The 56,905-nt window shown below is 57.7% G+C and carries 55 protein-coding genes (1 of these 55 only partly in view); 24 read left to right on the forward strand and 31 right to left on the reverse strand.

Features of this window, described 5'->3' with window-relative positions:
• Positions 1-54 precede the first annotated feature (54 nt).
• The 6 genes from O9H32_RS01020 to O9H32_RS01045 form a co-directional block, all read right to left on the reverse strand.
• The gene (locus tag O9H32_RS01020) at positions 55-759 is read right to left on the reverse strand and encodes a uracil-DNA glycosylase (RefSeq protein ID WP_269863851.1); all 705 of its coding nucleotides are present in this window, start codon (positions 757-759) and stop codon (positions 55-57) included.
• 37 nt (positions 760-796) lie between these two features.
• A complete protein-coding gene (locus O9H32_RS01025; RefSeq protein WP_269863852.1) occupies positions 797-1,330 on the reverse strand; it encodes an NADPH-dependent FMN reductase in 534 nt (177 codons plus the stop codon).
• Between the two features lie 246 nt (positions 1,331-1,576).
• Positions 1,577-2,542 (reverse strand): 6-phosphofructokinase, encoded by a 966-nt coding sequence (pfkA, locus tag O9H32_RS01030; protein ID WP_269863853.1) that lies wholly within the window; start codon positions 2,540-2,542, stop codon positions 1,577-1,579.
• Between the two features lie 55 nt (positions 2,543-2,597).
• Positions 2,598-3,629 (reverse strand): tetraprenyl-beta-curcumene synthase family protein, encoded by a 1,032-nt coding sequence (locus tag O9H32_RS01035; protein ID WP_269864305.1) that lies wholly within the window; start codon positions 3,627-3,629, stop codon positions 2,598-2,600.
• A gap of 43 nt (positions 3,630-3,672) precedes the next feature.
• Positions 3,673-4,272, reverse strand: coding sequence for a hypothetical protein (locus O9H32_RS01040; protein WP_269863855.1), 600 nt, complete (start codon positions 4,270-4,272; stop codon positions 3,673-3,675).
• Positions 4,273-4,310: 38 nt separating this feature from the next.
• On the reverse strand, positions 4,311-4,628 hold the full coding sequence (locus O9H32_RS01045; RefSeq protein WP_269863856.1) for a hypothetical protein: 318 nt from the start codon (positions 4,626-4,628) through the stop codon (positions 4,311-4,313).
• A gap of 182 nt (positions 4,629-4,810) precedes the next feature.
• Here O9H32_RS01045 and O9H32_RS01050 point away from each other — a divergent pair, with 182 nt between their 5' ends.
• From O9H32_RS01050 to O9H32_RS01080, 7 genes are all read left to right on the forward strand, one after another.
• On the forward strand, positions 4,811-6,175 hold the full coding sequence (locus tag O9H32_RS01050; RefSeq protein WP_269863857.1) for a multi antimicrobial extrusion protein MatE: 1,365 nt from the start codon (positions 4,811-4,813) through the stop codon (positions 6,173-6,175).
• Positions 6,172-7,365: an MFS transporter gene (locus tag O9H32_RS01055; RefSeq protein WP_269863858.1), complete on the forward strand. Its 1,194-nt coding sequence runs from the start codon at positions 6,172-6,174 to the stop codon at positions 7,363-7,365. Before O9H32_RS01050 ends, O9H32_RS01055 begins: the two co-directional genes overlap by 4 nt.
• A gap of 242 nt (positions 7,366-7,607) precedes the next feature.
• Positions 7,608-8,300: an ABC transporter ATP-binding protein gene (locus tag O9H32_RS01060; RefSeq protein ID WP_269863859.1), complete on the forward strand. Its 693-nt coding sequence runs from the start codon at positions 7,608-7,610 to the stop codon at positions 8,298-8,300.
• Positions 8,297-9,706 carry an ABC transporter permease gene (locus O9H32_RS01065; protein WP_269863860.1) on the forward strand — a complete coding sequence of 470 codons (1,410 nt, stop codon included), beginning with the start codon at positions 8,297-8,299 and terminating at the stop codon, positions 9,704-9,706. Before O9H32_RS01060 ends, O9H32_RS01065 begins: the two co-directional genes overlap by 4 nt.
• Positions 9,707-9,747: 41 nt before the next feature.
• Complete coding sequence (locus O9H32_RS01070) at positions 9,748-10,848, forward strand: efflux RND transporter periplasmic adaptor subunit (RefSeq protein WP_269863861.1); 1,101 nt, start codon at positions 9,748-9,750, stop codon at positions 10,846-10,848.
• 201 nt (positions 10,849-11,049) lie between these two features.
• Positions 11,050-12,504, forward strand: coding sequence for a SulP family inorganic anion transporter (locus tag O9H32_RS01075; RefSeq protein ID WP_269864306.1), 1,455 nt, complete (start codon positions 11,050-11,052; stop codon positions 12,502-12,504).
• A 166-nt stretch (positions 12,505-12,670) separates the two neighbouring features.
• Positions 12,671-13,342 carry a nitroreductase family protein gene (locus tag O9H32_RS01080; RefSeq protein ID WP_269863862.1) on the forward strand — a complete coding sequence of 224 codons (672 nt, stop codon included), beginning with the start codon at positions 12,671-12,673 and terminating at the stop codon, positions 13,340-13,342.
• Positions 13,343-13,753: 411 nt separating this feature from the next.
• Here the strand turns inward: O9H32_RS01080 and O9H32_RS01085 are convergent, their stop codons facing one another.
• Both O9H32_RS01085 and O9H32_RS01090 read right to left on the reverse strand, forming a co-directional pair.
• Entirely contained in the window at positions 13,754-13,951 is a 198-nt protein-coding gene (locus tag O9H32_RS01085) for a cold-shock protein (protein ID WP_269863863.1), read from the reverse strand.
• An 86-nt stretch (positions 13,952-14,037) separates the two neighbouring features.
• Positions 14,038-14,787: a class I SAM-dependent methyltransferase gene (locus tag O9H32_RS01090; protein WP_269863864.1), complete on the reverse strand. Its 750-nt coding sequence runs from the start codon at positions 14,785-14,787 to the stop codon at positions 14,038-14,040.
• 262 nt (positions 14,788-15,049) lie between these two features.
• Here O9H32_RS01090 and O9H32_RS01095 point away from each other — a divergent pair, with 262 nt between their 5' ends.
• The 6 genes from O9H32_RS01095 (at position 15,050) to O9H32_RS01120 (ending at position 22,064) form a co-directional block, all read left to right on the forward strand.
• Positions 15,050-15,283, forward strand: coding sequence for a hypothetical protein (locus tag O9H32_RS01095; RefSeq protein WP_269863865.1), 234 nt, complete (start codon positions 15,050-15,052; stop codon positions 15,281-15,283).
• A gap of 384 nt (positions 15,284-15,667) precedes the next feature.
• Positions 15,668-16,468, forward strand: a complete 801-nt coding sequence (locus tag O9H32_RS01100; protein ID WP_269863866.1) for a TerC family protein — start codon at positions 15,668-15,670, stop codon at positions 16,466-16,468.
• Positions 16,469-16,750: 282 nt separating this feature from the next.
• Positions 16,751-16,936, forward strand: coding sequence for a hypothetical protein (locus O9H32_RS01105; protein WP_269863867.1), 186 nt, complete (start codon positions 16,751-16,753; stop codon positions 16,934-16,936).
• A 218-nt stretch (positions 16,937-17,154) separates the two neighbouring features.
• Positions 17,155-18,945: an oligoendopeptidase F gene (gene pepF / locus O9H32_RS01110; protein WP_269863868.1), complete on the forward strand. Its 1,791-nt coding sequence runs from the start codon at positions 17,155-17,157 to the stop codon at positions 18,943-18,945.
• Between the two features lie 118 nt (positions 18,946-19,063).
• Positions 19,064-19,393: a LapA family protein gene (locus tag O9H32_RS01115; RefSeq protein WP_269863869.1), complete on the forward strand. Its 330-nt coding sequence runs from the start codon at positions 19,064-19,066 to the stop codon at positions 19,391-19,393.
• Positions 19,394-19,592: 199 nt separating this feature from the next.
• On the forward strand, positions 19,593-22,064 hold the full coding sequence (locus O9H32_RS01120) for a beta-propeller domain-containing protein (RefSeq protein WP_269863870.1): 2,472 nt from the start codon (positions 19,593-19,595) through the stop codon (positions 22,062-22,064).
• Between the two features lie 185 nt (positions 22,065-22,249).
• Here O9H32_RS01120 and O9H32_RS01125 read toward each other — a convergent pair whose 3' ends face one another.
• The 3 genes from O9H32_RS01125 to O9H32_RS01135 form a co-directional block, all read right to left on the reverse strand.
• Complete coding sequence (locus tag O9H32_RS01125) at positions 22,250-23,077, reverse strand: DUF92 domain-containing protein (RefSeq protein WP_269863871.1); 828 nt, start codon at positions 23,075-23,077, stop codon at positions 22,250-22,252.
• Between the two features lie 148 nt (positions 23,078-23,225).
• Positions 23,226-23,858 (reverse strand): fumarylacetoacetate hydrolase family protein, encoded by a 633-nt coding sequence (locus O9H32_RS01130; protein WP_269863872.1) that lies wholly within the window; start codon positions 23,856-23,858, stop codon positions 23,226-23,228.
• Positions 23,859-24,325: 467 nt separating this feature from the next.
• The gene (locus O9H32_RS01135; protein WP_269863873.1) at positions 24,326-25,792 is read right to left on the reverse strand and encodes a CapA family protein; all 1,467 of its coding nucleotides are present in this window, start codon (positions 25,790-25,792) and stop codon (positions 24,326-24,328) included.
• A 399-nt stretch (positions 25,793-26,191) separates the two neighbouring features.
• Between O9H32_RS01135 and O9H32_RS01140 the strand changes: the two genes are divergently transcribed.
• Positions 26,192-26,941 (forward strand): metallophosphoesterase family protein, encoded by a 750-nt coding sequence (locus O9H32_RS01140; RefSeq protein WP_269863874.1) that lies wholly within the window; start codon positions 26,192-26,194, stop codon positions 26,939-26,941.
• A gap of 190 nt (positions 26,942-27,131) precedes the next feature.
• Entirely contained in the window at positions 27,132-28,355 is a 1,224-nt protein-coding gene (locus O9H32_RS01145) for an MFS transporter (RefSeq protein ID WP_269863875.1), read from the forward strand.
• A 149-nt stretch (positions 28,356-28,504) separates the two neighbouring features.
• Here O9H32_RS01145 and O9H32_RS01150 read toward each other — a convergent pair whose 3' ends face one another.
• The gene (locus O9H32_RS01150) at positions 28,505-29,005 is read right to left on the reverse strand and encodes a DinB family protein (protein ID WP_269863876.1); all 501 of its coding nucleotides are present in this window, start codon (positions 29,003-29,005) and stop codon (positions 28,505-28,507) included.
• A 313-nt stretch (positions 29,006-29,318) separates the two neighbouring features.
• Complete coding sequence (locus tag O9H32_RS01155) at positions 29,319-29,957, reverse strand: O-methyltransferase (RefSeq protein WP_269863877.1); 639 nt, start codon at positions 29,955-29,957, stop codon at positions 29,319-29,321.
• A 156-nt stretch (positions 29,958-30,113) separates the two neighbouring features.
• On the opposite strand from O9H32_RS01155, the gene O9H32_RS01160 reads away from it, so the two are divergent.
• Positions 30,114-31,295 carry a THUMP domain-containing class I SAM-dependent RNA methyltransferase gene (locus O9H32_RS01160; RefSeq protein WP_269863878.1) on the forward strand — a complete coding sequence of 394 codons (1,182 nt, stop codon included), beginning with the start codon at positions 30,114-30,116 and terminating at the stop codon, positions 31,293-31,295.
• 243 nt (positions 31,296-31,538) lie between these two features.
• Here O9H32_RS01160 and O9H32_RS01165 read toward each other — a convergent pair whose 3' ends face one another.
• From O9H32_RS01165 to O9H32_RS01195, 7 genes are all read right to left on the reverse strand, one after another.
• Positions 31,539-32,456 (reverse strand): exopolyphosphatase, encoded by a 918-nt coding sequence (locus O9H32_RS01165; protein WP_269863879.1) that lies wholly within the window; start codon positions 32,454-32,456, stop codon positions 31,539-31,541.
• Positions 32,457-32,775: 319 nt separating this feature from the next.
• Complete coding sequence (locus tag O9H32_RS01170) at positions 32,776-33,588, reverse strand: DUF2935 domain-containing protein (RefSeq protein WP_269863880.1); 813 nt, start codon at positions 33,586-33,588, stop codon at positions 32,776-32,778.
• Between the two features lie 130 nt (positions 33,589-33,718).
• The gene (locus O9H32_RS01175) at positions 33,719-33,994 is read right to left on the reverse strand and encodes a hypothetical protein (RefSeq protein ID WP_269863881.1); all 276 of its coding nucleotides are present in this window, start codon (positions 33,992-33,994) and stop codon (positions 33,719-33,721) included.
• Between the two features lie 531 nt (positions 33,995-34,525).
• On the reverse strand, positions 34,526-36,013 hold the full coding sequence (locus tag O9H32_RS01180; RefSeq protein ID WP_269863882.1) for an esterase-like activity of phytase family protein: 1,488 nt from the start codon (positions 36,011-36,013) through the stop codon (positions 34,526-34,528).
• 244 nt (positions 36,014-36,257) lie between these two features.
• Entirely contained in the window at positions 36,258-36,485 is a 228-nt protein-coding gene (locus O9H32_RS01185) for a DUF1450 domain-containing protein (protein ID WP_269863883.1), read from the reverse strand.
• 35 nt (positions 36,486-36,520) lie between these two features.
• Complete coding sequence (locus tag O9H32_RS01190) at positions 36,521-36,823, reverse strand: iron-sulfur cluster assembly accessory protein (protein WP_269863884.1); 303 nt, start codon at positions 36,821-36,823, stop codon at positions 36,521-36,523.
• 229 nt (positions 36,824-37,052) lie between these two features.
• A complete protein-coding gene (locus O9H32_RS01195) occupies positions 37,053-37,196 on the reverse strand; it encodes a hypothetical protein (RefSeq protein ID WP_269863885.1) in 144 nt (47 codons plus the stop codon).
• 162 nt (positions 37,197-37,358) lie between these two features.
• Here O9H32_RS01195 and O9H32_RS01200 point away from each other — a divergent pair, with 162 nt between their 5' ends.
• A complete protein-coding gene (locus O9H32_RS01200) occupies positions 37,359-37,724 on the forward strand; it encodes a winged helix-turn-helix transcriptional regulator (protein WP_269863886.1) in 366 nt (121 codons plus the stop codon).
• A 30-nt stretch (positions 37,725-37,754) separates the two neighbouring features.
• Positions 37,755-38,864, forward strand: coding sequence for a sporulation integral membrane protein YtvI (gene ytvI / locus O9H32_RS01205; RefSeq protein ID WP_269863887.1), 1,110 nt, complete (start codon positions 37,755-37,757; stop codon positions 38,862-38,864).
• A 182-nt stretch (positions 38,865-39,046) separates the two neighbouring features.
• On the opposite strand, the gene O9H32_RS01210 is transcribed toward ytvI, so the two are convergent.
• The 3 genes from O9H32_RS01210 to O9H32_RS01220 form a co-directional block, all read right to left on the reverse strand.
• Positions 39,047-39,496, reverse strand: coding sequence for an SgcJ/EcaC family oxidoreductase (locus O9H32_RS01210; protein ID WP_269863888.1), 450 nt, complete (start codon positions 39,494-39,496; stop codon positions 39,047-39,049).
• Positions 39,497-39,536: 40 nt separating this feature from the next.
• The gene (locus O9H32_RS01215; RefSeq protein ID WP_269863889.1) at positions 39,537-39,764 is read right to left on the reverse strand and encodes a hypothetical protein; all 228 of its coding nucleotides are present in this window, start codon (positions 39,762-39,764) and stop codon (positions 39,537-39,539) included.
• Between the two features lie 158 nt (positions 39,765-39,922).
• Positions 39,923-40,840, reverse strand: a complete 918-nt coding sequence (locus tag O9H32_RS01220) for an AraC family transcriptional regulator (protein WP_269863890.1) — start codon at positions 40,838-40,840, stop codon at positions 39,923-39,925.
• 124 nt (positions 40,841-40,964) lie between these two features.
• Here O9H32_RS01220 and O9H32_RS01225 point away from each other — a divergent pair, with 124 nt between their 5' ends.
• Complete coding sequence (locus tag O9H32_RS01225) at positions 40,965-41,975, forward strand: glycoside hydrolase family 130 protein (protein ID WP_269863891.1); 1,011 nt, start codon at positions 40,965-40,967, stop codon at positions 41,973-41,975.
• 107 nt (positions 41,976-42,082) lie between these two features.
• Here the strand turns inward: O9H32_RS01225 and O9H32_RS01230 are convergent, their stop codons facing one another.
• The 5 genes from O9H32_RS01230 to O9H32_RS01250 form a co-directional block, all read right to left on the reverse strand.
• Positions 42,083-43,294: a M14 family metallopeptidase gene (locus O9H32_RS01230; protein ID WP_269863892.1), complete on the reverse strand. Its 1,212-nt coding sequence runs from the start codon at positions 43,292-43,294 to the stop codon at positions 42,083-42,085.
• Between the two features lie 88 nt (positions 43,295-43,382).
• Positions 43,383-44,192 carry a glutamate racemase gene (gene racE, locus O9H32_RS01235; protein ID WP_269863893.1) on the reverse strand — a complete coding sequence of 270 codons (810 nt, stop codon included), beginning with the start codon at positions 44,190-44,192 and terminating at the stop codon, positions 43,383-43,385.
• 188 nt (positions 44,193-44,380) lie between these two features.
• Positions 44,381-45,652 (reverse strand): delta-lactam-biosynthetic de-N-acetylase, encoded by a 1,272-nt coding sequence (locus tag O9H32_RS01240; RefSeq protein WP_269863894.1) that lies wholly within the window; start codon positions 45,650-45,652, stop codon positions 44,381-44,383.
• Positions 45,653-46,047: 395 nt separating this feature from the next.
• Positions 46,048-47,349, reverse strand: coding sequence for an alpha-glucosidase/alpha-galactosidase (gene melA, locus O9H32_RS01245; protein ID WP_269863895.1), 1,302 nt, complete (start codon positions 47,347-47,349; stop codon positions 46,048-46,050).
• A 119-nt stretch (positions 47,350-47,468) separates the two neighbouring features.
• Positions 47,469-47,897 carry a disulfide oxidoreductase gene (locus O9H32_RS01250; RefSeq protein ID WP_269863896.1) on the reverse strand — a complete coding sequence of 143 codons (429 nt, stop codon included), beginning with the start codon at positions 47,895-47,897 and terminating at the stop codon, positions 47,469-47,471.
• Positions 47,898-47,958: 61 nt separating this feature from the next.
• On the opposite strand from O9H32_RS01250, the gene O9H32_RS01255 reads away from it, so the two are divergent.
• Together O9H32_RS01255 and O9H32_RS01260 are read left to right on the forward strand one after the other, a co-directional pair.
• The gene (locus O9H32_RS01255) at positions 47,959-48,822 is read left to right on the forward strand and encodes an AraC family transcriptional regulator (RefSeq protein ID WP_269863897.1); all 864 of its coding nucleotides are present in this window, start codon (positions 47,959-47,961) and stop codon (positions 48,820-48,822) included.
• 77 nt (positions 48,823-48,899) lie between these two features.
• Positions 48,900-49,430 carry a hypothetical protein gene (locus tag O9H32_RS01260; RefSeq protein WP_269863898.1) on the forward strand — a complete coding sequence of 177 codons (531 nt, stop codon included), beginning with the start codon at positions 48,900-48,902 and terminating at the stop codon, positions 49,428-49,430.
• A gap of 151 nt (positions 49,431-49,581) precedes the next feature.
• Here the strand turns inward: O9H32_RS01260 and O9H32_RS01265 are convergent, their stop codons facing one another.
• From O9H32_RS01265 to O9H32_RS01275, 3 genes are all read right to left on the reverse strand, one after another.
• Positions 49,582-50,808, reverse strand: coding sequence for a glucose 1-dehydrogenase (locus O9H32_RS01265; protein WP_269863899.1), 1,227 nt, complete (start codon positions 50,806-50,808; stop codon positions 49,582-49,584).
• A complete protein-coding gene (locus tag O9H32_RS01270; RefSeq protein WP_269863900.1) occupies positions 50,805-52,844 on the reverse strand; it encodes a glycoside hydrolase family 15 protein in 2,040 nt (679 codons plus the stop codon). The genes O9H32_RS01265 and O9H32_RS01270 overlap by 4 nt, the downstream gene beginning before the upstream one ends.
• Positions 52,845-53,075: 231 nt before the next feature.
• Positions 53,076-53,513 (reverse strand): hypothetical protein, encoded by a 438-nt coding sequence (locus tag O9H32_RS01275; protein WP_269863901.1) that lies wholly within the window; start codon positions 53,511-53,513, stop codon positions 53,076-53,078.
• 214 nt (positions 53,514-53,727) lie between these two features.
• Here O9H32_RS01275 and O9H32_RS01280 point away from each other — a divergent pair, with 214 nt between their 5' ends.
• The 3 genes from O9H32_RS01280 to O9H32_RS32825 form a co-directional block, all read left to right on the forward strand.
• The gene (locus tag O9H32_RS01280) at positions 53,728-54,339 is read left to right on the forward strand and encodes a helix-turn-helix domain-containing protein (protein WP_269863902.1); all 612 of its coding nucleotides are present in this window, start codon (positions 53,728-53,730) and stop codon (positions 54,337-54,339) included.
• A gap of 39 nt (positions 54,340-54,378) precedes the next feature.
• Positions 54,379-55,035: a hypothetical protein gene (locus tag O9H32_RS01285; protein WP_269863903.1), complete on the forward strand. Its 657-nt coding sequence runs from the start codon at positions 54,379-54,381 to the stop codon at positions 55,033-55,035.
• Positions 55,036-56,397: 1,362 nt separating this feature from the next.
• Positions 56,398-56,905: the 5' portion of a CPBP family intramembrane glutamic endopeptidase gene (locus O9H32_RS32825; protein WP_406627237.1), read on the forward strand. 83 nt of this gene lie beyond the right edge of the window; 508 of the gene's 591 nt are visible here — the first part of the coding sequence; its start codon is at positions 56,398-56,400; its stop codon lies beyond the right edge, outside the window.

A 56,905-nucleotide genomic window follows, 5' to 3' on the forward strand; every position in this document is an offset into this window, starting at 1 on the left:
TCCGGATGGAGTTCCATCCGGTACCGGGCTTTTGGCGTAGGACTCAAGCCTCCATCAAGCGCTGCCGCTCTGCTTCCGTACCCCAAGGTCAGGAATCTGCCAATCAATCGGCTCGTTCCCGTTCTCCTCCAGAAAGGCATTGGCCTGCGAGAAGGGCCTCGAGCCGAAGAATCCGCGATGCGCAGACAAGGGGCTCGGATGAGCCGCACGCAGGATACAATGCCGCTTCTCGGTGATGAGCTGGCCTTTTTTCTGGGCAGGACTGCCCCACAGCAGGAACACCACCGGCTGCTCCCGCTCGTTCAAAAGCGAGATGACCCGGTCTGTGAAATGCTCCCAGCCCTGGTTCTTGTGGGAATGGGCCTGCCCCTCCCTCACCGTCAGGACGGTGTTGAGCAGCAGCACCCCCTGCTTCGCCCACGGCTCCAAGAAACCGTTGTCCGGTACGGAGCAGCCGAGATCGTCCCGCAGCTCCTTGAACATGTTCTGCAGCGAGGGCGGCGTGGAGACGCCCGGCTTGACGGAGAAGCTGAGGCCGTGCGCCTGGCCTCTTCCGTGATAAGGATCCTGGCCCAGAATCACGACCTTGGTTTCCTTGTAAGACGTGTACTGAAGGGCGTTATAGATGTCGTGCATCTCCGGATAGACCGTGTGCCCGCCGTATTCGGACTTCAGAAATTCGCGGAGGCGGAGATAATACTCCTTCTCGAATTCTTCGGCCAGAAGCTGCGCCCAGTCGTTCTTCAAGATGGCTGGCATCCTGCATCCCTCCTTTACCGTTACTTAAACGCTCCGCTCACTTCTTGAAGCGTTCCACCATGCTGACATAATATTGAACGGTCCGGAGCACCCGCTCCTGAGTCTTGCTGTCCGCCGGCTCGCCGTCTGCGGCAAAATCGCGCTGGGAGCCGCCGACCGATATCCACTCGGGACAGTTGATTCCGTGCACGTTGCGCACGATCGTCTGCAGCTGCTGCAGGGAGCTGACACCCACCGCTCCGCCGGCTGAGGAGACGGAAAGCGTGACTTTGCCGTCAAACTGCTCGAAGCCTACCCAGTCCAGCGCGTTCTTGAGCACCCCCGAGAGACTGCCGTGATACTCAGGGGTCGAAAGCACGATGCCGTCCGCCTCGTTCAGGGCCTGCCGGAAGGCGGCCAGATTCGGATCGTCCCCTGTGATGTCCGGGCTGTAGAACGGCAGCGGCCGTTCGAAGAGATCGAAGAGCGTGACTTCGGCTCCGGACTCTTCCAGAACCTTGCCGATATAGCGGCTGAGCTTCGTGCTCGAAGCGTCCGTGCGGTTGCTTCCCGTAACGATCGTAATCTTCATGTTCTTTCATCCTCCCGGCTGAGGCAGACAGCGGCGCCTGCTCTGCAGTAACTTTTTATACATCTTATTATAGTATGTATAAAATTGTCAATCGGTTTTGTCCGGTCCTTCCTTGTGGCCCGGGGCGATAAGCAGCCCGCCGGGTTCCTTGCATAGCGAAGAAGCATCCGAGCCGGCGGATCACCGCAGATCGGATGCTTCTCTTGGGTTCCGCCGGCGTCTGCCAGATGGAGCCCCCTTGGCTGTCTATTGGGAAAGCCGCTTCGCGAGCTCGTACAGCCCCATGTTGAACGGCTTCTTCGTGTTGACGACCTTGTCGATGTCGGTAACGGTGAGTTCGCCTTTGATGATGCCGCAGGCTTTGCCGGAGTCGCCTTCGATCAGCTTACGCACGGCAAAGTCACCGAGGCTGCTCGCGAGAATCCGGTCATTGTGCGTCGGAGCGCCTCCGCGCTGGATATGGCCGAGCACCGTGACGCGCGGCTCGATGCCGTTGCGCTTGGTGATCTCCGAGGCGATCTCGTCGCCGCCGCAGACCCCTTCCGCCACGATGATAATGCTGTGGCGCTTGCCTTGGGCGAAGTTCTCCGCCATCCGGTTCGAGATCTCATCCATATCATAGCCGACTTCCGGCACGATAATCGTCTCCGCCCCGCTCGCGAGGCCCGCATAGAGCGCGATGTCGCCGCAGTGGCGGCCCATGACTTCCACGACGGACGAACGCTCGTGGGAGCTCATCGTGTCGCGCAGCTTGTTGATCGCGTCGACTACGATCGATACGGCCGTGTCGAAGCCGATCGTAAAGTCGGTGAACGGAATATCGTTATCGATCGTGCCTGGAAGCCCCATCGTCTTGATCCCGAGCTTGCTGAGCTTGTTCGCGCCCTGGTACGATCCGTCCCCGCCGATGACCACAAGTCCGTCGATGCCGTGCTTACGCAGATTATCCGCACCGAGCTGCTGGCCTTCCGGCGTGAGGAACTCCTTACAGCGGGCCGTCTGGAGGACGGTGCCGCCGCGCTGGATGATATCGCCTACGCTGCGCAGATCCATCGGACGGATGTCGTCATTGATCAGGCCCGAATAACCGCGCTGGACGGCGAACACCTCGAGGCCGTGGAAGAGGCCGCTGCGCACAACAGCGCGTACCGCCGCGTTCATTCCCTGGGAGTCGCCTCCGCTGGTAAGTACTGCAATTTTTTTAACTGACATAATATGGTTCCTCCTTGGTCTATCCCACTCCATGGTGAAGACTTATATATAGCTGTCAGGCCTGGGATGTTCGCCGGATCCAGACGCTGTTGACGAAGAAGAACATCCGCATCAGCGGACTGTCCTTCATGAGCTGCCGGGACACCTGCTTTACCTGGGCCTGTTTGCTTACTTTGGGATCGGAGAGGTACAGGGCGAGCAGCCCTTCGATGATCATCCGGTGAAACGAGGACTGATCGAGCCGCCGGGACCGCTGCCTCGCCTCGGTAACGATGGCTGCAATACGTTCCACCGTCAGCGTCATGCTGTCATAGTAGCTGCAGAAGTTGAGGTCCCCTCCGGCCTCATCCTCTTCCTGGTCGATCAGATAATCGAGCAGGATGTGCAGCCCGCAGATATAGGGGAAGTACGTCTCCCGGATATTCTCCACGGTCTTCGTATCCAGAGCTGCCTGCGATGCGGCAAGGAACAGCATGAACATGCCCAGGGTCGACCCTGTCGCCGCCGCAAATTCGTTCCATGCGATGGAAGGATACCGCGGGCGGTAAAGCTCCCACCACTTCAGGAGGGCGTCTTCCCGGAGATCCCGCCGGATATGCTTGTACACCTGAAGATCGCAGTACAAGCCCACCAGCTCCCGGACCTGGGCGGACACGAGGGCATAGGAAGGCAGCAGCCGGATGCTGGCCTGGCATGTTTTGACAAGATCGTCCAGATACCCGCCATCCTCCCGCTCGGTGCGGAAAGCATAATAGTCGTGCAGCGGTTCGGACGGATCGACCGCATCAAGCATCGACATGTGGAGCTGGCGGAAGTCCTCTGGATCCAGGGAAGTGCTCCGGTCGCACAGATTATCGAGATAATCGCTGATGGTCTGCAGTGCCACGATCAACGGGATCAGCACGTGCCTCATCGATATATTCGCTACGGCATAGACGGCGCCGCCCTCGCAGTGGAACTGCTTGCAGGCCATGGAATCAAGCGCCTGCCTGCGCAGCTCCTGATCGGGAATCTCCTCTGCGCGCACGCGCCAGTGCTTCAGCTGCTCCCTGACCCCGGGGAGCGCATAGCGGTACACCCGGAGCATCAGGGTTACAGGATTACCCGGTGCTCCGTTCTCCCCTCCCCTGTTACGCAAACAGCCCGCCCTCTCCGCCGGAGCGGACATAGCAATAGTCCAGCAGCAGACACAGTTCCATCCGCTGCAGGCGTCTGAGTATGGCTTCGGCCCTCTCGTCCCGCGACCGGGTGACCTGCTGTTCCACGGCGGCGGTGAAGGAGGCCGGATCATATACGGTCCGGCCCGACAGCGACTCGAGCTGTTGTCTCAGCGCCGCGCTCCCCACCAGGCCCAGATCCTGCTCCTGAAGATAGGATTGCATGCTCCGCCCCAGCTCGCCGTACACCTCATGGCGTCCCGCCAGACGGAACCAATAGTTCGCGTTGGGGTAATCGCCTTCCATCCGGTGCATGATGCCGTGCAGCAGACTCCCTTCAGCCGTGTGCAGCTCCTGAGAGAGATCATGGGAGGCATCCAGGCTCTCATTGAAGAGATATAGACCCGACAGCACCGCCAGGGCGTACGGACGCTCCGTTTCGCCGAACTCCTCCAGGGACACTTTGGACAGACGAATGTCATCCAGCTCATCCAGCTCTTCAGCCGGATAAAGCGACGGTTCGTGAGCCGCCAGACGCTGCGCGAGCGCTTTGAAGTGATCTTTCCAAGCCAAGCGGTTCTCCTCCTCTTTGGGCCGCGGGAAGCGGCAGACTAGAGGTGGGTCTTGCCCACCGAGATGTCCTGATGCACGCGGAACCAGAGATGGAGCTCGTTAATCGTGCTTGCCAGCTCGCTGATCTCTGTGTTGAGCCGGCAGGAGCTGACGAAGTTATCCTCCACGTTCAGCTGGTCCTGCCTTGCAATGATCATCGTTTCGAGACGTTTTATCCGATCGGGGATCATGCCCCGGATTTCTTCCCACCGCAGCAGAATGGCCTCCTGCTCCCGTTCGCCGTACTGCTCGAATTCCTTGTCCAGACGAGGCAGCGGGATCCCCAGACGTTCGTCGAATACAAATAGATGTTCCAAGTCTGTTCCACCTTTCTCTCCCGGCTTATAGACAGGCGTGCGCAGGTTGTACAGCAGAATATCTATATAAATGTATCACGAACCATGAAAGGCTTCCAGTGCCCCCGCAAATTTTATTAAAGCAAACACGCCGAAGCCCAGGATTCATGCTATAATGTCTAAACCGAAAAGAGGGGAACGTTATGTTACAAGGGAATCTGGAGCGCGTTACGCTGCGGCAGCTGTTCGCATTCTTCCTTCCGCTCGGCCTGTCCGCCAGCCTGGTGACCATCTCTCACGTCATCATCAACAGCACGCTTGCCCGCTCGGCCTCGCCCGAGCTCATCATTGCGAGCTATGCCCTGCCGATGAGCATTCTCGGCATCACCGAACGGCCGGCCGTGCTGCTGAGGCAGACCTGCTCGGCCTTGGTGCGCGACCGCCGCTCCTTCCGGGCGATGTCGCTCGTCGCCTTGTATGTACTCGGCTCGGTGTTCGTGCTGGGCGGCATCATCTCCTATACGCCGCTCGGCCCGTGGATCTTCACGCACCTCTTCGGCGCCGACGAAGCGATGATTCCCGGCATGCTCTCCGTGTACCGGGTACTCATGTTCGTGAGCATCTTCTCGGGGATTCGCTGCCTGTACCACGGAATCATTATCTACAACATGCGCACCAAGTGGCTGACCATCGGCATGGGCATCCGGCTGCTCGGGATGTATCTGCTCTCGTTGTATTTTATCCGAAGAGGGGTGGACAGCGCAGCCGTCGGGGCCGTAATCTTCCTGGCGGGGATGATCATCGAGGCATCGGTCAGTGTCTGGGAGGGGCGGAGCCTGCTGCGCCGGGTGATACCGGCCGTACAGGAGGGACATGCGATCGCAGCACCGTCCCAGATCTTTCCTTTCTATAAACCGCTGCTCTACTCGTCCTTCATTGCGGTCATATCCGGGCCTGCCATTAATGCCTTCTTGGGCAAAACATCCGACATCGCCCTGGCTATCGCCGCGTTCGCTATTGCAGGCAGCGTAACCCAGCTCGTGCAGAGCTTCTTCTCCTACATACACCAGATCGTGCTTAACTTCCACCGCAGAGACGCCGGGGCGGTGATGCGCTTCACGCTTATGCTGTCGTTCATTCCGGGCGCCCTGCTGGCGCTGCTCTGCTTCACCCCTGCAGGACCTTGGTTCCTGCAGAACATTATGGGCGTGAATGAAAGGCTTATGCTTGCCAGCCTGTCCACTTTGAGGATATTTATGCTCATGGCGCTGCTCTTCCCCTGGCTCGACTTCGGCAACGGCCTGCTCATGCTCCGGGGGCAGACCAAAGTCATGGTATGGTCCCAGGCTGCGAACGTGAGCGTCACCTTGGCCTCCTTGTTTCTGTGCGTGATGTGGAATCCAGGATGGAACGGCGCGGTCGGCGCCCTGGCCCAGTCGCTCGGGATGGCTGCCGAACTCGCCGTCGTCTACTACGTGCTAAGGGAAACCTCCAAGGCGGAGGGCCGCCTGCCCGGTGCCCTGCTGGCATCGCCGACAAAACCTAACGAATCGAGTGAGTCCGAATGACCGGTACAAACGAAACCGGCAGCCCCACGCTGCTCCGGTGTTTCACGTTTTCATTTTTTATGACCGTAGCCGTCATCACTTCCTATTTCCCGCTTTATTTTCAATCCAAAGGCTTCTCTACCATCCAGATCGGCCTCCTGTACTCCGTCGGTCCCATGATCGGCATCATCTCCAACTTGTTCTGGGGCGTGATGAGCGACCGCTTCCGGACCGTGAAGAAAGTACTTGTCCTCATTCTGGCCGGACAGCTCGTCATGGCGTTCCTTGTCTTCCGGACCGATACGTTCGCCCTGCTGATGCTGCTTATGGGCTGCTTCTTTTTCTTCCAGACGCCGATGACCTCCCTGAGCGATTCGCTGTCGCTGCTGACCGCAAGCCGGACGGGCAAAAGCTATGCCTCCTTCCGCGTCTGGGGCTCGATCGGCTTCGCCTTCGCCGCCCTGGTCTTCGGCCAGCTGCTGAAGAGCTATGGCGCCAGCCTGACGGCCGTCCTGGTCCTTGGCACCATCTCCTGTTCGCTCGCGCTCTCGCTCTTCCTGAAGGATGCGAGGGAGGCGGGCGTCAAGAGACCGGACTTCTCGGGACTGATTCCCATTATCGGGTCGAGGCCCTTCCTGGCGTTCATGCTGACCGTTCTCGTGCTCTCGGTGGCCCACCGGATGAATGACGGCTTCCTTGCCCTGTTCCTGCAGCGGCTCGGAGCCGATCCGTCGATCGTCGGCAACTCGTGGATGGCTTCGGCCCTCAGTGAAATTCCAGTCTTCTTCCTGCTGAGCAAATACGGGCACAAGCTCAAGGAGCTTCCGCTGCTCGCGGTATGCGCGCTCGTATACGCGATCCGCTTCCTGCTTATGAGCCAAGTAGAGAACCCGCAGTGGGTCATCGTCATCCAACTGCTTCATTCCATTTCCTTCGGCGTCTTCCTGTTCACCTGCATCCGCTATATCCAGAGCGTGGTGCCCGACCAGTTCCGGGCAAGCGGCCAGGCGCTCTTCGCCATCACCTGGTCGGGCCTCGCCGGCCTGTTCAGCGGCCTGCTCGGCGGCTGGCTGTTCAACAGCTGGAGCCCCCATGCCATGTACGGCGTGGCCTCCATCCTCGCGCTGATCGGCATGCTGGGGTTCCTGCTGCTTCACGCGCGGACCAAGGACCGTTCTATGGAAGCGGGTATGGGGAGAGGCGGGAAGTAACGGCACTTGAACTTGACTTGAACGCCAATAACCATTATATAGGCTCGGGTACAACACGAAGCCCGGTACCGTTTGCTTAAGCAGACGGGCCGGGCTTTTTCGACGGGAATAGGGACGGCAGATTTCTTAACTTTTCGTTAATAATCCCCTTTTCCTGTAACTATTGGAAACCTTCTAGCGTTAGATACCTTGGACTGATTGTATCATCCTATCCATCAACCGCTATAGCTAGGAGGAAAGAGATGTTAGCCGTACAGGGATTATCCCATAGTTTCACGAACGGCACCGAAACGACGCCTGTTCTGCACGGCATCGATTTTGAGGTGGAGAAGGGCGGCCTCGTGGCGCTGCTCGGCAGCTCCGGCTCCGGCAAATCCACCCTGCTGAATCTCATGGCGGGACTGATGAAACCTTCGTCCGGCAGCATTCTCATCGGAGGGGAACCGATCGAGCGGATGAGCGAGAACCGGCTGGCCGAGTTTCGGCGGTCCCAGATCGGCTTTATCTTTCAATCCTACGAACTGATCCCCCATCTGACCGTACGGGAGAACGTCGAGCTGCCGCTGGTCTTCCAAGGCGTGAAGCCGAAGATCCGCAGGGACAAAGCCGAGGCTCTGCTGAAGCGGGTGGGCATCGGTGAGAAGGGAATGCTCTTCCCCTCCCAGCTCTCGGGAGGCCAGCAGCAGCGGGTCTCCATCGCCCGCTCGCTGGTGACGGAGCCGGCGATCGTATTCGCGGACGAGCCTACGGGGAACCTCGATACGAAGACAGAGGAAGAGATTATTCTTCTGCTGCTCGAGCTCAACCGTACACTCGGCATCACCTTCGTCATTGTGACCCATGAAATGGAGGTCGCCAGACGGACGCGGAGGGTCATCCAACTGCGGGACGGCCATCTTGTAGAGGACCGCACCTGGGAGGAGGTGACGCCATGAGACTCGGCGATTATCTGCGGCTGGGCTGGGACCAGCTCCGGCGCCGCATCGTGGTTACGCTGCTCTGCGCCATGGGACTTGCGATCGGCTCCTCCTCGATCATCGTCGCTCTGGCATTCGGCGAATCCATTCAGGCATTCGCCCGCCATTCCATGAACCAATTCCTTAAGATGGACGAGATTCTCGTCATGCCGGATAGTGGTTCAGGCCCCAGCTCCGGCGGGCAATCCGCCGCTCAGACCCCGGAAGACCATAGCGGCGATCTCACGCGGGCCAAGATCGAAGTGATCAAGAAGCTGCCCCATGTCAAGGCCGTCGCGACTTACCGCACCTTGAACAACATCAGCTTCGAGATGGACAACAAACGGGGAAGCCTGAATGAAGTGAATATAACGGAGCTCGAGACGCTGCCCGATTTCGGGATCGAATTCGCGCAGGGAGGCACTATGCTCGACCGCGAGAACACCATTGTGCTCACCTACGGCGCGACGATGGGACTGCTTGACGCGCAGGCCACACAGATGTTGTCGGAACAGCGGCGCAGCGGACAAGAACGCGAAGCGGAAGAAACATGGCGTTCCTACCGGCTGATACCGTACACAATGTACCAGAAGCAGATCCTCCTGAAGCCGCGCAGCGGCTCCTCGCAAGGCAGGCCGAACAACGAATCCGCCGATGTCAGCGTCGCGCCGCTCCCGGTCAGGGTGGCTGCTATTATTAAGCGGCCCGAGGGCGTATCGGACGAATCCGTATCCTATCAGAAAACGGCTTATGTTTCCCCTGTTCTCGGCAAACTGCTGCTCGAAGCCTCCAAGCGTTCGGATGGTACGGCAGCGGGTACATCCCCGCCGGGGAACGAACCGGAGTTCGAACAGGTGAAGGTCAAAGTCGACGATACGGCGAATGTGAAGGCGCTTGAGGAGCTGATCAAGAAGCTGAACTTGAGCGTCCAGACGAATCTTCATTACGAAGAGCGGATGAAAAACGAGTTCCTGATGATCCGTCTGATCTTCGCCGGGGCCGGCCTGTTCATCCTGTTCGTCGCTTCCATCTCCATTGTCGTGGCGATGACCATGTCCACCTACCAGCGCCGCCGGCAGATCGGGATCATGAAGGTGCTGGGCGCGAATCTCCGCCAGATCCGGCATATGTTCATGGTGGAGTCCGCTCTCCTCGGAGTGGTCGGAGGGATGGTCGGCATCCTCTTCTCCTATTGGGTCATCTGGGGAATCAACATTGCGGTGATGAAGTTAAGCAAAGCGGGCAGCGATGAAGTGCTTTTCATCTCACCGTGGATCCTTCCCGTCGGTCTATTCTTCGCCGTCCTGACCGGCGTACTCTCCGGCATCTATCCGGCGGTCAACGCCTCGCGCACGGACGCCCTGACCGCGATCAAGCGGGATTAGCATATCGCTGTCTAGCAATACGAGAGAAAGGAAGTCGCAGTATGAGCAAAAAGAAATGGCTGACGGGAGCGGCGGTCTTCGCGGTTCTTGCGGTCACCGGCATACTCTACACCCAGAGCCGGCCTTCAAACCACAGCCCGAAGTCCTCCGCGCCGGCAGCTCCTGCTATCGAGTTTCAAGTCACGAAGGAAGACATCGTCTCCACGGTGGAAGTCAAGGGGAAATCTTCCTACCAGAAGGAAACCTATGTCAATGCTCCTTTTGGAGCCGAGGTCAAGACGTGGGCCGTCAAAGAGGGCGCCCAGGTGGCCAAGGGTGACCTGCTCTTCCGCCTGGATGACACCGCCCTTCGCAATGAAATCATAGAGCTGCAGGCTGGGGCCAAAAAACAGGAGATGGAGAACCAGCTCGCCCGGTTCCGGAAGTCGGCCGCCGGTACCCAAGAAGCCCCTGCGGGAGTAACCGAAGCGGAAGCCAAACAGCGGTTCGCCGATGCCGAGAATCTGCGGGTTCAAGAGGAGATCGGCTCGATGACGCTGGAACACACCCGTACGCAGCTGGCCGAGAAGTCGGCGAAGCTGGCTTCCGCCGCCTATGCCGCTCCCGAGGATGGGATCTTCCTCTTCGACGGCACCAAGGAACCGGAGTCCGTCAAAGAACATGAGCGGATCGGAAAAATCGTCGATCTGACCAAGCTGCAGCTGATCTGTATGGTCAGCGAGTACGATCTGTTCCGCATCCAGGAAGGCCTCCCTGCCGAGGTCCGTGTCGATGCGCTGAAGGACGTCAAGCTGCAGGGCAAGGTCGAGAAGCTATCCAAATTCGCCAAGACGCCGGAGAGCGGCAGCGGATCCGGTACTACCGTGAATGCGGCGGCGCCATTCGAAGTCATTCTCTCGCTGGAGCCCCATGAGCGGCTGATCGCCGGCCTCAGCCTTACCGCCACGATCGAGACCGGACGAAAAAGCGCGGTGCTCGCCGTCCCTACACTGGCTATCCAGCGGGATAAAGACGGCTCTTACGTGATGGTGCGCAGTGCACAGGGAGCAGCCGAACGCAGGACAGTCAAGACCGGTCTCGAAACACCGGATAAAACTGAGATCCTCGAAGGTGTAGCGGAGGGCGAAACCATCGTACTTTAGTAAGTTTGCGCAAGGCAGATCGGCCCCCTCTCATGAGTCATGCATTTGCCGTACCCTTAGGGGTACGGTTTTTCGAGTTTTTTATTGAATTTCCTCCCTCCCGTCTTGTATAATCGTTGCTATTGGACATCGGCCCCGGCTTTCCTGAGAGTGGAAAGTCAATGAAGCTGTACCGAATCTGCATCATAGGAGGGGTTTCTTCTGCTTGCCCAACAACTGAAAACTCACTGGTTCAGCAATACCCGCGCGGATATCCTATCCGGCATTACGGTGGCCCTGGCCCTCATTCCCGAAGCTATCGCCTTCTCCATCATCGCAGGGGTCGATCCGATGGTAGGTCTGTATGCGTCCTTCAGCATTGCCGTCCTCATCTCGATGGTCGGCGGGCGTCCGGCCATGATCTCGGCAGCTACAGGCGCCATGGCCCTGCTCATGGTCAACCTGGTCAAGGACCATGGCCTCGAATACCTCTTCGCCGCGACGGTGCTGGCCGGCATCCTGCAGTGGATCATGGGGGTACTGAAGCTTGGCCGCTTCATCACCTTCGTTCCCCATTCGGTCATGACCGGGTTCGTGAACGCGCTGGCTATCCTGATTTTCATGGCCCAGCTGGTTCAATTCACCGGACAAGGCTGGATGATGTACGCCCTTGTAGCATTAACTCTTGTCATTATCTACGGCCTGCCGCGGATCACCAAAGCGATCCCGTCCGCCCTGGCTGCGATCATTATCGTATCGGTTCTGGCGATCTCGCTTGGGCTTGATGTCCGGACAGTCGGGGATATGGGGCACATCACGAATGCGCCGCCGGTCTTCCACCTTCCCCAGGTTCCCCTGACGCTGGAGATGCTGCTCATTATCTTTCCGTACAGCTTGTCTCTGGCCGTCGTGGGCCTGCTTGAGTCACTGCTTACTGCCACGCTGCTTGACGATATGACTGGGACGCGAAGCGACAAGAACCGTGAAGTCCGAGGGCAGGGACTATCCAACATCGTCACCGGGTTCTTCGGCGGCATGGCGGGCTGCGCCATGATCGGCCAATCTGTCATCAACGTTAGATCGGGAGGACGCACCCGCTTATCCACCTTCGTGTCCGGCATCTTCCTGCTCTTCCTGATCCTGGTGCTCGGCAACGTAGTCAAGCAGATTCCGATGGCCGCTCTGGTCGGCGTCATGTTCATGGTATCGCTCGGCACGTTCGACTGGTCTTCCCTCCGGAATATCCGGAGCATACCCGCAAGCGACTCGGTCGTCATGATCGTGACTGTCATGATAGTGGTCGCCACCCATGATCTGTCCAAAGGCGTCTTCGCCGGGGTCCTGCTCAGCGCCGTCATCTTCGCCTGGCGTATGGCCCGGATTCGGACATCCAGCTCCATCGATGCCCAAGGGGTGAAGCACTACGTCGTGCATGGACAGATGTTCTTCGGTACCGTTTCCGGCTTCCTCGATGAGTTCGATGCCGAAGGCGACCCGGCCGGAGTAGTCATCGACTTCACCCATTCCCATCTCTGGGACCACTCGGCTGTCCATGCGCTCGCCAAGCTGAAGGCCAAGTATGAGAACGCCGGGAAGACCATCAAGCTTGCTGGACTCAATGAAGAAAGCCAAAGGCTATTGAACCGCATCGGGCTCAGCGCCTCCGGCGCCCATTAAGCCGCTCGGATTGCCGCCTCTTCCCGGAGAGGCGGTTTTGTGTTGAGGGGTCCCTGCGTCCTTATTGTCAATAACGGCACGGAACGGTATAATTAAACGGCAGATCTTAACACCAAGTACCAATCCAACGCGAACTCAAGAGCTTTCCGAGAGGATGAATCCATTCATGAACCCGACAACGCCCGCCCCCCTCGCATTCGAGGCATTCAAAGAAGTGCTGCTGGACCGCCGCAGCATCCGCAAATATACCGATCAACCGGTACCCGTTGAGGAGATCCGCGAGATCATCGATTGTGCACGGTACGCCCCTAGCGATACCAACTCCCAAACCTGGGAATTCATTGCCATCACGAATAAAGAGAAGATCAAAGAAATCGAGCGTCTTACGTGGGAACAGCTTCACCGGATCGCGGCCCAGGCCGAAGAGCGGGGACTGAGCAAAGAAGGCCGCCTGCTGGTCAAATCCTTCGGCCCTTATGCGACGGCCTTCTCCGATGCGCCGGTGCTCATCGTCTGCCTCGCCACACCTTACAATTCCAAGTTCCGCGAACGGATCTTCGATCCGGTCCGGCTCGTAGAAGATTCGGTCTGGGCCGAAGAAGGCATCAAGAGCTCGTGCCTCGCTGCCCAGAATTTGATGCTGGCCGCACACGCCAAGGGGCTCGGCACCTGCCCGATGACCGGTCCGGTGCTTCTGGCCGAGGAACAGCTCCGCGAAGTACTCGAGATCCGGCCGGAATGCCAGGTGAACATGGTGATCGCCCTCGGCTATCCTTCCGAGCGTCCTGCCCGTCTGGCCCGCAAGCCGGTGGACGAGATTCTGACGATCGTGGAATAACCCGTTGTGCTGTTTATCCGGAGCTGCAGCACCTACCGCCAGAGGGGTTCATCCCCAACGGCGGTTTGTTGTTTATCCGGAGCGGGAAGCCCGTATAACCTTCCACCACCCATGCCTGGGCGGTTTTGCAGGCTTCCTCCCCAGCAGCAGAAGTACAATCGGCAGCAGAAAAAAGCGGTCCCGGAATGATTCCATTCCAGTACCGCTTTGTTGATGATTAGTAAGATGATGGCTGATAGCACAAATGTAAGAAAACTATCTACACATGAATGAGTACCGTTCTTATACGCCGGTAAGTTTTCTTATTGAAATCAAGAAGCGAATTCAAGAGGTTAAATCGTTTTGATTTCCGGAAGAAACCTTATATCATGCAGCCCGTTCCCTGATAGGATCCGGACACGTTAGTTTATATTACAGTTTGTGAACGTTAGCCGCTTGTGGACCACGGTTGCCTTGAACGATTTCGAACTCAACCGATTGGCCTTCGTCCAAGCTCTTGAAGCCTTCGCCTTGGATAGCGGAGAAGTGTACGAATACATCGTCGCCACCGTCAACAGAGATGAAGCCGTAACCTTTTTCTGCGTTAAACCATTTCACTGTACCCTTCAATGAAAACAACCTCCTAGATGTATCGCCATCTTGGGCGAATATGATAAGTATACCATCGCTGACAGGATAAATCAACAGAGGGCAATTCAGGAAGAAGGCTTACAAAGGCGCAGCAGCTCTTCCGAACCGGGAATAAAAGGCAGATTCGAAGCGACCAAAGACACCTCGGCTCCTTCCTCTCCAAGTGCTTTCATCAGACGCTCAAGATCCGCGTAACGCTCCCATTTCAGCGAGTAGACAGGGTAGATTCTAACCTCTCCTCCGGGCCGGCATACGCGCAGCAGCTCCTTCACCGCCTCCAGATGAAAATCATAATCGAACTGATCCTGATACAGGAACAGAAAATGACTGCATAATACAAGAGAGAAGCTGTCGGCCTCATAAGGAAGATGGGGCAGCAGGGCCGGAACATAACGCCCGCTCTCCTTGCCCTCGGCAAAATCCTCCGAGAACCGCTGGAGCGAGGCTTCCCTCATCGCGCGGTGGCGGTCCAAACCGCCGTAATAGCTCCAGTCGAAGCGGTGCTGCAGGTTCCCTAGCTTTTCCGTCGACACATCGATCTCTACCCTGCCGTGCTCGCTTATTTCCTCTGCCGTCATTGCATACAACGGGTCGGCTGCAGCTGCCTGTAAACCGCGGCACGACGCCTCCGCTACGAAGGAAGACGCGCCAGAAGCGACATCCAGAATGGGCCCCGCTTCCAATTGCCCGCTGTTCAGCGAAAACATCAACAGGTACTCATCAAAGGAACGGCAGGTCATCGCTACACCCGTTTGTTCATAGGTATCCTTGTTCTCCAGGGACTTCTTCTCGGCATGATCATTTACATGGGTCATGATTCTCATCTCTCCTCATCTCGGCTCGGCATCCGTCCGCTGCTCCCACCCGCCCTACGGCACGGTGCTGAAGCTTACAACGGATTGTATCACAGGAAGGGAGGATTTTACAATCGTTTCCCGCACTCCGATCCGTACTCCGCAACAGGGACAACCTTGCTTTTCGGCTCCGGCTGCGGTATCATTTTCGCGCAAGGACCCTTATTTCATCCAACTACCCGGCACCGCCGATGTGCGGTCCGCAAGAAACGGAGTCTGCCTAATGATCAAAAAACACGTCATCTACAAAAAAGATAAATGGAACATGCTCACCGTCGAGGTCAACGGCAAACAGCTCATCCTCCGGGAGATCTCGGAACAATGGGGTGAAGAATGCCGCACCTTCCTCTCCCGCCCCGAAATGATGCACTGGGTAGGCATGAGGTTCCCGAAGGAGCAGTTCGCCGAGAATCCGGAAGAGTACGAGGAACTCATCGAGGCCTTCAAGCAGGTGTAAAGGGCAAGAGAGCCTGAGTAAGACGGCTTCAGTGAGCAGGCTCGAGTAAGGCTTGAGTAAGAACCTGACCTCGACTTGCAAAATCGGCAGGATAAGCTTGACTCCCGGCTTGGCTCTTCGTTATAATGAAGCTAATTACATAAAGTGTCCTCCAAAGGGGAGTAGCTTCCACAATAAAAGTCGTCAATTCGGGTTCTTCGCGGAGCCCCGGCTTTATTGGCAACGTCACGTTGTTAGCAAGACCTTTGCCTATATTTAGGTAAGGGTCTTTTCTGTTTGTCCAGACCCTTACCTCCAGCAGGTACGGGTCATTTTTATGTAATCAGCGCTGTGGAATCCCCCCAATGCAAGACAAACTACCAACCCCAAAAGGAGTGATGCCTTGTGGAATTCTCTCTGGAGTTCCTGCTCAAACTGCTGAACATTGTCCTGATCGACCTTGTTCTGGCAGGCGACAACGCCATCGTCATCGCGCTGGCCGCACGCAATCTGCCCAAAGAACACCAGAAAAAAGCGATTATGTGGGGTACCGTCGGAGCGGTCATCATCCGCGTGCTCGCGACGCTCGCCGTCGTATGGCTCCTTAAGCTTCCCTATCTGCTGCTCATAGGTGGCGTAGTCCTGATCTGGATCGCCTACAAGCTGCTCGTGGACAAGAGCGACCATGCCGTAGAAGCGAAACCGCAGTTGTGGCCGGCCATCCGCACCATCATCATAGCGGACGGGGTCATGGGCTTCGATAATGTCATGGCGGTAGCGGGCGCCTCCCACGGCGATTTTGTTCTCGTGGTGCTCGGTTTGCTGATCAGCGTGCCGATCATGGTGTGGGGCAGCACCATGTTCATCAAGCTCGTCGAGAAGTACCCCTGGATTATCTACATCGGCTCGGGGGTTCTGGCTTACACCGCAGGCTCCATGCTGACGGGCGACCCTTCCGTGGCGGGCTGGTTCGAAGAGAACGGCATACTAAAATGGGTGTTGATTTCGCTGATCGTTATCGGCGTACTTCTGACGGGATACGGCAAGAAGCTGTTCGGCTCCTTCGTCTCCATCAATGAGAATGGGCATCTGACCATCCCCCAAGAACTGGTGCAGGAAGCCGACATCCAGCCCAACGACAGCTTCAAAGCCAAACGCGACGAAGACGGGCGCCTCGTGCTCGTGAAGCTGAAACCGAACGGATAAAGCACCTGCGCTATCATACCAAGCTTCGCTTCATACTACAGTCCGAGGCCGGCATCCTATACGATGCCGGCCTCCTTCATGCCAGAGGGGAGTGAACAGGAGGCACGTTCTGTTTCCGTAACGGTCTCCATAGGTATGGAGGAGTACGGACGAATATTCCGCTCCCTATCCCGAGCCCGAGACAGATGCCTGAAATCCGTCATTCAAGAGGAATTCCGGCCCTTTCTGGCGAACATAGGTGTATATCCCACCCATCCGAACCGAGGTGAACCCTTCAAGCTCATGAGCAACAGCGCATCCGTGGTTACATTCATCATCCTATCCTTCTCGTTGGGATTGATTCTCATCATGAAGAAAGACACTCTCCCGCCGGGAACGAAACGGCCGCTTGCGATTATCGCACTCGTCATGATCTCCTTCTCCTTCTTCATGATGGTCTACAGCTTCTTCTCCATGGCACCGCAATAGACTTCCCTGCGGCAATTGCCTATACTAATATTTGAGCCGCGCTCCGGTTATACTAACCAACGTTTCCAGACCCACCCATCTATCTTCATGGAGCGTGAGCGGCAATGCGTGTGTCTCCCCTGTTGTTCTGCGGCATTCTGCTATCCGGACTGCTGATCTCATCCGCAGCGCAAGCGGGCAGCGCCGTGAAACCTATACATCCAATAAGGAGGGCTCCCATGAATCAGCTACCCAAACGCAATGACGTTCCCGCCGAGCACCGCTGGAATCTTCAGGATCTGTTCGCCTCCGAGCAGGCTTGGGACGCGGAGTACCAGAAAGTCAAGAAGCTTCTTAAAGATGTGGGCCGCTTCGAAGGCAAACTCGGTGATCCGACGTCCATCAAGGAAGTGTTCGAGCTCGAGGACGAAATCTCCCTATATACCGAACGGCTGTATGTGTACGCCAATATGAAACACCATGAAGACATGGCCGATGCGGTATACCAGGCCTTATCCGATAAATCCAAGAAGCTCAGCGTCGAGGTCGGCGAAGCGCTCTCCTTCGTGTCCCCCGAGATCCTGAGTCTCTCGGACGAACAGCTGAAGAAGCTCGTCGAGCATCCGGACCTCGCCTTCTACAAGCGGACGCTCGAAGAGATGATCCGCCAGAAGCAGCATGTGCTCGGCAAGAATGAGGAAGCCCTGCTCGCGCAGGTCGGCAACCTCTCCCAAGCGCCCGGCACCATCTACGGCATGCTCAACAACGCCGACCTGAAGTTCCCGAAGGTGAAGAACGAACAGGGTGAAGAGGTCGAATTGACACACGGCCGCTACATCCAGTTCCTCGAGAGCCGTAACCGCGAGGTCCGCAAGGAAGCCTTCCAGACGATGTACGAGACCTACGGCAAGCAGAAGAACACGATTGCGGCAACCCTGTCGGCCAATGTGACGAAGAACATTTTCTACGCCAAAGCCCGCAAGTATCCTTCTGCCCTCGAGATGTCCCTCTTCGGCGACAAGATCGACAAGGAAGTGTATACGAACTTGATCGACGCGGTCCATGAATCGCTGCCCCTGATGCACCGGTATATGGAGCTCCGCCGCAAGCTGCTCAAGGTGGACCAGCTGCACATGTACGACCTCTTCGCCCCGCTCGTCGACGAATACCAGCTCGACATCACTTATGAAGAAGCGAAGAAGAAAGTCAGAGAGAGCCTGGAGCCGCTCGGCCCGGACTATCTCAAGGTGCTGCAGGAGGGCTTCGACAACCATTGGATCGACATCTACGAGAATGAGGGCAAGCGCAACGGCGCATACAGCTGGGGAGCGTTCGGCACGCACCCTTACGTGCTGCTGAACCATAAGGACAACCTCAACAGCATGTTCACGCTCACGCACGAGATGGGCCATGCGCTCCACTCCTATCTCTCGGATGCGAACCAGCCTTACCGCTACGCCCAGTACACGATCTTCCTCGCGGAAGTGGCTTCGACGCTGAACGAAGCGCTGCTCATGGACTACATGCTGAAGCACTCGACCGACAAGAAGGAAAAAATGTACCTGCTCACCTACTACATGGACCAATTCCGCACGACGGTGTTCCGCCAGACGATGTTCGCGGAATTCGAAAAGATCATCCATGAGAAGGCAGAAGCGGGCGAATCCTTGACGCCGCAGCAGTTCAGTGAGATTTACTACAACCTGAACGTGCAGTACTACGGCAAGGATATGGTGGTGGATAAGGATATCGAGATGGAATGGGCCCGTATCCCCCACTTCTACAACTCCTTCTATGTCTACAAATACGCCACGGGCTTCTCGGCCGCGACCTCCTTCGCGAAGCAGATTCTCGACGAGGGACAGCCGGCCGTGGACCGCTACTTGGGCTTCCTGAAGAGCGGTGGCAGCGACTACTCCCTGAACATCTTGAAACGGGCAGGGGTCGATATGTCGTCGCCGGAGCCGATCAAGCAGGCGATGAGCGTATTCAAGGACCTGCTCGAGCAGATGGAACAAATATCTGGGTAAATATGAATGCGGGCCGAGCCGGCTTACCGGTTCGGCCCTTTTGGGCATAGCGGCGCTTCAGGAGTCCTGCTCCGATGCCGCCGTCATCGCCCCATTCTGCCAGAAAGGAACGTGCTTCGTGAAAGCTCAATGGATTCTCATACTCACTCTCTTATTCGCACTTGTCACCGCCGTCTTCGCCGTCATCAACGTCGATCCCGTCCGGGTGAATTACGTCTTCGGCGAACGGGACATTCCGCTGATTCTGGTCATTCTCGGCTCCGTCCTGCTCGGCGGACTCATCACAGGGTTCATCGGGCTCTTCCGGCAGTTCAAGCTGAAGCGGCAGATCCGGCTTCTCGAGAAGAAACTGGCGGAGTATGGCAGCGGCCAAGCGGCCCCTGTCCCTTCGGACGGTACCTCGCTGCAGCCCGCAGAGGATACGGCCGCCAAGGACAGCGGAATCTAGCGCCTGCCGCGCCACCCGGCGTGCCCGCAGCCAAGCCAAGTATCTTCGATACGACAGCGAATAGTATACGACCTATGGCCGTGGGCCCTGCCGCTTTGACGCGCGCAGGGCCTTTTGGGTTGAAACAAATTGGGGCGGCGGCGCGTCCATAGGAGTAAGACTTACCGGCTCACACTCGATCACCATGGGAGGGACTTTCATGAATGCAATAAAGCTAGGTGCCGGACTCCTGGCGCTTGCTCTGCTCTTCTCCGCTTCGCCCGAACCGCGGGCGGGAGCCGCCGGCTCCGCCTCCGTCCTGATGAACCTGAACGGACAGGATGTCCGGTTGGCCACGGAATCCCGGTTCGCCGGCAGCACCCTGATGGTGCCGCTGCGCGAATTGTCGGAGGCTCTCGGCGTACAGGTGACATGGGATGCCGATCAGCAGATGGCCTCGGCCTCCAAAGGGTCAGACACGATTAAGCTGTTCCCCGGCCGGGCCGCCGCCTACCGTGGCGACCGGGAAGTGGCGCTGGAGCAAGCTCCCTTCACCGAGGGGAATAAGCTGCTGGTTCCGCTGCGCTTCTTCAGCGAATCGTTCGGCTTCAATGTCTACTGGGACGCGCTGAACCGCAAGGTATCGATTGTCGATGCGGATAAGAGCCTGCCTACCGTCGGTTCATTCGAGAAGCTCGAATCGCTCTTGAAGGAGATGCCGGCCTCCGCAGGCATCGGCATCGCTGTCGAATCCGGGCTCATGCGGTTCCAGAGTAAGCAGACGGTTACTGGCGATACGGCTGCGGCAGCCCCTGCCTCCTCCGCCACGGGAGAGTCTGCGAATGCGTCTAAATCCGGAACTGCCGGATATTCGACTACCAATGTGCAGGTAGAAGGCGTGGATGAGGCTGACGTCATCAAGACAGACGGCAAGTATATCTACCAGGTGAACCGCACCCGCATCATCATAGCGGATGCCCTTCCGGCGGAATCGATGAATGTCGTCAGCACCGTGTATTGGCAGGACCCGAACTTTTATCCGATCGAGCTCTATGTGGATGACAGCCATCTCGTCGTGATCGGAAGCACGACTTACCCGTCCGGCAGCCTGCCGGTTCCGCTTGGCGAAGCGAAGGAACAGCCTCCGGCGGCGCCGGTCAGCGGATCAGCCGATCTCATGATCGAAGGGGACCGCAAGATGGCCCTGTGGCCGGCTCCCTACCGTACGGCGACTAAGACTATCGTCTACGAGCTCGGTGACCGCACCGCCTTGAAGCCTGTCCGGGAAACCGAACTCGAGGGCCATTATATTTCTTCCCGTAAGATCGGCGACTCGCTCTATATCGCCACGAACAAGTCGATGGACTTCCACTGGCTGCTGCGGGAGAACGCGACTCCCGCCCAGAAGCAGGCGGCGGCGGCCGGTCCGTCCTACCGGGATTCGGCGGCCGGGGACCACTTCGTCACCATCGGGTTCGAAGACATCCGCTATTTCCCCAAAGCAGTCGAACCGAACTATCTGCTCGTCGGCGGCATTCACCTCCAGCACCCGGAGCAGAAAATGCAGGTCGCAAGTTACCTGGGCTCCGGACAGCATGTGTACGCGTCGGATTCCCACCTGTATGTGACCGTGAGCGAGTACGAGACGGCGCAGCCCATGCCGGTCGATCCGGGCATCGGCGGCATTGTACCCCAACCGCTGCCGCCGGCCGAAGAAACCGTAAGCGTCATCTACAAATTCGCTCTGGATGGCGGCACGACCCGCTATGCGGGCCGCGGCACCGTACCCGGACATCCGCTGAACCAGTTCTCCATGGATGAACACGAGGGCTATTTCCGGATCGCCACTACCACGGGGAGCCCCTGGCTGTCCGGCGCGGGAACATCCGGCAACCATATCTACATTCTCGATGAAGCGATGAGGGTGGCCGGCCGGCTCGAGAATCTGGCGCCGGGCGAGAAGATCTATTCGGTCCGTTATATGGGAAGCCGAGCCTACCTGGTCACCTTCAAGCAGGTAGACCCCCTGTTCGCGGTCGACCTCTCGGATCCGACAGCGCCGAAGACGCTCGGCCAGCTCAAGATTCCGGGCTACAGCGATTATCTTCACCCTTACGACGAGAACCATCTGATCGGCTTCGGCAAAGAGGCGGTCCAGGCCGGCCCGCAGGACAATGCCTTCGCCGGCGAACCCGCCGCTTACTATCAAGGAATGAAGCTCGCGCTCTTCGACGTCTCGGACCCCGCGAATCCGAAGGAGCTCTTCAAGGAAACAATCGGCGGCCGCGGAACCGAGTCCGAGCTGCTGCACAACCACAAGGCGCTCTTGTTCTCCAAAGAAAAGAACCTGCTCGCCTTCCCTGTCACTGTGATGGAGATCAAGGACAGGGGAAGAGCAGATTCGGACTCCGTACAGACTTACGGCGAATTCACCTTCCAAGGCGCCTATGTCTATGGAGTGGATCTACAGACGGGCTTCCGGCTGCGCGGCAAGGTGACGCACCAGACCGCCGATGATATGAAGCAAGCAGGCAGCAGCGGCTGGTATGGCAGCGAACGGAATATCGAGCGGCTGCTCTATATCGGGGATACGCTCTATTCCGCCTCCCAAGGGATGATGAAGGCCAATGACCTTGCCACCCTGAAGGAACTGCGGGCCCTGCCGCTGCCGGAGTGGAAGCCCCAGCCCTAAGCGCTTGGCAGCCGGTCCGCAATCCGGTACAATGGCAGGAGCAATTACACTACCGTGGAGGGACTCCAGCCCATTATGGTCACTTTTATTATCATCGTCTCGATCCTGGTTGCCCTCGGCATCTCTGCCGCAGCGATCTACGTTACGAATAAAGCTTACTCCCGCAAGCAAGACGACGACGACATCTAGGCGAAGAGAAGGCTGAGCGACAAGGCTACCACACCGCCGAGCGCCGAGCTGAGGCCGTTGACGAAATCGTTCGTCATCCAGGCCCATCCCCGGACCGGAACCGCCGCTGCCCCGCAGTGGCGGTTTTTTTCGATGTCCCGGCCGCAGACGGAGCAGCGGTACATCGCCTGAAGGACGGCGCCGAGCCACGAGTCGGCGAGCGAGCCGGCGAGACCTGCCGCCAGGCCCAGTGTGCAGAGCGCGGCGGCGGAGCTCACGCTGCCCTCCGGCAGCATAGAAGCCGCCGGCAGCAGACCGAAGGCCCACGCGGCGGCGCCGATGAACAGGCCGCCCGCGGCGGAAGCCCCCAGCCCGAGCGGCGTGACGCCGCCGGAGGTGCCTGCCGCTACAGGGCGCAGCGAGATAATGGACCGCGGGGCGGTCCGGCTCAGCCCGCCGACCTCCGTGGCCCACGTATCGGCCGTGACGGTGGCCATCACCCCGATAAAGGCGGCCCACCACGCCGGGTGCGGGAAGAAGGCCGCGCCGAGGCACAGGAGCAGGCCGAGCCCGCCGTTGGCGAGCACCTGGCCCGCATCGCGACGGCCGGACTTCGCGTAGCCTTCTTCGGCTGCCGCTTTGCGCCTCGCCTTCCACTTCGACAGCAGGGACGAAGTGATGAAGAAGGCGATCAGCGTGCCGAACCAGGCGGCGCTGCCCGCCGCATACATCAGAGTTCCGAGCAGAACGGCGGCCAGGAAGCCGGATAAGGCCAGAGAGCGTTTGAGATAGGCCGCTCCCGCAATCGCGGTACTTCCGAGCAGCCCGATAAGCAGATCGCTCATCATGCGGCACCTCCTATTAGAACATGTAGTGTAGGTAATCGTGCAAGAGACGCGCATACCGGCAGGACGCCATGAAAGGGGTATGGACCGCTCTCCGAGGAGGAGAGACGGTCCATACCCCTTGTGCCTGCCCGCAGCGCAGTAATTATCAGCCCCCAAAACGTGCCGTGAAAGCTCCCAGCTGCTCGTCTCCCCAGAGAAGTTCGAACCGGTCGCCCTCCCGCACCGCAGCCACGCCAGCCGGCGTGCCCGTGTAGATAATATCGCCGGCTCCAAGCCCGTAATGCTCCGCGATATAATCGATAATCACCTGCAGGTTGAAGATCATATCATTCAAATTCCCCCGCTGTACCTCTTCTCCGTTGCGCTGCAGGGTGTATTCCACCTGCTTCACCTGCTCGAATCCAGGAAACGGCCGGAAGGCGGTCAGTGCCGCGGAATTCAGGAAGCCTTTGGCCGGCAGCCAGGGATGCCCCTTCTTCTTGATGACCGACTGCACATCGCGCAGCGTAAAATCGATGCCGAGCGCCATGCGGTCGACGAGTTCGTCCACGGCGATTCCCGGCTCATAAGCACGGCCCACATGCAGGACAAGCTCCGCTTCGTAATGCACTTCGCCGCGTCCTTGCGGCAGGGAGATCTCGCCTCCATCGATCGGCGTAAGGGCATGCGTCGGCTTCGTGAAGATCATCGGCTCCTCCGGAATGTCATTGCCAAGCTCTGCTGCATGCAGTCCGTAGTTGCGTCCCACACAATAGATGTTGCGGATGGATTCGTTCATTAGGGCATCGGTCCTTTGTATGTAAGATAGTATCAATCCGGTGAGTATAACTCCCCATAGTGACGCTTCGTGCCTAAGGTGTCTTGACTTGCCTACATTATAAATCCCTGCCTCTCAAAGCACAACGGTTCGGCCGCGCTCACTGTACAGCGTGGGAAGGTACACCGTTCCCCGGCTTGAACGTCCGGCTGCAGTGGTACTCATCGAGATAGCCGCAGGCCCGGGCAATTCGAACTCCGCGGCAGATCTACCGGGGCCCGCTCCCCGCTAGCCTGTGGAGCCAGCCCAGTCTGCCTCCTCCTAAGGCCAACGGGCTCTCGCGGGGAAGCACTGCGGGAGCACGCCCGGCGCAGCAAGGCGCAGCCTAAGTACCAGGCATGGGGAATCAGGCCCTAACCTGATCCTTCGCCCACTTCTCATCAGCCCAAAGAAGGCCGTCATCCCCATGGGGATGACGGCCTTCTTCGTTATTCTTTGACGGATGCCGCCGGTTTCTTGGCACTCTCCGCCTTCGTGCTCTGCGTGCCGCCGGACGTCTTGCTCTCGCCCGTCTTGGCGCCTGTCGTCGTCTTGCTCTTCGCCGGCTCCGCGGTCGCCTTCGAAGAGGACGATGACTTGGCAGCCGGTCCCGTGCCGGAAGAGACGGCTCCACTCTTCTTCTCCGTCGTCTTCAGAGGCAGCGGCAGCGGTGACGCCGGCTTCGCCGGGGCCTTGTACGGATTGACTTCGCCCGCCGTCACTTTGCCCTCTCCGTCCACCTTGGCATTATAGGAGATACGCGTGAGCTTCTCGAACAGCTTCTTGCCCTTGTCCGCTTCCATCGGCACCGGCTGCGCCCATTCCGTATGAATCGGCACGAGGCTCAAGTCGCAGCTGCGTTCCTTGGAACAGCTGGCATCGAGAATCATGCTCTCGAGCGTGTTCGGATTCGTATTGGTCGTGAAGATAAAATTGCCGAGGCTGTAGGCAATCCACTTGCCCTTATAGAGCTCGAAGCCCTGCACCACGTGCGGATGGCTTGCGACGATAAGATCGGCCCCCGCATCAATATACTGGCGGGCCAGATCCCGCTGCTTCTCGTTCATCCGCTCCTCCCGTTCTTCTCCCCAGTGGGCGAGAACGACTACGAGATCCGCTTCTTGCCGGGCCTTGGCAATAGATTCCAGAGGCCGCTTCACTGAATAGGACTCCGCGAGTCCGGGCTTGTCCGCTCCCGCGAACCAGGAGGCTTCGGGCAGCACCTCGGAGAACCCGAGAAAAGCGATCTTCACTCCTTGGCGCTCCACGAGCTCATAACGGTACGCTTCATCGGCGTTCTTGCCTCCGCCGACCCTCCGGATCCCCTGCGCATCAAGGTGGTCCAGCGTGTCGAGCAGCCCTTTCTCGCCATAGTCCATGGAGTGGTTGTTCGCCACGTTCACGAGATCCACTCCCGCGCCCTTCAGTTCCGGCAGGGCCAGCGGGGAAGACCGGTAGACATACTCCTTGGACTGTGCGGTACCGCTGGTCGTAATCGGGGTTTCGAGGTTCGCGATCGTCAGATCCGCCTTCTCGAGGTAGGGCTTCACTTGCTCAAACGGGTAGGCATACCCGTTCTTCTTCAAGATGTCCTCGACCTTGCCGGCGAACATCACATCCCCGACGAAGCTGAGCTTCACCCGCTGCCCGCCCGCTCCCGCCGGCGGCGCTGCACCCCCGCCGTCTCCGGCTGTGGATGAGACCGGAACAGTCCCCGGCACCGGTTCCGCAGGTGCTGCGGGAGATGCTTCAGCGGCAGGTGAAGGCACAGGCTGCACTGGCACGGCCGCAGGCTGCTCAGCCGCAGCGGCAGGCGGTTCGCCTCCCCCTCCCGGCCGGGGCCCTTCCAGCCAGCCGATCAAATAAATGAAAGCGCCGATCGTCACGGCGACGAGGCCTGCGATTTGGACCCACATCGTTTTCTTGAATTTGCTCGCTTTCTCCTGCTTATGTTTCTCCGAACGCGATTGAATCGTAACCTACTCCTTTACCCTGTTTCTGCTGCGCTGCAGCGGGAGCCGGCAGGGCATGCCGGGCTTCACGGACGAATCCGCCGTCCGCCGCTTATTTTCGTGTTCCCATTATACCAGAACGTTCCATCCCGGTCATGGGCCTTTATTCCAAATTTTATCGGGGTATCCGGCGGGCGGTTCGGTGCGGACCTACTGGCGCGAGCGCTTGTAACGAAGGGCTCCGCCTCCATGTCCGGGCCAGATTCTCCGCTCGGCCTGGAGTACGGCCGGGGCCGATTTTCGCCTGTTCCCGCCCTTGTGATATAATGGAAGGCAATCTGAACGCAAAAGGAGGATGCCGCCATGGAACGCATCGCTCTCATCTCGGATATCCACGGCAATCTTCCCGCGCTGGAAGCGGTCGAAGAAGACCTGCGCTCCCGCGGCATCCGGCGGGTCATATGCCTTGGTGATCTCGTAGGCAAGGGACCTCAGCCCGCCGAGGCGGTGGAGAGGATCCGCGGGCTCTGCGAGCTTACCGTACAGGGCAACTGGGATCACGGCATCGGCACCCCGCAGGAGAAGGAAGCGGGCCTCTGGCAGCAGGAGCGGCTCAGCGCCGAACAGCTGCAGTATCTCGGCGGCCTGCCGTTCGCTGCGGACCTGCTCCTGAGCGGCCGGCGCATCCGCCTCGTCCATGCTTCGGCGAAGAGCGTCTACCACCGGGTCTACCGCAAGTCCGATAAGAAAGAGAAGCTCGCCATGTTCGATAACACGGAGGCTGCAGGCGGCTTCCTCGGAGGAGACCAGACGCCGGATGTGGTCGGATACGCCGACATTCACGTGCCGTACCTTCAGACACTGAAGTCGAAGCACCGGCAGGGGCTCCTGCTGTTCAATACGGGTGCCGTGGGCGCACCGTACGACGGCCTCCCCCAGGCCAGTTACATCATTCTGGAAGGCGTACCGGATTCGGAGCGTCCCGGGCCTTTTTCGGTACAGATGGTGCGGGTCCCTTATGACACCGAACGTGCCATTGCGATAGCCGAACGCGTCGGTCTGCCGCAGCTCGAACGCTTCCGGTACGAAATGCGAACCGGACTTGAACAATAAGCGGACTCATTCATAGCAGCCCCTCACATGGGAGACAATGATATCCATGGAGAACGGCTGATCTTGGGTCCGCCGTCCCTCCGCCGCAGACAAGCTTGCCGCTTCGATGCATAGAGCAACCGGCCGGGTGGCCTGCACACGGAATGGAGCCCGCCGGTACGGATTCATCATAGAAAAGAGGCGATACCGTTTGCCCGGTTGGAGAACCAATCTTACCGTTCTTTGGGTGGGCCAATTCCTGGTTATGGCCGGCATGACCATGATCGTTCCCTTCCTCCCCCTGTATCTGCAGGAACTTGGGGTCACCGAACCTCATGCCCTGGCCACTTGGTCGGGCATCATCTTTGCCGGCAACTTCGTGACTTCGTTCGTCTTCCAGCCCCTGTGGGGCGGCCTCGCGGACCGGTACGGCCGCAAGGTCATGCTGCTGCGCTCGGGCTTCGGCATGGCGGTCGTGATGACGCTGATGGGCTTCGCCACCGGACCTTGGCACCTGCTCCTGCTGCGCCTGCTCAACGGCACGATCTCCGGATTCGTCCCCGCAGGCGTGGCGCTTATGTCCGCTACCGCCCCCCGCGAGCGGATGGGCTTCGCCATGGGGACGCTGCAGTCAGGCTCGGTCGCAGGATCGATCCTCGGTCCGCTGTTCGGGGGACTGCTCGCCGAGTGGATCGGCTTCCGGTATATCTTCTATATTACGGGCGGACTGCTCTTCCTTGCCTCGCTCCTGGCCGCCTTCCTGGTCAAAGAAACGTTCGACAGCAAGGCGGCAGCCAAGAAAGCAAAACAGTCCATGGCCGCGGCATTCGGGCAGCTGAGACGCATCCCCCAGCTGCCAGCGCTCTATGCCGTAACATTCCTGATCCAATTCTCACTCCTGAGCGTCCTCCCGCTGCTTCCCTTGTTCGTGCAGCAGCTGCACGGGTCAGGAGACATGCTGGCGTTCTATGCAGGGCTCGTCGGTTCCATCACCGGCTTCTCCAACATGATCGCCTCGCCCCTGCTGGGGCGATGGTCCGACCGCATCGGCCCTGAGAAAATTCTCGCGGTATGCCTGGTCGGCGCTTCAGTGGCTTCCATTCCACAGGCGTTCGTACATAACGTGTGGCAGCTGTTCGCGGCCCGGTTCTTCCTCGGGATCTTCCTCGGAGGCCTGCTGCCGACCGTGAACAGCCTCATCCGCAAGTATACGCCCGGCGGAATGGAGAGCCGCTCGTACAGCTTCAACTCCAGCGCCCTGAGCCTCGGCAATATGCTCGGGCCTGTCGTCGGCGGCTTCGTATCGGGATATGTGACGATCCAGCAGCTCTTCCTGATCTCTTCGGTCCTGCTGTTCGTCAACGCGGTCTGGGTGTACAAATCGCTGCTTAGCCGGGTCAAAGGGACGGGTCCTGCAGCGGATTCGTCGTCCTAGCCTAGAAGGGCCGCCCAAGCCGATATAGCAGCAGACTTCGCAGCTTGCCAACTGGAGGGCATGCAGAAGAGCCTCCGTCCGTGACGATCACGGGCCCGGAGGCTCTTTAATTAGGTATACGCCAGGCGGGCTCTAGAGCATGCTCCCCATCAGACCGGAGCTTCCATGCCCATAGCGGACCACTCTTCCTTGGAGGGACCGTACATCCCGGTCACCGGCAGACCTGCCTGACGCATCAGGATGGTGAGCTGGCCGCGGTGATGGATCTCGTGCTTGAGGAAGATGTACAGTGTCTCCCCCTTGGTCCAGCTCTGGCCGAAGAGATTCACCGTCTCCGCAAGCGATTCATTGCTCCACTGCTTCTGTACCGCCTCCAGTATAGCATGGGTTACCTGCCGGTAAGTCCCGGCAATCGAAGCGGCGGAAGCAGGCACGGGGCTGTCCGCAGCCGGGGCCTCGAAGGCCAGACCGGCTCCCGTCAGAAGCCCTTGCTGGGTATGTACGAGATGCCAGGCCAAATGGCCGAGATTCCGGTAGCCCGGTGCAATCTCTTGGGCGAGCGATGCATCCGTCAATGCATCGAGCAGCTTTTGGGTAGCTGTCGACTCATTCTCGTACTCGGCAATAAAGCTTTGAATCGTGGGATACATAGATTAGCCTCCATTTCGGGTGGTGGGTTCTGCAGACTCCGACGCTGCGGACTGCTTTCTTCCAGTATACCCAAGCTCTGCTGACAACAGGCTGTCAGCGATCGAAGCCCTTCCTCCCCAAAATAAAAAATACCGCTCCTGGCCGCCCTAAAGGAGGAGGAAACGGTATCGCTTGGATATCCGGAGCATATCCGGCTTGGGGCAGACTAGCCGGACATGCTCCGGAGCGACACAGGGGTTGAAGTGCATCCATAGCAGCGTGCACAGAGAGCCGCCTACTGCCCGGCAGGCCCTTCCGCATTTTACAGCCCCCTTAACGGACCCTCGCAAGGGCAAGCCCGTCGTAAGCCGGCAGCATCACGCCTTCGAGCCGCGGGTCCCCGGCAATCATCCGGTTGAACTCTCGCATGCGGGTCACCCCGCTGCCCTTCTCCTCAGGATTCGTCGTCTTGCCGCGCATGAGCAGGTTATCCCCGATAATCAAGGCTCCCGGGTTCGCCAGCCGGATCGCCCACTCGAGGTAGTTGGGATAATTCCCTTTATCCGCGTCGATGAAGAACAGGTCGAACTTCCGGCCTTCTTCCTCCAGCGTCTTGAGACTGTCGAGCGCTTCGCCGATCCGGTACTCGACTTGATCGCCGTACCCCGCTTCCTCCAAATGCCTGCGTGCTACGGCCGCATACTCCGGGCTGAGCTCGAGCGAGTACAGCCGCCCGCCCTCGGGCAGTCCGCGGGCCAGGCAGATGCCGCTGTAGCCGCCGAGCGCGCCGATCTCAAGAACCTGCTTTGCCCCCGAGATGCCGACAAGCAGCGTAAGCAGCCGGCCGTATCCCGGCGCGATCGAGATATCGCGGATGCCGCCGGCCGCAAGGCCTTCTTTGACACGCTGGAGCTGAAGGTCCTCCCCATACAGGGATTCCATATATTGTTCGGCTGTTTCCTCCGCTGCCATTCCTGCCATCTCCCTTCACATCACCTGAAAGATCGTATATCTAAGCATCATATCGGACCCGGCGTTGTATATTCCGGCCCAATCTCCTATACTAGAGTATTGTATGGCTTTTGCCCCAGGAGATCAACCAGACTGAAAGACGGAGTGAACATTACCATGTCTATGGATAAGATAGAATTGATCGCCACCGCCCCGATGGGGCTCGAAGCGGTCGTCGCCCGCGAAGTGCGGGAGCTCGGCTACGATGAGATTACGACGGAGAACGGAAGAGTGACGTTCAAAGCCGATCTGCTCGCCATCGCCCGCGCCAACCTGTGGCTGCGCACCGCCGACCGCGTGCTTGTGAAGATGGGGCAATTCGAGGCCCGCACCTTCGACGATCTGTTCGAAGGCGTGAAGGCGCTGCCTTGGCCGGACTGGATTCCCGAAGATGCGGAATTCCCGGTCGAAGGGCGGTCCCACAAATCCCAGCTGTCGAGCGTGCCCGCCTGCCAAGGGATCGTGAAGAAGGCTGTCGTGGAGAAAATGAAGCTGGAGTACGGAACCGAGTGGTTCCGCGAGACCGGCGGCCGCTATGTGATCGAAGTGGCGCTGCTGAACGATATCGCCACGATTACGCTCGACACGACCGGCCCCGGCCTCCACAAGCGCGGATACCGCAAGCTCGTCACAGAAGCGCCGCTCAAAGAAACGATGGCGGCGGCGATGGTGCTGCTGAGCCGCTGGCAGGCGGAACGCCCGCTCTATGACCCGTTCTGCGGGTCGGGCACAATCCCGATTGAGGCGGCCATGATCGGTTGGAACATCGCCCCGGGCCTGCGCCGCACGTTCAACAGCGAAAGCTGGCCCGTCATCCCGCAGGAGCTGTGGGAGCAGGCCCGCGAAGAGGCGTACGATCTCGTGCGCGACGACGTGCCGCTGCAGATCACGGGCTCGGACATCGACCCGGAAGCGGTCGATGTGGCGCTGGCGGCCGCCAAAGCGGCGGGCCTCGCGAAGGAGCTGCGCCTCGAGGTGCTGCCCGTGTCGAAGATGGCGTCCCGCGGCGATTACGGCTGTATCATCACCAATCCGCCCTACGGCGAGCGGCTCGGCGACCAGAGAGAAGCTGAACGCGCTGTGCGCCAGCTCGGCTCGATCTACGTCCAGCTCCCGACATGGTCGGCATTCATCCTCTCTCCGGGGAAGCAGCTCGAGCTTCATATCGGCCGCCCTTCGGACAAGAAGCGCAAGCTGTTCAACGGCCGGATCGAGTGCAACCTCTACCAGTATTTCGCTCCCGGCGGCCTCTACGGCTGGCGCAAGGACAACGGCAGCGGCAAGAGCCCTGAAGCGTGATTTCACGCTTAGGGCTTTTTTTGTCGCGGCGGGATGGGGATGGATGGGCGGATGGCAGCGGGCCTTACGGCGAACTGCCGATCAGCCTGAGCAAATGCTTGGAGGCAGGCCGCCCACTGAGTAGGGTCTAGCCCGATCCGGTACAGATCCGGCGGATCTGTGGCCTTCCGGACTGGCTAGACGGCACGCGGAAGCCCCCGCAGCCGTTACCCGGCCGTGGAGGATTTCCTTATCCGGTACGGTCTACCCGTCCGACTTCATTGAAGAGATCAAATCGTCCAGCACGCGGTCCGCTTCCTCGTAAGGCACCTGGCATGTTCCTGCCGCCTGGTGTCCTCCTCCGCCATGCTGGAACATCAGGGCGCCGATATTCGTCTTCGACGAGCGGTTCAGGATGCTGTGGCCGCAGGCGAAGACGCAGTTCTGCTTATTGCGCCCGTCGATCGCCCAGATCGACACGTTCTGCTCGGGATGCAGCGCATAGACCATGAACCGGTTCCCCGGGTAGATGGTCTCCACACCGCGCAGGTCCGTGATGATCACATTCCCATCCGTGCGGGTATGCTCTTCCAGCATCGCCCGGTACTCCCGATCCAGCTCGAAATACCGTTTGACCCGCTCCTGCACGTCGGGCAGATTCAGGATCTCCTCTGAGGACATGTGGGCGCAGTGCTCCACAAGATCCTCCATCAGCTGGTAGTTGCTGATCCGGTAATCCCGGTACCGGCCGAGCCCTGTCCGGGCGTCCATGATGAAGGACAGCAGATCCCAGCCCTTCGGCGTCAGAATGTCCTCTCGCGAGAACTGGGCGGAGTCGGCCTTGTCCACACCGGCCATAATGTCGTCGATGTCGCCGAACTTGTCCCTGCCGCCATAATAATCGTACACGACCCGTGCTGCGCTCGGTGCGATCCGCACTTCGCCTTCGTATACCGCCCCCATCTCCTGCGTGCGCTTCACTTCGCTGGAATGATGATCGAACCACAGGCCGCAGCCCGGCACATACGGGACATTCGCAAGTATGTCATCCGCCGTTACTTCTACGGTGCCGTCCTGCATATCTTTGGGATGCACGAATTTCATTTCATCGATCATACCGAGCTTACGCAGCAGCATGGCACAGACCAAGCCGTCAAAATCCGAACGTGTAATGAGACGCATCTAAGGCCCTCCCGGTAAATTAGTTCAATAGAACTATTTCTATAGTCACGATCATTATAGATGCTGCACCAATCGTTTACAATCACATTTGTCACACTTTGGCTGAATTTCCCATCCCCGCAAGCCCCACGCGTGGCTTCGCCGGAAGAGCCGGTTCCTTCCTTACAGTCTGCCCGATGAGCCCGCCAATCTTGCAAGGAATTCCCACAGTTCGCTCCGGCGAGTTACTTTCTACGAATTCAAAAAAAGCATACTCCCGCATCCTGAAGGACACAAAAGTATGCTTGATACACTTTTTACTTGCGGGACAGACAGAGAATCAGCCTTCCGTCCGGCTCCGGGTCGGATCGCAGCCCGGCGGCTTCACCTCCGCCGTCTCCGACAGCTTCACGAGATAGTAGCATTCCTCCCGCGCCATATGATCGGCCATCAGGGGTGTGAGCGTGCCGAGCGCTTCATTGCCGAGCCTCAGCTCCTCCAGCTCGCTAAGAAACTGGCGGAAGAGCACCATCTCCAACTCGACTTCCCGGTTGAGTCGGGCCAGCGCGGGGAAGCGCTTCTGATGCGTCCGCAGGAATCCTGCCAGCTCGACCGCCTTCAGGTAATAGTCGCGGAACTGCCGGTCGAACGTCCTCGCCATCTCGGTCAGCCGGGTCTCCGACATGTCGATCTCCCCGGCGATGGAGGCCGCATGGCCGTATGCGTCCTGAAGCCAGACCAGGTGATGGTGCAGCTCGCCCCAGACCGGCGCCGGCTGCCCCGCAGACAAATAACCGAGAATTCGAAGATACTCCTCCAGCTCGTTCACCATATGGTTCAGGAAGGACGGCGACAGCCGGAGGCCGATCCGGCCTGTCAAATGGCGCTCCAATAGATGGAGCTTAAATCCCCTGAAGGCCTGGGCTTCCCTGGCCGCCTCGCCCGTCAGCTCCAGCAGCGCTGCCGCGGACAGCCCTCCCCGGGCTCTCTCCAGCAGGCCGTCCAGGGTGCCGACGAACGCCGACGCCTTCTCGAGCTCCGCCGTTTCGTCCGCCGATAAGCCTTCCTGGATGAATCTCGCGTGGTCGCCCAGCACCTGCAGCCAGAAGCGGTGCTCGAACAGCGCCGATCTCACAAACCCGTTTGCACTCATGCGCAGCCTCCTGCTTCTCCCTCTAGGGAATATGTAAGGTCAAGAGCATGATATGCACAAAAGCCCAGATGGTGTCTGGGCTCGAATCAGCAGATGAATGCCACGGGAGAGTATCTGTCGTTCGTCGGACTTAGGAATTGCTGGCAGTCTTCACCCGGCAATCCAGATAATCGAACAGCGGCAGGAACACATCGTTGTTCGCTTCGCACCGGACCGACAGCTTTACCTCTCCGCGCCAATAAAAATTAATGATTTGCCGGCTGCGGCCTTTGACCATCTCCACATCCCAATACGGCGACGTCAGCTCATAGACGTCACGGTTCACGAACATCTTCGGCCCTTCACTGGATAAAAAGACGCCTACGAAATCCTTGCCCACCTTCGTGTAAAATCCTTTTCGGCTCATAATGCTGCGTTCCTGCTCCGGCATTCCCGTCCACTCCTTCATTTCTGATCAAAGCCCAATCCTTCCAAATCAAAAGGACTCCCCGGAAGCGGGAGCCTCATCTATTTGCGTCGCGCAGCGCCCGAGAACAGCCGGCAGCCATAACTCGGCGCTTTGCGGCGCATACCGTTGTTCCGCGTCCCCACCGTTCGGGCCGCTTCGGCAGCTAAACTCGGAATTTGTCTGATTATGCAAAAGAATTCATCTTTAAGAATAAGAGATGGGAAGCACCGGGTATATAGTTCTTAGTGCCTATTTTTTCACAATTAGATCATGATTGGACCTAACTCATGCCAAAACAAGATAAACGGCTTCGCCGTCCTTTAAGGGCGATGCGCATTTATAAGAATATCTAAGCGTACAGGATCGAGCCCTGGCGAGATCTAAATGATTAGATACTAAAAAAGACCCGTTATCATAACTCATAACAGGTCTTCCATCAACGTCCAAGCCAAGGGGACTGCCGGCAGCCCCCTCTTCCCTCCCCCGCTTTTAGCGCAGGTCTTCCTTCAACCGGATCACCTGGAGCTGTGTCGGAGCTTCCTTTACTTTCAACGCCCCCTGCTCGTCGTAACCGTCGACGCCAAAATCGTTGTCGTTGACCACGGCCAACGTATTCTTGTTGACGACCGCCAGCCCTTCGAGCTTCTCGAACGGGTAGCCCAGCTTCGCTACATCGGCGATGAGCTCCTTGGATACAGGCACGATGCCCTGCTCCCGGATCTCGGAGAGGCTCATCGCCTCAAGCTTCCCGCTGTGCGGGCTGCCGAGCAGGTTCGTCGCCTTGGAGAAATCCGCTCGGTAGATACGCTTGATCTGCGCCTCGGCTCCGGCATTCTTATCCCGCTCGTCTACGAGTAGGACATCGCTACTCAGGGCGGCGAGGTCGCTGATCACGACGTCCTTCTGCTTCACGCCCTGGAAGAGCTCCGCATTCTCGGCGATATACACGTACTCGCCCACCACCTTCTTCGAAGCGGCCTCCAGCTTCAGAATGCGCAAAGCGCGGGACGCTTCGCCGGTCTTCTTGTCCGGCACGGCCATCGGGCTCTGGATCGAAGCGTACAAGAACTTGCCGTCCGGCGAAAGGCTTACACCCTCGAAGCCCCGGTTCGGAATCCGGCTGGCGTACATGCCGGGAAGGATATCGTGAATCTCCGTCTGCGCGCCGGCTGCCGTCATGCTCTCCTTCATCCCTTCAGGGACCAGGCGGCCGACAATCGTACCGTCCCGCTTCACCTGCACGAGCGACGGGCGGTACTCGTCCGACAGCCAGAACGTATCATCCGCCGGATTGTAGGCGATCCCTTCGAGATCCAGCCCGTCCGGGTCATAGGGGAGCCCCTTCGATCCCGATACATCGTACGGCACTTCGTCGGGGCCCGGGATGTTCGGCAGACCCGTGATGTCGGCCGTCCCCGTTACCTTGTCGGTCTTACCCGCGGGCAGGTGCAGCTTGATCGTCTCGAGCACTTGAATCTCCCCATTCGCCGCTTTGATCTTGTAGATCCGCGGCACATAGGAGACATCCGGGAACGTACGGAGCTTGTCCTTGCCGAATTCGCCGTTCGGCCCCCGGTCTGCCAGCGTGTAGAACGTATCCTCCGGATCGCCAGGCAGGTGCAGCAGGCCTGAGAAGCCGCCCTCCTTCAGCGTGCCATTGAGAGCGCCAGGCGCTTTCCACTCATGGACGGCGGCGATCTCCGGCTTGTCCTTCAAGCGGATCGCCCCGTTCCACTCGTCCCACTCCACCTGCTTGCCGAGTGCCTCGCCGAGCGCACGCACCGGCAGGTAGGTGCTGCCGTCGATGACGACAGGTTTCTTCTCCAGTTGGAGCTCCTTGCCTGCGGACCAGATGCCATAAGGCGCCGGAACCGCCTGCCCTCCCTCCGGAGCCGCTGCGGCCCCCTGTGCGGCCAGCAGCGTTACCACCGCCGCCGATACGGCGATCCGTTTGATGCCCTGTCTTGTTGTAGTCATTGTGCGTTTCTCCTCCATAGGTATGTACTTGGTCTCTCCACTCACTGTTCCCCAGCATAAGTCCGCAATGTTTTGACCATGTAAACGAGATGTGAAGAAATCATTAAGATTGGCGTCAAGCAGTCCGGCAGCACGGCAGGCGCACAGCAAAATAAGCCTCCCCCTGTCCGCCGGGACAGGAAAGAGGCTTATTCGACTCCCGCAGCCGCAGAGTCCGCTTCCTGGGGGAAACGCACGGCTCGATTCAGGATTTCTTGATGTATTTCGATGCCTTCTCGATCGCCTCATCCTCTGTCTTGCCGGTTACATACCGGCCGTTCACGAAGATGAAGGCAAAGCGAGAGCAGGGACCGCAGTAGGACTTGCATCCCACCTTAATGTCCGCGTCAGGCGCGAGCTTCTGAAGCTTGGAAAGGGTGGTTTTCATGCGCATATGCTTGCATTTGTCGCACACCCGGATATCATTGGCCATGCGGGCAGTTCCTTTCTATTCCAAACACGCCGCTCTTAGTGGTCGCCGTGGTTGCCTTTGCTCGGATTCGTGACGGCGAAGCCTTCTTCCGGTACATAGAAATAGTCGATACGGATCCCGTCAAGCAATGGCTCGTCCTTCTTCAGGATGACATCGATCTCCTTGTCTGTCGACACCACTACATCTTCCTCGGTCGGCGTATCCATCGCCATGCCGTAGTGGGCATGGTCGCCATGCGAGTGTGTAATATAAACGCGAAGCTTGAGTTCTTTGTTTTCTTCCTGCTGCAGTTCGGCCTGAAGCACTTTAGCGGCGTTGCGCGAAATTTTGACGTTCATTATGAGGGCCATCTCCTACTTGTGCGTTTTCAATTCATTGTACGCAATCGGGGCCGGGAAATCAACCGTTACCTCTTGGGCGGGATCTTCGAGAAGCCCCGTTTTAACTTCAAGCTTTAATTTTCGTTTCTAATAATTGATTGTCGTCAGATTACTTCCTTCGTAAAGGTATTCAGGTATTCTTCGTTAAATCCATAAGCGAATGCCGCTCCAGCAGCCTGCAAGTGAGTCAGATCCCCCTACCGCTACCTGCGTGCCCGTCCATCCGCTCGCCGACGCCCCGCTGCTCGTAATACCCGTAGGCGAGCACCGATACCCCGATGAAGAGCACTACCATAACCAGGGAGTAGAACAGCAGAATCCGGTTGAACATGCGGGATTCCTCCTGATCTCCCCCCCATTTGCCATTTGGGTGCTTCTGTTCTACTATGGAAAGTAGCCGGCGGAATGCATCGTTCGTATACTCCGTATAACTACTTGCCCGTTCATAACGGAAGCCGCCGCATCACCCACCGAAAGCGAGGTTGACGAGAGCATGACCTTACATGAAAGCGTAACGGCTTCGACCAAAGAACCCGGCAATTACATACCGAAGACCCCTGAATCCGTGGAATGCTCTATTGAGAAAGCGCTGGATGTGATCGGAGGCAAGTGGTCCTTCCTGGTGATCCGCGAGCTGTTCTGCGGCAAAAAACGCTTCGGCGAGCTGCAGCGCAGCATCCAGTCCGTCTCGCCCAAATCGTTGACGGATACCCTGCGCCACTTGGAGGAATACGGCGTTCTGGAGAGAACAGCCTATGCCACCGTTCCCGTGACGGTCGAATACTCGCTCACCCCGAAGGGCGAAGACCTGCACCAGATGATCAAAGAGATGAAGATGTGGGCGGCCAAATGGTGCTAGCCTGATCCGCTAACCGAGGTGACGTTGACCATGATCTCTTTTTACCGCAAATATTACAAAACGGCGATCGACATCGGTCTGCTCGTCCTCACCGTCTATCTGTTCATGTCCGCCTTCAGCTACCTGTACCGGATTGCCACACCGATCTTCATGGCCTTCGTGATCTATCTGATCATCGAGCCGCTGGCCCGCGCCCTGCACCGCAAAGGACTGAAGAAATCGATCGCCTCCGCGCTCTCGACGCTGGTCTTCGTGCTCGTCATCCTCAGCGCCTTGACCGGAGTCGGCGTCATCTTCACTTCCCAGATCATCAACCTGAAGGACAAGCTGCCGGAATACGCGGCCGTGATGGAGAGGGAGATTGTCGAGCGCACCGATCAGCTGCAGGACCGGCTGGGGCCGCTGCCTACGCAGGATCTGATTAACCGGGCCAAGGAATTCTCGACCGAAATCACAACCAAAGCCACCCAGATTGCGAGGAATTTCCTGACGAGCACGTTCGTCATGCTGACCTCCTTCTCCACGTTCGTCGTCAATTTCGTCATCGGGATCATTCTCGCCTACTTCCTCAGTATCGAGATTCAATCCTGGAAGCGGGCCGCTGCCGAGAAGACGCCGAAGACGTTCCTGAAGGTGTTCCATTTCTTGCGGGAGAACGTCCTGATCGGGATCGCAACCTATCTCAAGGCTCAGGCGAAGCTTATCTCGATTACCTTCGTGGTGATTTTCGTATCGCTGCTCATTCTCGGCGTCAACAACGCGTTCTCCGTCGCCCTGCTCGCAGCGGTATTCGACGTACTGCCCCTGCTCGGGGTAGCGACACTGTTCATCCCGTGGATCATCTACCTGCTCATCGTGAAGCAGACGACGCTTGCGATCTCGCTAGCGGTGCTGCTCCTCATCGTAGTCGGCGTCCGCCAAATCCTGGAGCCCAAGATCACCGGGGATTCGCTCGGCGTCTCGGCGTTCACGATGCTCTCGTTCATGATCATCTCGCTCTCGTTGTTCGGCATCGCCGGGGTGATCCTGTCGCCGGTGCTGATCATTCTGATCAAGGCGCTATATGAAAAAGGCCATCTCAAACGCTGGATCCGCATGCCGGACGAAGAATACGAGCCGGAGCGGCCGAACCCGTTGTAGGCATTACTATCACCGGCCCGGGACTGCATCGTACCGGCGCGCATTGCCAAAGAGGAGGATCCCAGGATCCAATGCCATTTAGTTAAGGTTATCTAAATGACATTGCCCCAGGGTCCTCCTCTTTGGCGTAGATTCGAGATCAGGCCATCCGCGCCGCTTCGCTGCAAGCCATCCATCAGCCGTTACTTCAGCAGCTCCCGCAGCTCCTGCGTCATCCGTTCGGCCAGATCGGGCCTTCCATGGAACTGGGCGGGGGTGTTCTGGAAGAGCTGAATCCTCCACGATCCTCCCGTCTGTACGGCAAGCACCGTATGATGGGCATTAACCGCGGGATTCAGCTCCGCCTGTCCCCGGGGGACCATCCCTGCTGACGCACGCAGCAGAGCGGTGCCTTCTCCGAGCAGATTCACACGCAGGACTTTGGCCACATACCGGGCAGTAGGATGGTTCGCGAAGATGGGGGCCAGGTGGGCATAGATTTCCTCCGGGCCGGCCGATATGCTTCCGTCATATCCGATGCTCTCGCCCTCCACGGCGAACAGATCGGCCATGGCCCGGGCATCCTGCCCGTTCCAAGCCTCAAGCAGCTGCCGGTATAACGCCTTGATATCGTTCTCTGCTGGAGAACTCACACGCATACCTTCTTTCGCGAAACATCATAAGATGCCGAAGCTAGAGATATCGCTCGGCCCGCTCCGTGAACCAATTCATGAGCAGCAGGGTGACCGCGACATCGTCAACAGGCAGGAAGTTGAGCAAGTCCGGCGCAACCCAGTAGACCAGCACCGGTACAGCGAAGAAAAGCTTCTCGCGAAGCGGCACTTTGGGCGACCGAAGCAGAGGGAGAATGCGGCGGAAGACATGCCCCCACCGGCGCATCGATAACAAGCGGGTCCACATACGCTAACCTCCTTCTAAGGGACAAACTGGACAAGCTGGATACCACCAGTATACCCGACTTTCGATCCCAAGCCGAATCCAGCGGTCCAGTGGTCCAGCGTTCCTGCGCTCACCAGAAGCTCGCGGCACCAGCCTGCCTATCCCGGTCAGCCTCTGGATCACGTTACTCCATCCGGCTCCCTGCCGGCAGCTTCGGAGCGGCGCCCGGACATAAGGCTGCGGTATTCCGTCGGAGTTACCCCTTTGTGTACCCGGAACAGCCTGTTGAAGGTCTGGAAGGACCCAAAGCCGGCCTCCAGCGCCACATCGAGCATCCGCATGTCGGTGGATGCGAGCAGCGAGCAGGCATGACGCAGCCTCACCTCATGAAGAAGCTTGGTGAAAGGGATGCCGGCCTGCCGCTTAATCGCCTCGCTGAGCTTGGAAGGATGATAACCGAACCTCTCCGCCAGGCGGGCCAATTGCAGCTCCTCCCGGTAATGCGTGTGGATATAGCGAATGACCGGCCAGACCGACGGCACGTTCGCAGACGAGGCATTCCGCACAGGGCGCACCTGACCGGGGCCGGCTCTAGCACGGTGAAACCGCAGCAGCACCTCCGCCAGCTTCAGCCTAAGCAGGAACGTTCTCGCCTCGCCTTCTCCCCGGTATTCCTGCAGCATGTCCCGGAATACCGCTTCCATCCCCTCCCTCTGCTGTCCTTCCAGCGTCACATAGGGGGACTCCTCCGTTTCGGCGAACAGCAGACCGGACATCGATTCTTCTTCACGGAGGATCGGCAGCAGAAGGCCCAGGTCGAACATTAAGTTATACAGCTTCAGGGCGGAGCCCGGCTTCGCCGATATCTCGTGCACTTGGTATGGCAGCAGCAGGGTGAAGACGCCGGGCCGCATGGCATGCGGGCCGCCGTTGACGGTCTCGGTTCCTTCGCCTTCCGTGACGAGGGAGAACTCGAGGAAGTCGTGCCGGTGGGCCGGGAAGCGGCCCTCGATCCGGTTGAGCGACAGATGAAAAGGAAAGCCCGGATCAATATACGGATAATCCGTCAGATGTTTGTTCCCGGGAAATGCCGTCATGGGTGATCAGCCCCGTTTCCGGAAATTTTGAGAGAGTTCCATGAAGGAATGAGAGGGTTCTTTTCTCTTTTTACTTTATCATGAAAACGTATCCTATTCCCCCTAAAGTAAAGGAGACCGACCGATGACCACTCCTTTGATCGGCCCGCTGTCCTCTGCGCAGATCATCCGCCGCCATCCGGCCAACCCGGTGCTGCAGCCCTCCGACGTGCCTTACAAGCCGGCTCTCGTGTTCAATGCCGGCGTGACCAAGTTTCAGGGCCGGTATATTATGGTATTCCGCAACGATTACGGCGATACCGGCGCACAGACCCTGCTCCCGAGCCGCACGACCAACCTCGGTCTGGCCTACAGCTCCGACGGTATCCACTGGGAGGTGCAGCCCGCTCCTTGCTTCGGCCTCACGGACAAGGAGATCATCCGCACATACGATCCTCGCCTGACCGTGATCGACGGCCGATGCTACATGTGCTTCGCGGTAGATACGATGCACGGCATCCGCGGCGGGATCGCCGTCACGGACGATTTTGAGCACTTCGAGGTGCTCAGCATGTCGGTGCCCGACAACCGCAATATGGTGCTCTTCCCAGAACGCATCGGCGGACAGTATGTCCGGCTGGAACGGCCTATGCCCGTGTACAGCCGGGGGCGGGACCGCTTCGATGTCTGGATATCCGACTCGCCCGACCTGCGGTATTGGGGGAATGCGAAGCTGCTGCTCGGCGTCGAGGATCTGCCGTATGCCAACGATAAGATCGGCCCCGGAGCTCCTCCGGTGAAGACGGCGAAGGGCTGGCTGACGGCGGTTCACAGCGTCGATCTCGATCCATCCCGGGGCAAGAACGGCTGGGAGCCCGCCTGGAAGAAGCGGTACTGTGCCGGACTCGCCCTGCTAGATCTTGAAGACCCGAGCCGGGTCGTCGGCTTGTACCGGGAGCCGTTGATCGCGCCCGAAGCCGCCTACGAAGCAGAGGAAGGCTTCCGCACCCAAGTCATCTTCCCGGGCGGCATGGTGCTGGAAGACGACGGCGAAGTCAAGATTTACTATGGCGCCGCCGATACGGTGGAGTGCGTGGCGACGGCCCATGTGGACGATCTCGTGAAGCTTTGTCTGGATGGAGGACCGAAGCTTTAACGCTATGCCGGCGGCATGCAGCCATGGGACCGCGGGCCGCCGTCTATGGAGAAAAACCGTGCGCAGCCTCTGCCCGAATGGGGAGGATACGCACGGTTGTGGTGTACTTATACTTGCAGCCGTAGGCCTTCCAGCATCAGCGGGAGCAGTTCGTCGTAGATCCGCGGGAACTGCGAGATCGGCAGCGGATTCACGCCGAAGCCCGCTTCGATAGTGAATCCCGGCCGGCGGAACTCCTGGATGAACCAATCCTTGTAGCCGGCATCGCTGCCGGTCAGCTTCACGGCCCGGTATCCGCTGATCCATGCCAGCCGCCCGGCGAGCTCCGCGGCCTCCGGCGGTTCGCAGTCCCGGTAATTCCAATAGATCTCACGGCCTTGCGTATGGAAGGCCATGACCATGGAGAGCGGCCTGCTGCGGGTGAACGCCGCCATCGCGGCGGCCTCCGGTTCTGTCAGCGGCGCGCTTCCGGGATAATCCCTCGGCCCGGGTCCGGGCACTCCGCGCCGGTCCCTCTCCGCCTCCCAGCAGGCCGGGAACTGGTCGTTGAGATCCACGCCGCGAATATTCGCCTTCCAGCCGGAGAAGTCGTGCGAACCGCCGTTCCACTCCAGCAGCCTGCCGGAAGACGGATCGCCAGGCGCGGCTCCATGATGCACGAGCTCCACCCCGTCCGGATTGACCATGGGAATCAGCCACAAGGTCGTCTGCTCGAACAGCGGGCGTACTTCATACCCTCCAAGGGAAGGAGCGCCTGTATATACCGTGGCGGCATACTCCTCGAGGAAGCGCATCAGCAGCAAGGAAGTAATCCATTCGTTGGCATGAAAGGAAGCATTATAGAGCACTTCGCTGGGTCCCTGCCCGATCCGCACCCACGGGATGTCCCTGCCCGACACGCTGCGGCCGATCGAGCCAATCGACAGATCAGGGTACTTCTGACCGAGCAGAGACAAGTCTTCCATCATCTCCGCGTACCCATAGGGCTCGGCGCACCGCAGCGCGGTAACGCACTCCTTCGCCGGGATGACCAGCGGTTGTCCGATCCGCAGCCGCCGGGGATCGACCCCCGGATTCGAAGCGGCAAGCTCCGGCACGGTCAGACGGAAGCGTTCCGCCAGACTTCCGTACGTATCCCCTGCCCGCACCGTGTACCGGTTCGCCGACCCCACGGGGATATGAATCACTTGGCCCGGGTGGAGCGTGTCACCCTCGCTGATCTGGGGATTGGCCCCATAGAGCGAGGCCAGGTTCGTCCCGTACCTCGCAGAGATCCGGCTGAGCGTATCCCCGCGCCGCACCACATAAGGAAATGTCATGCTGCAGCCCTCCTGTACCGCCGGCAGCCGGCGGTCATTTGACAAGCCTGCCTGTTTGTCATGGCTTCCTAATCTATATGTGGCGCAATTAAATAATATTCGGCACCCGCCAGACCACCGGCGTCACCTTGATTTGTTCGTTCAGCCATGTTTGGGCGATCGACTTGAACATCCGCGGCTCGCCGCTGCAGAAGAATTGATGGACCGGCATCGTCCCTCTCGCAGCGAGCAGGCCTTTATGATAAAGGATCGTACTGATTTCTCTGGCTGTCTCATCGGCCGAGGAGATCAGCGTCACGCCAGGTCCCATCACTTCCCCGATCACCTCGGATAAGAAGGGGTAATGCGTGCAGCCGAGAATGAGGCAGTCCATCGGCAGCCGGCGCAGTCCCGTCAGCGTCTCTTCCACGACGCGGCGTGTGTGCTCCGTAGCGAATTCGCCCCGTTCGACGAGGGGGACGAACAGCGGACAAGCCTGGCTCACGACTTCGATCTGCGGAGCGATTTGCCGCAGCGCCAGCTCATAGGCATGGCTCTTGATCGTTCCTTCCGTCCCGATCACGCCAACCGATTGATTGCGTGAAGTTTTGATGGCGGCACGCGCGCCCGGATGAATCACTCCGATGACCGGAATGGATACCCGGGCACGGATCTCTTCCAAGGCCACAGCCGTGGCCGTATTACAGGCGATGACGATCATCTTGGGTCCGAACTGCAGCAAATAATCAACGATTTGGTGCGTGAAGCGGGCCACTTCCTCCGGCTCTCTCGGTCCGTAAGGCGTTCTTGCCGTATCGCCGAAATAGATAATCTTTTCCTGGGGGAGCTGCCGCATGACTTCCTTCGCCACGGTCAAACCGCCGACCCCTGAATCCAATATGGCAATCGCTTGCTGCACGTGGGTTTCGCTTCCTTTATCTTGGAGTGTGATAACCTTCGGTGAATTCTCCCTATTTTATGTGGGGAGAGGAAGAAAGGTACCAACCCTGCGCGGAACTCCGCTGCAGGCTTATTCATAGTACCAGAGGCCGGGACAAATGAAAACCCCGCTGCGGCTGACAGCGGGATGAGGGATACATGATGAAATTAGGGGGCGTCCGGAGGCTCGATATCGCTCAGCAGAGCGAACTCGTAACCGGCTTTGCGGACTTCTTTGATAATGCGGTCCAGCGCCTGGATGTTCTCCGGCGAGCCTTGGTGCATCAGGATGATGTTGCCGTCATGGAGGTTATTCATGATGTCGTTGTAGGGATCCTCCGCCCCGTTCTTACGGGGCTCCCAGTCCCGCATGGCGGTGGACCAGAAGACCGAGGTATAGCCCATTTCCGATACCTTCTGGAGGATATGCATGTTGTACCGGCCGTAGGGGAAGCGGAAGTACGGCTGGATTTTCTCTCCCGTGACTTCCTTGTACAGCTTCTCGTAATCCTGGATTTCTTGGACGATCTGCTCGTCGGTCTGCTCGTTCATATCGGTATGGGTCATCGTATGGTTGGCGACCAGGTGTCCGTCCTTCACGAGCTGGCGTACGAAATCCGGATCTTTCTTCACATTATAGCCGGCAATGAAAAAGTTCGCTTTGGCTTTATTATCCCTAAGCGACTTCAGCAGCAGCTTCGTATCGCCGAGCGGACCGCCCGTATCGATCGTCAGGTACACTTTCTTGCCCGTACCGACCCAGAGCGCCTTGGTTCCCTTGGGGTAAGTCTTCGTCTCCCCCGGGAAGTTCGGCACTTTGCCCTTCGGCTGCTTCATGTAATACCAGGACAGCGCCTTGCGGTCGCCGGTTCCCTGTGCGGGCGGCTGCTTCGAGCCCGCATTCCCGGCAGCGGCTGCCGCAGGATTGCGCAGGGCGGAAGATGCGCTCTTCGCACTGTCCGCCGGTTTGGCGGAATCGGACGGCTTCGCTGACTCAGCGGCCTTCTCTGGCGCCTTCGAACTGCCAGCCTCCGCGTTCTTGTCCTCTGTACCGGCAGCGGCATTGGAGCTGGTCTTGGAACCGGAGCCGGCTGCGGCTTCCTTCGGCTTCTCTTTCTCCTCGGCCGTCCTGCCCCCGCCGTCAGCTTGGTCCTTCGCTTCTCCCGAAGGCTGCGCGGTGGTTTCCTTGGCCGGTGCGGTCTCTTGAGGTTTCGTGCCGGAAGCTTCCCCGTTCGCGGAGGCTTGGGCCTTGGCGGTATCCGCCGGTGCCCCGGCGCCCGGTCCGTCCTCCACTTTCACGCTGCAGCCTGCGAGCAGCACACCGAGCGCTGCGGCGAGCAGTGTCATTCTGGCGGTAGAGTTCATTCTCAGCTCTCCTTTATCCGTGATGCTGACATTCGCCGTTCGTCCTCGGAAGAGCGAATTCACGTTCGCGTCCATTGTACCAAAGGCTTCCTGTACTGGCAATCGCAAGAGGATGGGGATGCCGCCGCGGCCACGGGCTGCAGCGCTTAGAGTTACAGCGCAGCGGACAGCGGAGACAGACTTTAGCGGTGAGCGGCTGCGACAGGCTGCGTCCGTCACCGGAATCTTCCGCTGGGTTACCCGCACCACCGCGAAGAAGCCGTTCTTACGCGCGGCAGCGTGTACGAACGGCTTCTTCAAAATGCTAGAATTTATATCTCGCCAGAGCTCGATCCCGTAATCATCTACTTCTTATAAACGCGCATCGTCCTTCAATGGACGGCGAAGCCGTTTATCTTCTACGGCTGTGCCCCGCCCTGCACGGCAGCGCCGGATGAACGCACCGGTGAGGCAGCGTCCCGCCGTCCAGCTTACCGGTACTCCGGCAGCCAGCCTCCGTGGGCTTCGATCAGGTCGTCGCAGAGCGCTACAATCTCGTCGATCGACAGCTCTGCGGCCGTATGCGGATCAAGCAGTGCGGCGTGATAGATATGCTCCTTCTTGCCGGTGACGGCCGCCTCGAGCGTCAGCAGCTGCGTGTTGATGTTGGTGCGGTTGAGCGCAGCGAGCTGCGGCGGCAAATTGCCGGCATACGTCGGCGTCACGCCGCTGGCATCCACGAGACACGGTACCTCGACGCAGGCCTCCTTCGGCAGATTGGGGATCAGGCCGGTGTTCATCACGTTGCCGCCAATTTTGAACGGCACGTTCGTCACCATCGCCTCGAAGATATAGGAAGCGTATTCATGAGAACGCTTGTGCTCCAGATTTTTGCTGCCGACAAGCTCTTCGCGCATCGTTTTCCATCTTTCGATCTGGTCCACGCACCGGCGCGGATACTCATCGAGCGGAATGTTGAAGCGGTCGATAAGCTCGGGGTAATTCTTTTTGATGAAATACGGGTGGTATTCGGCATTGTGCTCAGACGACTCCGTGACGTAATAGCCGAAGCGCTGCATGAGCTCGAAGCGCACCATGTCGCCGTGCTTCTCCTTCTGCTTCTCGAGCGCGCGCCGCTTGATCTCCGGATAAAGGTCGATGCCGTCCTTGGTCACCTCAAGCAGCCAAGCCATGTGGTTGATGCCGGCAATCTTCGTCTGTACGCCCTCTGTCTCCATACCCAGCGATTGGAAGAGATGCGGCATGCACACCTGTACGCTGTGGCACAGGCCGACCGTCTTGATGCCTCCGTAGGTGATCATCGCATTGGTCAGCACAGCCATCGGGTTCGTGTAGTTCAGGAACCATGCGTCCGGGCATACTTCCTGCATATCCCTGGCGAAGTCCAGCATGACCGGAATCGTACGGAGGTTCCGGAAGATGCCCCCGATCCCGAGCGTGTCCGCAATCGTCTGCCGCAGGCCGTACTTCTTCGGAATCTCAAAGTCCGTAATCGTGCACGGATCATAACCGCCCACCTGGATCGCATTCACTACGAACCGGGCCCCCCGCAGCGCTTCCTTGCGGTCCGTATACGCTTTCACAACACAGCTGCTCCCGGCCGTGGACTTCAGGTTATTGAGCATATTCTCCGAATCCTTCAGCCGCTCTCCGTCGATATCGAACAGAGCGAGCTCGAAGCCCTGCAGTGCCGGCGTGAGCATCACGTCACCGAGCACATTCTTCGCGAATACGGTGCTTCCCGCACCAAGGAACGTAATCTTGTCTGCCATTCTTGAACCGCCTCCCAAGCGTTGGTTGAGTAGATCCTGCCTAAGGAAGACTATACTCCTGCGCCTGGGAAAACGATATGGACACATGCGAGAACTATATGGACGATTGTCGGATGGGACTAGTCCCGGTCCGCCGCCCACAGCAGCAGCTGAATGATCGTGATCAGGGCAAAAGCGATCAGCGCCAGGAACGGAATCGTGATGAAACCGAGCCAGTCGATATAATCGACATCGCATGGAACGAGGCCGCAGGCCGTCGCCCCGCTTTTGAACCATTCGGTCTTCTGCATGAGGTAGTGATATAACGAGATGCCTCCGCCCCAGATCGACATCGGCAGTACATAGTGGTACAAATGTCGTTCCTTGCGAATGGCCGCGACGGCCAGTATAATCACGAGAGGATACATCAGGATCCGCTGGAACCAACAGAGCCTGCAGGGCTCATAGTGCATAATTTCCGAAAAGTAAAGGCTGCCGAGCGTCGCCGTCAAAGCGACCACCCAAGATAAATGCATGGCATTCTCGCGAATAAACGGCTTCCATCTCATGAGTCTATTGTCTCTCCCTTCGATATTCCCATCATAACAGAACAGCCGGAGGTGTGTCATCATGGCCGAGAGATTCCATTCGGTAGCGATCAATCCCGCCCCCGGCAGGGGGGAACTGACCGTGCTGTTCGGCGGACATGCGGAGACGCTGCCCCTGCACAAGGTAGGCCCGCAGGTGCTCGACTACCACCTGGTTCATCTGGTCACTTCGGGAAGGGGAAGCTTCCGCTGCCTGGGCCGCGACTATCCGCTCGGACCCGGCGACAGCTTCTTCATCTTCCCGGGGGAGCTGGTCTCCTATGCCTCTGACGAAGAGACGCCTTGGTCTTACCGCTGGATTGGGTTCAAAGGCACGATCGCGGACGAATCCCTCAGCGCCCTCGGGATCTCGCAGCATCAACCGGTGACCCGCTCCAAGGAAGTCCGCCGGCTCGGCACCCTCTTCCATCTCATCGAGCAGTCGCTGGCTTCGGGACGACCCGGAGGCGATTTTCATTCGGGCGGCTACCTTCGCCTGCTAATCTCCGAGTATGCTCGGGACGCTGCCGCCGCGGCGCCGCCGGTTACCGAGAGCTCCATCATCCAGCAGCAGGTGCAGCAGGCGATCCGCTGGCTGACGCTTCAATACTATCAACCGATTTCCATTGAGCATATGGCGAAGACGCTCGGTTATCACCGGACCCACCTCTCCAAGATGTTCAAACAGCACACCGGCATGTCCCCCATGCAGTTTCTGCTGAAGGTCAGGATGGAGCGGGCGAAGCAGCTGCTCACGGAGAGGCTCACGATCGAGCAGGTCGCCTCATCCGTCGGGTTCGCCGATGCCCTGTACTTCTCCAAACAGTTCAAAAAGTGGTACGGAGTCTCCCCTTCCGAGTACCGGAACAGCCAAAGCCCTTATACCGGATGTACCAGCGGCTGCTGAAGCGGCCGGAACAGGCAGAAGCTTCGACAAGGAGTATCTCTGCCGGTGATCTGTACGGCGAAAGGAGAGGCTTCACCATGAACTTACGGAACCGCATCTTATGGATTAATCTATTGTGTACCCTATTCGTCGCCTCGCTGGTTCCGGCGGAGGGCGTTACTTATGCGCTGAGCTGCGCCGTCAAGCCGTCCGCTCCCGAGGAGTACGACCGCAGTACGCTCGTATTCCGCGGCATCGCGGAATCCAAGGATGGGGACGAGACGGTCACCTTCCGCACGGTCTCTACCTGGAAAGGGCAGGAAGAGAGGCGCCTCGAGGTCAAATTCAGCGGGTGGACCCCGGTCACGCTCGGCGATGAGTACCTGGTCTATGCCGCGGAGAAGGACGGTATACCCACAGCTCACCTCTGCGGCCGTACAGGCCTTTGGTCCGCGGCACAGGACGACCGGACGTTCCTGCCCGCGCCGCTGCACACCTACGATCCGGAAGCGGATCCGCCTATGTCCGCCTTGGCCCGGACCCTGATCGGCGCCGCGCTGGTGATCGTGCTGCTGTTCGTGCTCCGTGTATATAGCCTGCGCAGCCGCAAGAATCGCTCAGAACGCTGATCCATGCCGCGGCCGCAGCCACGGGAGGGCATGGACCCCCAACCACAAAAAAAGCGAGAACTCATCCAAACGAGTCTCGTTTTTTTGCACATTTGCCTATATCTGCTCATATGTTGCTCATCAGCGGCGCGCATACCTGCCGCCGGGATACTCAGACCGTAAAGCTGTACACCACTTTCGCTTCCGCTGCCCCGCTTTCGTCTTCCGTCCGGACCAGCCGGCCCCACTCCTCCTGCGGGACGACATCCACTACGGCTTTGATCCCGAGCTTCGCAAAGTCGAGCTGCGGCACGTCTTCCATGCGCAGCCGTTCGGTCACCAGCTTCCCGAGGACGCCCGGGAAGCGCTCTTCCATCTGCTGCAGCCGGTACAGCCCCGTCTCGAAGTCCCTTCGGGACGCGTTCACCGAGCCCAGGATAAGCTTGTTCTCGAGCACCAGTTCCCGGTTGAGCAGATCCGCCGACACGCGGATGCTGCGGTTGCCGGGGGTGACCCCGAGCAGCGCCAGCACGCCGTTCGGCGCGAGCGCCTCCATCGCATCGAAGGCCAGCGGGCTGAAGCCCGTGCATTCGAAGATGAGGTCGGCCCGCTTGCCCTGCGCGGCCAAGAAAGCGCTCAGCGGCGATATGCCCGCTTCTCCGCCCTCCCCTCCAGCGGCGGCCGGGGCATCCTCCGCCTCCTTATACAGCCCGCCGCAGGCGCGCACGAGCTGCGCCCCGGCCGAATCCTCCGGCGCCTTCGACCAGACGACGGTGTCTAGGCCGAGGCACCGGCAGGTCAGCGCCGCCAGAAGGCCGAGCGGCCCGGAGCCGAGCACGACCGCCGTCTTCGGCTGCCAGACGAGCCGCTGCTGCACGCGCTGCACCTCGCTCCACACCTTCTCGACGATGCTCTGCGGCTCCGTCATGACCCCGTACGGCAGCGCCTCCGCCGGCACGCGCACCAGATACCTCGCCTCCTCGACATAGTACTCGGAGAGGTACCCGTGCGCCCCCTTGATGCCGCGTTCCACGTAAGCGCCGCTCTCGCAGAAGTCCTGCTGCCCGTTGCGGCAGGCTACGCAGCCTGGCACCGCGCAGGGCCGGCGCACGAGAGCGCAGACCGCGTCCCCGGGCCGGAAGCCCGTCGCCGGGTCAGCCTCTTCCACGACGCCGAGCGACTCGTGCCCGATGATCAGAGTCGTGTCGCCTTCCGGGGGTAAGCCGTATTTTTCGCTGACAATCTCGCGGTCCGTCCCGTCGAGCCCGACGCACAGCACCCGCACCAGCACCTCGGACGGCGTACGCCGCTGCGGACGCTGGGCTTCGCCGAGCTCCAATCTCGGCTCCCCGCCTCCGCCGGGAGCTGACGCCAATCCCGTCACCCGAATCGCTTTCATGCTTTTCCCCCCATCGGCGCGAGCAGTTTCTCATCGCTCTGGTCTTCCCGCCCGCGTTTTTGATGCTGGAACCCCTTCAGCTTCGCAAGGTATTCCTGGACCACCTTCACGAAGGTGGCGTGAGACCAGGTCAGCGGGGAGACGGACATCGGCTCGCCCGTATACGGGTGAACCTGCTCGGCGAGAATGCCCGACGGCAGAGCATGGCTCATCGTCCAGCGGATGAGCTCCATCGCCGCTCCGAGCTCCTTCTCTCCTGTTGCGGTAGCGATGAGATACTCGGCGTACCACAGCGTACAGATGAACCAGGGGTTGCCGGGTACCTGATTCACGTCCTTGGTCACCTGGTGGTAGTAGTCGTTGCTGTACCTCGCCAAGCCGCCTACGTTCGTCTTCACCCACAGCTTCTCGCGGATCGCTCCCATCGTTGCGGTGACCCTCGGATCGCCGGCTGGGAACAGGCCGAAGTCGAACACCGCATACATGCTGGCATCGAGCGTGAGATCCGGCTCGTACGTGTTAGCGTCATAATTCCAGACCAGGGACCGGATGAAGCGCTGCTCGCTTTCCGAATACATATGCTTCTCTGCCGCAAGCTTCACCTTCTCCGCCTGGTCGCGGTAGTACGCGCTGCGGGCCTTATCCTGAAAGTAGTCCGCGAAGTTCGCCGCAGCGAGCAGCCCCGCGTAGACGCTGGCTACCGTGAACAAGTGAACGCCGTAGCGTTCCTCCCACAGGTCGTAAGACGGAAGCGGAAGCCCCGATGCATCCTGATACTTCGACATGAAGTCGGCCGCCGGAAGCACGAGGTTGTCGTAATCATCGCGGGACTCGTCCAGCGTCCGGGCGAGCTTATGGTGATGCCACAAGGCGTAGATGACAAGCGCCGTCTCATCCTCCTGGATGGGCAGCTGCATTTGACCCCGCGCATCGATCCAAGGATGCCAGGATGACCCCGGCGACCCGTCCGGGTTATATTTGTGCAGGAGGTAGCCATCCGGCGAGAGGCCTTTTTTGCAGAATTGGAAGAACCTCTTCGTCAGCGCATGATAGCCCGAGCGGTCGAGCGCATGCGTAATCAGAGCCCCGTCGCGGGGCCACATATACGAATACGTATCCTTATTGAACTTCATGATGTCGGAGTCGTTGGCGGCAATAATCGCCCCGCGGTTATCCGTGTTCGCCCTCACAATAAGCAGGCTGCGCTTGTAGAACGACGCCACGTCGGCATCGAGCAGCGACAAGTCGTGCCGGTCCATCGCCAGCCACTGCTGCCAGTGGTTGTACGTCCGCTGCAGCAGGGTATGCGGGTTGACTTTGCGCACATCCTTCTCCAGCCGCTGAATATCCGCTGCGCTCCGTCCGAAGGCGATCCAGAACCAAGCCTCCTTCGTCCCGTTCCCCGGCACCTGCAGCTCCAGTTCCACCGTCCCGTCCACCGAGCCTTGGGCGATCGGGTTGCGTCCGAGCTTCCCGTCCTCCGCGTCCCGCCATGTCCCCTGGAGATGGTTCATCTCCTTCTGTCCGGTCGCGAACGAAGAGACCCCGGCCTCCTTCCCTCCCCCGGCCGAGCAGGAGAGAGACAGATAGCGGTGCCCTTTATAAAAGACCAGCGACTTCAGCTCGGGATCGTAATAGACCGTATCCCCCACCCCATTGCCGTAGAGATGCAGGTCGAGGTGAAAATACAGCTTCACCGTCCGCTCCTCGCTCCGCCGGTTCTCGATAACCACCTTACGGATGAATACGTTCTCCTGTACGTCCACCCCGTCGCGGATCAGCAGCCCAAGCCCGAGACGGTCATGCGTGCACTTCACGTTCGTAATCAGCGACTCGTTGAGATAGCCGGCTTCTTTCTTCAGTTCGGGGTTGTCGATCCAGAAAAAGTCCTGGGCCGTCCATACCCCGAAGTGCGAGAGATGGTCCAGCGCCTGGTTCTCCTGACCCACATAAGGGTAGTACATATCGCGCATATTGTAGTTCGTATCGAAGTTCATTAGAATGTTGCCGTTGCCGATCGGCAGATCACGGGCCACTATGGTTCATCCCCTTCCTGTTCTTCCTACTTTCCCCTCAGATTCCACCCATTTATTCACTTATCTTCAAAAAACCGTCGCAAACCGTGCCATGATATGGTATACTCCTCGATGTGTGAAGACGCTTCACGCAGAGTCTCGATCATGCAAAAAAAGACCCGCCAGAAGGCCGGTCTTACACGATATGAACTGGTTTAGCCCTGATCTCTCAGGGCTGTCTACAGGGTTTGTTCATTTTCTCTTCCTCCCGTGCTTCACGAGCGTCATCCGGCGTGAATGGCGGAGCCAGGAATAGTACGCCTTCAGGTCGCGCAGCTGAATATCTTGGGATACGCGTCCAAGGAAGGTAACCACAATCATTTTGTGCAGGGGATTCCCCGCGATGTCCGTCTCCTCCTTCAATTCCACAAACTCCGCAACCATCACCAAATCTTCATCAATCAGGTATACATCTTTCTCGTTGGCATAATAAGGCTGGATGTTGTCATTCTTCATTTTGTCCCATAAGAAGGAACAGATATGTTCAATTCCGCCTTGTTCCGTTTCTACGCGTTCTGTCCACCGGCTTAGCGCATGGCTCGTAATCACAATATCCGCCACTTTATAGCCATTGAATGGAACGTAGAACGGTTCGTAAGTACTCCATCGGTTCATGATCTTATCTCTCATTAGTTGTCCCCCCTTTTTTTACACAAAGTATACTAGTTCTAATGTATTATTGATATTACAAACAGTCAAGACTTACTTCAGTACATTAAAGATTTTTTTATAAAGCTATTTCATTTCGAACGTTTGTCCGGTACAATAGGACAGGAGAGGAGTGAACAGGATGGGACAGCCTATTCCTGATTTCGGTAAATTCTTAGAGGGTCTTAGAGGTTCCATGTCTTTAAGGGAAGCAGCCAGAAAAAGCGGATTGTCGCACGCGTACATACGAGACCTTGAACTGGAACGCAACCGATCGACTAACGACAAAATTACGCCGTCGCCGGACACGCTCCAAAAGCTCTCCGCCGCTTACGGATATCCCTATACGGAACTCATGATCAAAGCAGGACACCTGATGAGCGATGATGTCGCCCCAGTGGTAACTCGGAGCTATCCGGACCTTGACCTCACCCAAGTTTACTTTATCGAAATCGGCATGAAAGAAATTACGTACCACACGGACGCCGACCGATTAGCCTGGAGCATCGACTCCCTGCTGGATTTCAGCACATTCTTGGATACCCTCGATGAACACGGTTTCAAAAAAATGGATGCGGACCTCTACGTGAACCTGCACCATATCCGCCATTACGACGAACGCAAAGGCAAGCTGTTCTTCGATGAAGAAGGCAAAGGAGTCTTTGTCACCATCTCGGCGATCCGCCAGCGGAAGTACCACGACCTCATCAACCGTTACACAGCCAACAATACCCAGCGCAGCCTGGAATTCACATTCGGCAAAGCCGGCAAGAAAGCTTCCTTCACAACAGCAGAGAAAAACATATAAATCAAAAGGGATAGGTGCTTGCAGCAAGGAGTTAAGGAAATGATAGGTGTTGCATTGTTTTATTCCGGGTTTTATCTAATTTTATGGACACTTCTGCTTTCTTTGGGGCTCGCTTTGTTTCGATTGCGCATTGCTTCGTTCATAGCTCCCCTTATGATCTCCGTGCTTCCATTGTCCTTCATCTCCGTGCTTCTACAATTACTTGACAAAGCCTACCTCACATCCATCATTCAGCCCGTCGGCGCAGTTCTCTGCTACGGGCTTATTTTTCGTTTTCGATGGTGGCACTCCATCCTCATGGTTGTTCTGTACTATCCTATTAATATCTTTTTTGAACTATTCTTTAATTTTGTAATGACCAGCTTCTTATGGGATCGCGTAGTTCATCATATGGTCAAAGATGACCTTGTTTCCGTGGGCGTCCTTCTTCTTATTGGGAATTTTATGTTGATTTGGTTTTTACAGCGATATAGACTAGGATTCACTTTTATTGAGGTCCCCCCCTCCCATGCACGCTTTAAGAAATTCTCGGACCAGATGCTGGCTTTCTTGCTTGCTGCTTTCGCTATCTTTGGAATTGTTGGCTTCGCTATGTATTTCCTGAATACTTTCGTAATGATTTTTATTGGGTTCGCATTAACCTTAGTTTGGCTGTGGATTATTCGATTAGCTTACCGAGCGGAGATTATGGACTGAGGAGGATCTAGGTTGGCGTTGGAGTCTTCGTGGATATTTATAGTGGCTTTTCTGTTCTATTGGCCTACAGCATTCACTTTATCCTTGGTGTTATTCAGACAACAAGTAAAACCATACCTATCAAACATTGTAATTTCTTCCCTGATTATGGCTAATATCACATACATCGTACAGTCAGGACAAATTCCTCTGGGAATTGCCGTAGTACAGCCACTTGTTACTTTACTCTGTTTTTGGCGCATCTTTAGAATAAAATTCACCCATTCTCTTATCGTATTCGTATCATATTATGTGTTCAATTTTTTCGCCGAAGTTATTTTTTATATTTTTCTAAGCCAACTTACTGACAGCTCTTTTATCATTCTGGCAAGGGACAGCGTGCTTCCTCCCTTCTTGTTCCTAACCATTGTGAATATTATTACTGCGTCCGTCTTGCATAAATACCGTCTAGGATTCTCTTTCATTTCATTTTATACGAGGAAAAGTAACATTTCTCATTTACTCCCCATTACAATTGCTTGTCTGTTAAGTGTATGTACAGCTACCGCGTCACTTTTTTTATCACATAAAACAGTTATTCCTTCTGTATCAATCGTATTTGTGACCATCGGTTTTATTCTATACCAGTTCTATAGGAAAGAGATGTCAGAGTAACTATGCTAATGTTAAAAGGAGAGATTTTTTGAAAATAGTAATTCATTCTGTTATTAATATCCTTATCTTATGGCCATCGCTGTTTATATTAGGACTATCCCTATTCAGGCAAAAAGTAAATCCCTATTATAAAAGTATTTTTATCAGTACCCTTGTTATGTCCACAGTCTCTCTCATCGTTCATAACACGTTCTTAGAGCCGGCTATGACACTAATTCAACCTATCTTTTTAATTCTCTGCTTTTATTTGATATTACGCTTGAGTTTACTGCACTCCACCATTATTTGTGTTACTATTTATATTTTCTCAGCCTTCGTGGAACTGACATTAATGGCTCTTCTAAGTAATATGAATTGGGACCGTTTTTTGCAAGGCATGCAAGAATATAACTATATACAAGGTACTACAATAGGCTTGTTGAATTATTTGGTTGCATGGCTGCTCCATAAGACAAGACTTGGCTTTACATTTATCCATGTCCGGCAAAGACATGTCGGCCCCTCAAATGCCAATTCTCAAATAAGCTATATTCTGGTCCCAGCTTTCTTCTACATGGCCGCATTAAGTATGGTAATATTCCACCTTGATCAGTTTCTTTTGATCAATTTAGCATTTCTTGTTGTAGCTCTACTCTATCTTTTGATTTGGATGTATAAGAGGGAAAGAAACGACTAGTGGAATAAATAAATTTATTTGAGGATAGACAAATGAGTGCTAATAAGAAATATGTGTTACTCACGGGGTTTTATATAAGTTTTAATTTGCTTGGAAATAATATTTCACTATCGAATAAATATATTATCACTTTGGGACCGCTTATTTTTTTGGTATTTACATTGTACTTGCTGAGCGACCTTTGGATATCTTACGACTTAAATTTACTTAAAAACAAAACTCTCTATACGCAGGGTTATCTAGCTTTACAAAATATTCTTATTATTCAAGCAGTAGGAACTTTAATAATTGGCTCATCTACTACCGAGACGGAGAACCTCTTAACACAATATCCGATTATAACAATACACCTACTTTTGGTAGCCCCCATTGTCGAGGAGATTATCTTCAGGAAGATAATATTTACTACATTACTCCAATGCACTAATTTCCACTTTGCAGCACTGGGCTCATCAGTTCTTTATGCAATACTTCATTTTAATACTTATCGGTTGATACCTTACCTACTTATTGGCTATATTTTTTGTTGGTTGTACCACA

The sequence above is a fragment of the Paenibacillus caseinilyticus genome, from assembly GCF_027533645.1.
In the GTDB taxonomy this organism is placed as follows: domain Bacteria; phylum Bacillota; class Bacilli; order Paenibacillales; family NBRC-103111; genus Paenibacillus_G; species Paenibacillus_G caseinilyticus.

What these genes read in the sequence shown, in the direction of transcription:
- O9H32_RS01020 (WP_269863851.1), bottom strand. Translation starts at nt 759, where the DNA reads ATGCCAGCCATCTTGAAGAACGACTGGGCGCAGCTTCTGGCCGAAGAA.
- O9H32_RS01025 (WP_269863852.1), bottom strand. Translation starts at nt 1,330, where the DNA reads ATGAAGATTACGATCGTTACGGGAAGCAACCGCACGGACGCTTCGAGC.
- pfkA (WP_269863853.1), bottom strand. Translation starts at nt 2,542, where the DNA reads ATGTCAGTTAAAAAAATTGCAGTACTTACCAGCGGAGGCGACTCCCAG.
- O9H32_RS01035 (WP_269864305.1), bottom strand. Translation starts at nt 3,629, where the DNA reads ATGCTCCGGGTGTACCGCTATGCGCTCCCCGGGGTCAGGGAGCAGCTG.
- O9H32_RS01050 (WP_269863857.1), top strand. Translation starts at nt 4,811, where the DNA reads ATGTTACAAGGGAATCTGGAGCGCGTTACGCTGCGGCAGCTGTTCGCA.
- O9H32_RS01055 (WP_269863858.1), top strand. Translation starts at nt 6,172, where the DNA reads ATGACCGGTACAAACGAAACCGGCAGCCCCACGCTGCTCCGGTGTTTC.
- O9H32_RS01060 (WP_269863859.1), top strand. Translation starts at nt 7,608, where the DNA reads ATGTTAGCCGTACAGGGATTATCCCATAGTTTCACGAACGGCACCGAA.
- O9H32_RS01065 (WP_269863860.1), top strand. Translation starts at nt 8,297, where the DNA reads ATGAGACTCGGCGATTATCTGCGGCTGGGCTGGGACCAGCTCCGGCGC.
- O9H32_RS01070 (WP_269863861.1), top strand. Translation starts at nt 9,748, where the DNA reads ATGAGCAAAAAGAAATGGCTGACGGGAGCGGCGGTCTTCGCGGTTCTT.
- O9H32_RS01080 (WP_269863862.1), top strand. Translation starts at nt 12,671, where the DNA reads ATGAACCCGACAACGCCCGCCCCCCTCGCATTCGAGGCATTCAAAGAA.
- O9H32_RS01090 (WP_269863864.1), bottom strand. Translation starts at nt 14,787, where the DNA reads ATGACCCATGTAAATGATCATGCCGAGAAGAAGTCCCTGGAGAACAAG.
- O9H32_RS01095 (WP_269863865.1), top strand. Translation starts at nt 15,050, where the DNA reads ATGATCAAAAAACACGTCATCTACAAAAAAGATAAATGGAACATGCTC.
- O9H32_RS01105 (WP_269863867.1), top strand. Translation starts at nt 16,751, where the DNA reads ATGAGCAACAGCGCATCCGTGGTTACATTCATCATCCTATCCTTCTCG.
- pepF (WP_269863868.1), top strand. Translation starts at nt 17,155, where the DNA reads ATGAATCAGCTACCCAAACGCAATGACGTTCCCGCCGAGCACCGCTGG.
- O9H32_RS01120 (WP_269863870.1), top strand. Translation starts at nt 19,593, where the DNA reads ATGAATGCAATAAAGCTAGGTGCCGGACTCCTGGCGCTTGCTCTGCTC.
- O9H32_RS01125 (WP_269863871.1), bottom strand. Translation starts at nt 23,077, where the DNA reads ATGAGCGATCTGCTTATCGGGCTGCTCGGAAGTACCGCGATTGCGGGA.
- O9H32_RS01130 (WP_269863872.1), bottom strand. Translation starts at nt 23,858, where the DNA reads ATGAACGAATCCATCCGCAACATCTATTGTGTGGGACGCAACTACGGA.
- O9H32_RS01135 (WP_269863873.1), bottom strand. Translation starts at nt 25,792, where the DNA reads ATGTGGGTCCAAATCGCAGGCCTCGTCGCCGTGACGATCGGCGCTTTC.
- O9H32_RS01140 (WP_269863874.1), top strand. Translation starts at nt 26,192, where the DNA reads ATGGAACGCATCGCTCTCATCTCGGATATCCACGGCAATCTTCCCGCG.
- O9H32_RS01150 (WP_269863876.1), bottom strand. Translation starts at nt 29,005, where the DNA reads ATGTATCCCACGATTCAAAGCTTTATTGCCGAGTACGAGAATGAGTCG.
- O9H32_RS01155 (WP_269863877.1), bottom strand. Translation starts at nt 29,957, where the DNA reads ATGGCAGCGGAGGAAACAGCCGAACAATATATGGAATCCCTGTATGGG.
- O9H32_RS01160 (WP_269863878.1), top strand. Translation starts at nt 30,114, where the DNA reads ATGTCTATGGATAAGATAGAATTGATCGCCACCGCCCCGATGGGGCTC.
- O9H32_RS01165 (WP_269863879.1), bottom strand. Translation starts at nt 32,456, where the DNA reads ATGCGTCTCATTACACGTTCGGATTTTGACGGCTTGGTCTGTGCCATG.
- O9H32_RS01170 (WP_269863880.1), bottom strand. Translation starts at nt 33,588, where the DNA reads ATGAGTGCAAACGGGTTTGTGAGATCGGCGCTGTTCGAGCACCGCTTC.
- O9H32_RS01175 (WP_269863881.1), bottom strand. Translation starts at nt 33,994, where the DNA reads ATGAGCCGAAAAGGATTTTACACGAAGGTGGGCAAGGATTTCGTAGGC.
- O9H32_RS01180 (WP_269863882.1), bottom strand. Translation starts at nt 36,013, where the DNA reads ATGACTACAACAAGACAGGGCATCAAACGGATCGCCGTATCGGCGGCG.
- O9H32_RS01185 (WP_269863883.1), bottom strand. Translation starts at nt 36,485, where the DNA reads ATGGCCAATGATATCCGGGTGTGCGACAAATGCAAGCATATGCGCATG.
- O9H32_RS01190 (WP_269863884.1), bottom strand. Translation starts at nt 36,823, where the DNA reads ATGAACGTCAAAATTTCGCGCAACGCCGCTAAAGTGCTTCAGGCCGAA.
- O9H32_RS01195 (WP_269863885.1), bottom strand. Translation starts at nt 37,196, where the DNA reads ATGTTCAACCGGATTCTGCTGTTCTACTCCCTGGTTATGGTAGTGCTC.
- O9H32_RS01200 (WP_269863886.1), top strand. Translation starts at nt 37,359, where the DNA reads ATGACCTTACATGAAAGCGTAACGGCTTCGACCAAAGAACCCGGCAAT.
- ytvI (WP_269863887.1), top strand. Translation starts at nt 37,755, where the DNA reads ATGATCTCTTTTTACCGCAAATATTACAAAACGGCGATCGACATCGGT.
- O9H32_RS01215 (WP_269863889.1), bottom strand. Translation starts at nt 39,764, where the DNA reads ATGTGGACCCGCTTGTTATCGATGCGCCGGTGGGGGCATGTCTTCCGC.
- O9H32_RS01220 (WP_269863890.1), bottom strand. Translation starts at nt 40,840, where the DNA reads ATGACGGCATTTCCCGGGAACAAACATCTGACGGATTATCCGTATATT.
- O9H32_RS01225 (WP_269863891.1), top strand. Translation starts at nt 40,965, where the DNA reads ATGACCACTCCTTTGATCGGCCCGCTGTCCTCTGCGCAGATCATCCGC.
- O9H32_RS01230 (WP_269863892.1), bottom strand. Translation starts at nt 43,294, where the DNA reads ATGACATTTCCTTATGTGGTGCGGCGCGGGGATACGCTCAGCCGGATC.
- O9H32_RS01240 (WP_269863894.1), bottom strand. Translation starts at nt 45,652, where the DNA reads ATGGACGCGAACGTGAATTCGCTCTTCCGAGGACGAACGGCGAATGTC.
- melA (WP_269863895.1), bottom strand. Translation starts at nt 47,349, where the DNA reads ATGGCAGACAAGATTACGTTCCTTGGTGCGGGAAGCACCGTATTCGCG.
- O9H32_RS01250 (WP_269863896.1), bottom strand. Translation starts at nt 47,897, where the DNA reads ATGAGATGGAAGCCGTTTATTCGCGAGAATGCCATGCATTTATCTTGG.
- O9H32_RS01255 (WP_269863897.1), top strand. Translation starts at nt 47,959, where the DNA reads ATGGCCGAGAGATTCCATTCGGTAGCGATCAATCCCGCCCCCGGCAGG.
- O9H32_RS01260 (WP_269863898.1), top strand. Translation starts at nt 48,900, where the DNA reads ATGAACTTACGGAACCGCATCTTATGGATTAATCTATTGTGTACCCTA.
- O9H32_RS01265 (WP_269863899.1), bottom strand. Translation starts at nt 50,808, where the DNA reads ATGAAAGCGATTCGGGTGACGGGATTGGCGTCAGCTCCCGGCGGAGGC.
- O9H32_RS01275 (WP_269863901.1), bottom strand. Translation starts at nt 53,513, where the DNA reads ATGAGAGATAAGATCATGAACCGATGGAGTACTTACGAACCGTTCTAC.
- O9H32_RS01280 (WP_269863902.1), top strand. Translation starts at nt 53,728, where the DNA reads ATGTCTTTAAGGGAAGCAGCCAGAAAAAGCGGATTGTCGCACGCGTAC.
- O9H32_RS01285 (WP_269863903.1), top strand. Translation starts at nt 54,379, where the DNA reads ATGATAGGTGTTGCATTGTTTTATTCCGGGTTTTATCTAATTTTATGG.